The sequence below is a fragment of the Streptomyces sp. NPDC049887 genome (genome assembly GCF_040656535.1).
Classification (GTDB): Bacteria; Actinomycetota; Actinomycetes; order Streptomycetales; family Streptomycetaceae; genus Streptomyces.
On record NZ_JBFAMM010000032.1, the window covers coordinates 1 to 55,805 of the forward strand.

The 55,805-nt window shown below is 71.7% G+C and carries 50 protein-coding genes, 2 tRNA genes, 1 pseudogene and 1 riboswitch (1 of these 54 running past the window's edge); of the genes and pseudogenes, 23 read left to right on the forward strand and 30 right to left on the reverse strand.

Annotation, left to right across the window (positions count from 1 at the left end; all coding sequences use genetic code 11):
• Nucleotides 1-115: 115 nt before the first annotated feature.
• The 3 genes from AB0J10_RS29075 to AB0J10_RS29085 all read right to left on the reverse strand — a co-directional run bounded on the left by AB0J10_RS29075 (nt 116) and on the right by AB0J10_RS29085 (nt 3,385).
• Nucleotides 116-745 (reverse strand): GNAT family N-acetyltransferase, encoded by a 630-nt coding sequence (locus AB0J10_RS29075; RefSeq protein WP_363065611.1) that lies wholly within the window; start codon nt 743-745, stop codon nt 116-118.
• Between the two features lie 81 nt (nt 746-826).
• Nucleotides 827-1,870: a family 2 encapsulin nanocompartment cargo protein polyprenyl transferase gene (locus tag AB0J10_RS29080; RefSeq protein ID WP_363065725.1), complete on the reverse strand. Its 1,044-nt coding sequence runs from the start codon at nt 1,868-1,870 to the stop codon at nt 827-829.
• 90 nt (nt 1,871-1,960) lie between these two features.
• Nucleotides 1,961-3,385, reverse strand: coding sequence for a family 2B encapsulin nanocompartment shell protein (locus tag AB0J10_RS29085; RefSeq protein ID WP_363065613.1), 1,425 nt, complete (start codon nt 3,383-3,385; stop codon nt 1,961-1,963).
• Between the two features lie 238 nt (nt 3,386-3,623).
• On the opposite strand from AB0J10_RS29085, the gene AB0J10_RS29090 reads away from it, so the two are divergent.
• Nucleotides 3,624-4,214: an N-acetylmuramoyl-L-alanine amidase gene (locus AB0J10_RS29090; protein WP_363065615.1), complete on the forward strand. Its 591-nt coding sequence runs from the start codon at nt 3,624-3,626 to the stop codon at nt 4,212-4,214.
• Between the two features lie 78 nt (nt 4,215-4,292).
• The gene (locus AB0J10_RS29095) at nt 4,293-5,207 is read left to right on the forward strand and encodes a pyridoxal-phosphate dependent enzyme (protein ID WP_363065617.1); all 915 of its coding nucleotides are present in this window, start codon (nt 4,293-4,295) and stop codon (nt 5,205-5,207) included.
• Here AB0J10_RS29095 and AB0J10_RS29100 read toward each other — a convergent pair.
• Nucleotides 5,186-6,784 (reverse strand): Na+/H+ antiporter, encoded by a 1,599-nt coding sequence (locus AB0J10_RS29100; protein ID WP_363065619.1) that lies wholly within the window; start codon nt 6,782-6,784, stop codon nt 5,186-5,188. The two genes, AB0J10_RS29095 and AB0J10_RS29100, sit on opposite strands and share 22 nt — an antisense overlap.
• 43 nt (nt 6,785-6,827) lie before the next feature.
• Here AB0J10_RS29100 and AB0J10_RS29105 point away from each other — a divergent pair, with 43 nt between their 5' ends.
• The 3 genes from AB0J10_RS29105 (at nt 6,828) to AB0J10_RS29115 (ending at nt 8,760) form a co-directional block, all read left to right on the forward strand.
• Nucleotides 6,828-7,088, forward strand: a complete 261-nt coding sequence (locus AB0J10_RS29105; protein WP_363065621.1) for a UBP-type zinc finger domain-containing protein — start codon at nt 6,828-6,830, stop codon at nt 7,086-7,088.
• Nucleotides 7,089-7,330: 242 nt separating this feature from the next.
• Complete coding sequence (locus AB0J10_RS29110; RefSeq protein WP_138053254.1) at nt 7,331-7,744, forward strand: anti-sigma regulatory factor; 414 nt, start codon at nt 7,331-7,333, stop codon at nt 7,742-7,744.
• Between the two features lie 35 nt (nt 7,745-7,779).
• Entirely contained in the window at nt 7,780-8,760 is a 981-nt protein-coding gene (locus AB0J10_RS29115; protein ID WP_234043078.1) for an RNA polymerase sigma factor SigF, read from the forward strand.
• 48 nt (nt 8,761-8,808) lie between these two features.
• Here AB0J10_RS29115 and AB0J10_RS29120 read toward each other — a convergent pair whose 3' ends face one another.
• A complete protein-coding gene (locus AB0J10_RS29120; RefSeq protein ID WP_363065623.1) occupies nt 8,809-9,243 on the reverse strand; it encodes a hypothetical protein in 435 nt (144 codons plus the stop codon).
• A 106-nt stretch (nt 9,244-9,349) separates the two neighbouring features.
• Between AB0J10_RS29120 and AB0J10_RS29125 the strand changes: the two genes are divergently transcribed.
• On the forward strand, nt 9,350-10,318 hold the full coding sequence (locus AB0J10_RS29125) for a diacylglycerol kinase family protein (protein WP_363065625.1): 969 nt from the start codon (nt 9,350-9,352) through the stop codon (nt 10,316-10,318).
• 316 nt (nt 10,319-10,634) lie between these two features.
• Nucleotides 10,635-10,892 (forward strand): WhiB family transcriptional regulator, encoded by a 258-nt coding sequence (locus tag AB0J10_RS29130; protein ID WP_003953983.1) that lies wholly within the window; start codon nt 10,635-10,637, stop codon nt 10,890-10,892.
• A gap of 226 nt (nt 10,893-11,118) precedes the next feature.
• Here AB0J10_RS29130 and AB0J10_RS29135 read toward each other — a convergent pair whose 3' ends face one another.
• Both AB0J10_RS29135 and AB0J10_RS29140 read right to left on the reverse strand, forming a co-directional pair.
• Nucleotides 11,119-12,585 (reverse strand): PAS domain-containing sensor histidine kinase, encoded by a 1,467-nt coding sequence (locus AB0J10_RS29135; protein WP_363065728.1) that lies wholly within the window; start codon nt 12,583-12,585, stop codon nt 11,119-11,121.
• A 415-nt stretch (nt 12,586-13,000) separates the two neighbouring features.
• Nucleotides 13,001-13,429 (reverse strand): annotated as a pseudogene (locus AB0J10_RS29140) (glucosamine-6-phosphate deaminase); the annotation flags it as partial.
• A gap of 110 nt (nt 13,430-13,539) precedes the next feature.
• Between AB0J10_RS29140 and nagB the strand changes: the two are divergent.
• On the forward strand, nt 13,540-14,325 hold the full coding sequence (gene nagB, locus AB0J10_RS29145; protein WP_363065627.1) for a glucosamine-6-phosphate deaminase: 786 nt from the start codon (nt 13,540-13,542) through the stop codon (nt 14,323-14,325).
• A 259-nt stretch (nt 14,326-14,584) separates the two neighbouring features.
• Here nagB and AB0J10_RS29150 read toward each other — a convergent pair whose 3' ends face one another.
• The 4 genes from AB0J10_RS29150 to AB0J10_RS29165 form a co-directional block, all read right to left on the reverse strand.
• Complete coding sequence (locus tag AB0J10_RS29150) at nt 14,585-16,096, reverse strand: glycoside hydrolase family 3 protein (RefSeq protein ID WP_363065629.1); 1,512 nt, start codon at nt 16,094-16,096, stop codon at nt 14,585-14,587.
• An 8-nt stretch (nt 16,097-16,104) separates the two neighbouring features.
• Entirely contained in the window at nt 16,105-16,968 is an 864-nt protein-coding gene (locus tag AB0J10_RS29155) for a carbohydrate ABC transporter permease (RefSeq protein ID WP_363065631.1), read from the reverse strand.
• Nucleotides 16,965-17,969 (reverse strand): sugar ABC transporter permease, encoded by a 1,005-nt coding sequence (locus AB0J10_RS29160; protein ID WP_363065730.1) that lies wholly within the window; start codon nt 17,967-17,969, stop codon nt 16,965-16,967. Before AB0J10_RS29160 ends, AB0J10_RS29155 begins: the two co-directional genes overlap by 4 nt.
• Nucleotides 17,970-18,043: 74 nt before the next feature.
• A complete protein-coding gene (locus AB0J10_RS29165; RefSeq protein ID WP_363065633.1) occupies nt 18,044-19,324 on the reverse strand; it encodes an extracellular solute-binding protein in 1,281 nt (426 codons plus the stop codon).
• 293 nt (nt 19,325-19,617) lie between these two features.
• On the opposite strand from AB0J10_RS29165, the gene AB0J10_RS29170 reads away from it, so the two are divergent.
• The 6 genes from AB0J10_RS29170 to AB0J10_RS29195 all read left to right on the forward strand — a co-directional run bounded on the left by AB0J10_RS29170 (nt 19,618) and on the right by AB0J10_RS29195 (nt 28,342).
• A complete protein-coding gene (locus tag AB0J10_RS29170) occupies nt 19,618-20,385 on the forward strand; it encodes a GntR family transcriptional regulator (RefSeq protein ID WP_093652564.1) in 768 nt (255 codons plus the stop codon).
• 217 nt (nt 20,386-20,602) lie between these two features.
• Entirely contained in the window at nt 20,603-22,813 is a 2,211-nt protein-coding gene (locus AB0J10_RS29175) for a carbon starvation CstA family protein (protein ID WP_363065635.1), read from the forward strand.
• Nucleotides 22,814-22,827: 14 nt separating this feature from the next.
• Nucleotides 22,828-23,034 (forward strand): YbdD/YjiX family protein, encoded by a 207-nt coding sequence (locus AB0J10_RS29180; RefSeq protein ID WP_363065637.1) that lies wholly within the window; start codon nt 22,828-22,830, stop codon nt 23,032-23,034.
• A 370-nt stretch (nt 23,035-23,404) separates the two neighbouring features.
• A riboswitch (cobalamin riboswitch) is annotated at nt 23,405-23,498 on the forward strand.
• A 146-nt stretch (nt 23,499-23,644) separates the two neighbouring features.
• Entirely contained in the window at nt 23,645-26,026 is a 2,382-nt protein-coding gene (locus AB0J10_RS29185; protein ID WP_363065639.1) for a ribonucleoside-diphosphate reductase subunit alpha, read from the forward strand.
• Nucleotides 26,027-26,081: 55 nt separating this feature from the next.
• On the forward strand, nt 26,082-27,089 hold the full coding sequence (locus tag AB0J10_RS29190; RefSeq protein WP_363065641.1) for a ribonucleotide-diphosphate reductase subunit beta: 1,008 nt from the start codon (nt 26,082-26,084) through the stop codon (nt 27,087-27,089).
• Between the two features lie 287 nt (nt 27,090-27,376).
• Nucleotides 27,377-28,342: a helix-turn-helix domain-containing protein gene (locus AB0J10_RS29195; protein ID WP_363065643.1), complete on the forward strand. Its 966-nt coding sequence runs from the start codon at nt 27,377-27,379 to the stop codon at nt 28,340-28,342.
• Nucleotides 28,343-28,351: 9 nt separating this feature from the next.
• Here AB0J10_RS29195 and AB0J10_RS29200 read toward each other — a convergent pair whose 3' ends face one another.
• The 9 genes from AB0J10_RS29200 to AB0J10_RS29240 form a co-directional block, all read right to left on the reverse strand.
• Nucleotides 28,352-29,089, reverse strand: coding sequence for a D-Ala-D-Ala carboxypeptidase family metallohydrolase (locus tag AB0J10_RS29200; protein WP_363065645.1), 738 nt, complete (start codon nt 29,087-29,089; stop codon nt 28,352-28,354).
• 193 nt (nt 29,090-29,282) lie between these two features.
• Nucleotides 29,283-29,912 carry a peptide deformylase gene (def, locus tag AB0J10_RS29205; protein ID WP_363065647.1) on the reverse strand — a complete coding sequence of 210 codons (630 nt, stop codon included), beginning with the start codon at nt 29,910-29,912 and terminating at the stop codon, nt 29,283-29,285.
• Between the two features lie 66 nt (nt 29,913-29,978).
• Nucleotides 29,979-30,980 (reverse strand): hypothetical protein, encoded by a 1,002-nt coding sequence (locus tag AB0J10_RS29210; protein WP_363065732.1) that lies wholly within the window; start codon nt 30,978-30,980, stop codon nt 29,979-29,981.
• A 131-nt stretch (nt 30,981-31,111) separates the two neighbouring features.
• On the reverse strand, nt 31,112-32,362 hold the full coding sequence (locus AB0J10_RS29215; protein ID WP_363065649.1) for an HD domain-containing protein: 1,251 nt from the start codon (nt 32,360-32,362) through the stop codon (nt 31,112-31,114).
• Nucleotides 32,359-33,741, reverse strand: a complete 1,383-nt coding sequence (locus AB0J10_RS29220) for an HD-GYP domain-containing protein (RefSeq protein WP_363065651.1) — start codon at nt 33,739-33,741, stop codon at nt 32,359-32,361. Before AB0J10_RS29220 ends, AB0J10_RS29215 begins: the two co-directional genes overlap by 4 nt.
• Before the next feature lie 208 nt (nt 33,742-33,949).
• Nucleotides 33,950-34,267 carry a mycothiol system anti-sigma-R factor gene (gene rsrA, locus AB0J10_RS29225; protein WP_138053267.1) on the reverse strand — a complete coding sequence of 106 codons (318 nt, stop codon included), beginning with the start codon at nt 34,265-34,267 and terminating at the stop codon, nt 33,950-33,952.
• The gene (locus tag AB0J10_RS29230; protein ID WP_363065653.1) at nt 34,264-35,076 is read right to left on the reverse strand and encodes a sigma-70 family RNA polymerase sigma factor; all 813 of its coding nucleotides are present in this window, start codon (nt 35,074-35,076) and stop codon (nt 34,264-34,266) included. Before AB0J10_RS29230 ends, rsrA begins: the two co-directional genes overlap by 4 nt.
• A gap of 110 nt (nt 35,077-35,186) precedes the next feature.
• The gene (locus AB0J10_RS29235; RefSeq protein ID WP_363065655.1) at nt 35,187-35,822 is read right to left on the reverse strand and encodes an alpha/beta family hydrolase; all 636 of its coding nucleotides are present in this window, start codon (nt 35,820-35,822) and stop codon (nt 35,187-35,189) included.
• Nucleotides 35,823-35,864: 42 nt separating this feature from the next.
• Nucleotides 35,865-36,680 (reverse strand): SOS response-associated peptidase, encoded by an 816-nt coding sequence (locus tag AB0J10_RS29240; protein ID WP_363065657.1) that lies wholly within the window; start codon nt 36,678-36,680, stop codon nt 35,865-35,867.
• A gap of 49 nt (nt 36,681-36,729) precedes the next feature.
• Here AB0J10_RS29240 and AB0J10_RS29245 point away from each other — a divergent pair, with 49 nt between their 5' ends.
• The 4 genes from AB0J10_RS29245 (at nt 36,730) to AB0J10_RS29260 (ending at nt 40,285) form a co-directional block, all read left to right on the forward strand.
• Entirely contained in the window at nt 36,730-37,422 is a 693-nt protein-coding gene (locus AB0J10_RS29245) for a M50 family metallopeptidase (RefSeq protein WP_363065659.1), read from the forward strand.
• Nucleotides 37,423-37,490: 68 nt separating this feature from the next.
• Nucleotides 37,491-38,831 (forward strand): 3-phosphoshikimate 1-carboxyvinyltransferase, encoded by a 1,341-nt coding sequence (aroA, locus tag AB0J10_RS29250; protein WP_363065661.1) that lies wholly within the window; start codon nt 37,491-37,493, stop codon nt 38,829-38,831.
• A gap of 15 nt (nt 38,832-38,846) precedes the next feature.
• Nucleotides 38,847-39,857 carry a ribosome small subunit-dependent GTPase A gene (gene rsgA / locus AB0J10_RS29255; protein WP_363065663.1) on the forward strand — a complete coding sequence of 337 codons (1,011 nt, stop codon included), beginning with the start codon at nt 38,847-38,849 and terminating at the stop codon, nt 39,855-39,857.
• Between the two features lie 104 nt (nt 39,858-39,961).
• Nucleotides 39,962-40,285, forward strand: coding sequence for a multidrug efflux SMR transporter (locus AB0J10_RS29260; RefSeq protein ID WP_363065665.1), 324 nt, complete (start codon nt 39,962-39,964; stop codon nt 40,283-40,285).
• Here the strand turns inward: AB0J10_RS29260 and AB0J10_RS29265 are convergent.
• On the reverse strand, nt 40,251-40,874 hold the full coding sequence (locus AB0J10_RS29265) for a TetR/AcrR family transcriptional regulator (protein WP_363065667.1): 624 nt from the start codon (nt 40,872-40,874) through the stop codon (nt 40,251-40,253). The two genes, AB0J10_RS29260 and AB0J10_RS29265, sit on opposite strands and share 35 nt — an antisense overlap.
• A gap of 141 nt (nt 40,875-41,015) precedes the next feature.
• Here AB0J10_RS29265 and hisN point away from each other — a divergent pair, with 141 nt between their 5' ends.
• Complete coding sequence (gene hisN, locus AB0J10_RS29270) at nt 41,016-41,813, forward strand: histidinol-phosphatase (protein WP_363065669.1); 798 nt, start codon at nt 41,016-41,018, stop codon at nt 41,811-41,813.
• A 172-nt stretch (nt 41,814-41,985) separates the two neighbouring features.
• Complete coding sequence (locus AB0J10_RS29275) at nt 41,986-42,393, forward strand: CBS domain-containing protein (RefSeq protein ID WP_363065671.1); 408 nt, start codon at nt 41,986-41,988, stop codon at nt 42,391-42,393.
• An 84-nt stretch (nt 42,394-42,477) separates the two neighbouring features.
• Here AB0J10_RS29275 and AB0J10_RS29280 read toward each other — a convergent pair whose 3' ends face one another.
• Complete coding sequence (locus AB0J10_RS29280; RefSeq protein WP_363065673.1) at nt 42,478-43,956, reverse strand: catalase; 1,479 nt, start codon at nt 43,954-43,956, stop codon at nt 42,478-42,480.
• Nucleotides 43,957-44,081: 125 nt separating this feature from the next.
• Between AB0J10_RS29280 and AB0J10_RS29285 the strand changes: the two genes are divergently transcribed.
• On the forward strand, nt 44,082-44,507 hold the full coding sequence (locus AB0J10_RS29285) for a Fur family transcriptional regulator (RefSeq protein WP_363065675.1): 426 nt from the start codon (nt 44,082-44,084) through the stop codon (nt 44,505-44,507).
• Nucleotides 44,508-44,748: 241 nt separating this feature from the next.
• On the opposite strand, the gene AB0J10_RS29290 is transcribed toward AB0J10_RS29285, so the two are convergent.
• From AB0J10_RS29290 to AB0J10_RS29305, 4 genes are all read right to left on the reverse strand, one after another.
• Nucleotides 44,749-44,822 (reverse strand) — tRNA-Met (locus AB0J10_RS29290).
• Nucleotides 44,823-44,915: 93 nt separating this feature from the next.
• On the reverse strand, nt 44,916-47,066 hold the full coding sequence (locus AB0J10_RS29295; RefSeq protein ID WP_363065677.1) for a tetratricopeptide repeat protein: 2,151 nt from the start codon (nt 47,064-47,066) through the stop codon (nt 44,916-44,918).
• Between the two features lie 215 nt (nt 47,067-47,281).
• Nucleotides 47,282-47,355 (reverse strand) — tRNA-Met (locus tag AB0J10_RS29300).
• Between the two features lie 62 nt (nt 47,356-47,417).
• Nucleotides 47,418-50,327, reverse strand: a complete 2,910-nt coding sequence (locus tag AB0J10_RS29305) for a UPF0182 family protein (RefSeq protein WP_363065734.1) — start codon at nt 50,325-50,327, stop codon at nt 47,418-47,420.
• A 178-nt stretch (nt 50,328-50,505) separates the two neighbouring features.
• Here AB0J10_RS29305 and AB0J10_RS29310 point away from each other — a divergent pair, with 178 nt between their 5' ends.
• Nucleotides 50,506-51,063 carry a PPA1309 family protein gene (locus AB0J10_RS29310; protein WP_363065679.1) on the forward strand — a complete coding sequence of 186 codons (558 nt, stop codon included), beginning with the start codon at nt 50,506-50,508 and terminating at the stop codon, nt 51,061-51,063.
• 113 nt (nt 51,064-51,176) lie between these two features.
• Here AB0J10_RS29310 and AB0J10_RS29315 read toward each other — a convergent pair whose 3' ends face one another.
• From AB0J10_RS29315 to AB0J10_RS29330, 4 genes are all read right to left on the reverse strand, one after another.
• Nucleotides 51,177-52,265: a PDZ domain-containing protein gene (locus AB0J10_RS29315; RefSeq protein WP_363065681.1), complete on the reverse strand. Its 1,089-nt coding sequence runs from the start codon at nt 52,263-52,265 to the stop codon at nt 51,177-51,179.
• A 111-nt stretch (nt 52,266-52,376) separates the two neighbouring features.
• Nucleotides 52,377-52,547 carry a hypothetical protein gene (locus AB0J10_RS29320; RefSeq protein WP_363065683.1) on the reverse strand — a complete coding sequence of 57 codons (171 nt, stop codon included), beginning with the start codon at nt 52,545-52,547 and terminating at the stop codon, nt 52,377-52,379.
• 136 nt (nt 52,548-52,683) lie between these two features.
• Nucleotides 52,684-53,142, reverse strand: coding sequence for a molybdenum cofactor biosynthesis protein MoaE (locus tag AB0J10_RS29325; protein ID WP_363065685.1), 459 nt, complete (start codon nt 53,140-53,142; stop codon nt 52,684-52,686).
• Between the two features lie 189 nt (nt 53,143-53,331).
• Nucleotides 53,332-54,444: an SDR family oxidoreductase gene (locus AB0J10_RS29330; RefSeq protein WP_363065687.1), complete on the reverse strand. Its 1,113-nt coding sequence runs from the start codon at nt 54,442-54,444 to the stop codon at nt 53,332-53,334.
• 221 nt (nt 54,445-54,665) lie between these two features.
• On the opposite strand from AB0J10_RS29330, the gene AB0J10_RS29335 reads away from it, so the two are divergent.
• Nucleotides 54,666-55,805: the 5' portion of a zinc-dependent metalloprotease gene (locus tag AB0J10_RS29335; protein ID WP_363065689.1), read on the forward strand. The gene runs 270 nt beyond the window's last position; only the first 1,140 of its 1,410 coding nucleotides appear in the window; its start codon is at nt 54,666-54,668; its stop codon lies beyond the right edge, outside the window.

Below are 55,805 nucleotides of genomic sequence, written 5' to 3' on the forward strand. Positions count from 1 at the left end.
GCCCGCGCGCCGCCGGGGGCGGCCCCCCCCGCGGCCGGCCCCCCCCCCCGGGGGGGGCGGCGGGCGGCGGGGGGGGCGGGGGCGGCCCCCCCCCCCGCGCCCGCGGCCCCGACGTCTACAGAGCGGAGACCCGACTCGCGCCCCCGGGCCCCGGCGCGGCGGGCTCCCGCCACATGGGCCACATCAGCGGGCCGTCGGGCAGCCGGACGGTGCGGTCCGTGAGAGCGAAGCCGAGCCGCTCGTAGAGACGGGTGCTGCGGGCACTGCTCGCCTCCAGATAGGCGGGCAGCCCCTCCCTGTCGCACCGCTCCAGGGCGGGCGCGAGCAGGGCCGTGCCGAGCCCTTCGCCCTGCCGGTCCGGGGAGACGGCGACCAGCAGCAGATACTCGTGCGCCCTGCCCTGCGGATGGACGGCACCGGTCAGCCGGCCGACGAGTTCGGCCCGCTCGTTGCCGGGATCGGCGATCTCCCGCATCCGGGCGGGGGTGTCGTCCTCCTCCTCGGGCGCCTCCGCGGGAACCTGGAGCCAGAGCGCGGCGGCGGTTCCGTCCTCGGTCATGTCGACCCGCCCCTCGGCGAGGGCGATGTCGAGGAAGACCCCGAGGAAGACCCCGTGCACCCGGCGGCGGTGGGCCTCGTCGGGGAAGACCCAGCTGCTGACCGGGTCGTGCATGAACGCCTCGTCGAGCAGCCGCACCACCGTGCCGCGGTCCCGCTCCCCCGCCTGCCGTATCCGTACGCCCATGCCCGGGCCACCTCTCCGCGATCGTCAACCGGCCGCTGCGATACTAGAGTTGCCGACGGTGTCGCGCACGGCCGCCCGCGCTCAGCGGCTGCGGCGCGTGACGAACTCCGCCAGGGAGAGCAGGTCCCCCGCCGCCTTGAGGTCCGGCACCGCACGGGACAGCTGCTGCACGGCCCGGGCCATCCGGTCCGCCGCCTGCAGTTGCGCCCAGTCCCGGCCGCCGGCCCGCTCCACCGCGTCGGCCGCCCGGGCGACCGCCCCGGCGTCCATCGGCCCGGCGTACAGTTCGGCGAGCTCCGCCCCCGCCTCGGTGCCCGAGCCGAGCGCGGCCACCACCGGCAAGGACTTCTTGTGCGCGGCCAGATCGGCGCCGGCGGGCTTGCCCGTGCGGTCCGGGTCGCCCCAGATGCCGATGAGGTCGTCGATCAGCTGGAAGGCCAGCCCCGCCTCCCGCCCGAAGGCGTCCATCGCGGCGATCTCCTCCTCCCCCGCCCCCGCGTACAGCGCGCCGAGAGCACAGGCACAGCCCAGCAGCGCCCCGGTCTTGGCCGTCGCCATGGCGAGGCATTCGTCCAGCGAGACCTCCCTCGGCCCGCGGTGCTCGAAGGCGCAGTCGGCCTGCTGGCCGGCGCAGAGCTCGATCACACAGGCAGCGAGCCGGGCCGAGGCCCCCGCCGCGGCCGGGTGCCGGTCCTCCGCGAGCAGCCGCAGCGCCAGGGCCAGCATGGCGTCACCCGCGACGATGGCGTCCGGGGTGCCGAACACCGTCCAGGCGGTGGGCCGGTGCCTGCGGGTCGCGTCCTCGTCGATCACGTCGTCGTGGAGCAGGGTGAAGTTGTGCGCCAGTTCGACGGCCGCGGCCGCGCGCACCGCCTGCTGCGGCTCCCCGCCGAGTGCCCGGGCGGCGGCGAGCACCAGGGCGGGCCGGATCGCCTTGCCCGCCGCCCCGGCCGCCGGCGTGCCGTCGGCGTGTTCCCAGCCGAAGTGGTACATCGCGACCCGGCGCATGGCCCCGGGAAGGGACTCGACGGTGTCCCGGAGCCGGGGGTCGACGGCACTGCGGGTGCGCTCCAGGAGCCGCGCCGCCTCATGGGCGTCGGTGGCGGCGGCGTCCGGACTGGTCATGGTCACGGTCACGTCCTCTGCTGAAGGGGGTGGGGCGGGGCGGCGCCGGGCCGCCCCGCCGGATCGGCGCCGGACGAGCGGCTGAGGGCGTCAGCGCCAGCGGCTCACCTCGACGTTCTCCAGCACGCCGAGGGCGTCCGGCACCAGGACCGCCGCCGAGTAGTAGGCCGTGACCAGGTAGGAGATGATCGCCTGCTCGTCGATGCCCATGAAGCGGACGGAGAGGCTGGGTTCGATCTCGTCGGGGATGCCGGTCTGGTGCAGACCGACCACCCCTTGGTCCTCCTCGCCCGTACGCATGCAGATGATCGAGGTGGTCCGGGCGTCCGAGATCGGGATCTTGTTGCACGGGAAGATCGGTACACCGCGCCAGGCGGGGATGCGGCTCCCCCCGATGTCGACGGTGTCCGGGTAGACGCCCCGCCTGCTGCACTCCCGGCCGAAGGCGGCGATGGCCCTGGGGTGGGCGAGGAAGAGCTTGGAGCCGCGCCGCCGGGACAGCAGCTCGTCCATGTCGTCCGGCCCCGGCACTCCGTCGTGGGGCTGCAACCTCTGACCATAGTCGCAGTTGGCCAGGAGCCCGAACTGCTTGTTGTTGACGAGCTCGTCCTCCTGGCGCTCGCGCAGCGCCTCGACCGTCAGCCGCAACTGCTGCTCGGTCTGGTTCATCGGCTGGTTGTAGAGGTCCGCGACCCGGCTGTGGACCTTCAGCACGGTCTGGGCGACGCTCAGTTCGTACTCGCGGGGGGCGGCCTCGTAGTCGACGTACGTGTGCGGGACGACGGCCTCGCCGACGTGACCGGCGGAGAGGTCGATGGCGGCCTCCCCGTACTTGTTGGTCCGCTGGTGGGGGATCGACGCCACGGACTGGAGATGGCCTGCGAGGGATTCGGCGCGGTCCGCGAGGATCAGCACGTCCTGCCGGGTGAGCTCCAGCGCGACGCACGCGGTGCCGGCCCGGGCGGTGAACTCCCAGACGGCGTCGCCGTCGACCAGCGACCTGTCACCGAAGTACGAGCCGTCGGCGAGGACTCCGAGCACGGCCTCGTCGCCGTAGGGACCGGTGGCGATCTGCTCCACCCGGCCGTGCGCGAGGAGGAACACCCGGTCCGCCGCCTCGCCCTTCGTCGCCAGTACGTCGCCCGGTGCGAACCGCACCTGCCGGCAGCGCTGGGCCAGTTCGCGCAGCACGGCCCCGTCGTCGTACCCCCGCAGGGGCGGCAGCTCGCCGAGCTCGGCCGGGATGACCTCGACCTGACTGCCCGTCTGGACGAAGGTGACGCGCCCGTCGCCCACCGAGTAGCTGAGCCGACGGTTCACCCGGTACGTACCGCCCTGCACCTGGACCCAGGGCAGCATCCGCAGCAGCCACCGGGAGGTGATCTCCTGCATCTGGGGCGCCGACTTGGTGGTGGTCGCCAGGTTCCGCGCGGCGGCCGTACCGAGACTCTGCTGTGGCAGTGCCGCGTCCTGGCCGCCCTCACGCACCTCGTCACCAACCGAACCAACCGACATGGGACTCCTTCGCAATCATGGGTTGACCTGCGACGAAGAGCCTTCCAGCACGCTGCGTGGATGCGCCATTACACAAATGAGTGGGACTAGAGCGGGATGCGCGCGGGCATGGCGTGCGTTTTCCGCCCGATCGGCGCACTGGCCGGATCGGCTCGCACAGCGTTCGAACGGATCGCCTGGTCACCGGGGTTGGGGTAGAAGCGGCACACGAGCACTTCCAGCCGTGAAGGAGTCGGCCATGGCCCCACCCATGTCCGCGGACAGCTTCCTCGACGCACTGCGCGACGAGGGACTGACGGTCGTCCAGGTCGGTGCCTGGCGCACCCACAACCGCAACCACAAAGGCCCCTGGGGGCCCGTGCACGGCGTGATGATCCATCACACCGCCACCAGGGGCACCGCGGACACCGTCCGCATCTGCCGTGACGGCTACGCGGGCCTGCCCGGTCCGCTGTGCCACGGCGTCATCGCCAAGGACGGCAAGGTCCACCTGGTCGGCTACGGCAGGGCCAACCACGCGGGACTCGGCGACGACGACGTGCTGCGCGCCGTCATCGCCGAGAAGGCACTCCCTCCCGACGACGAGGCGAACACGGACGGGAACCGGCACTTCTACGGATTCGAGTGCGAGAACCTCGGCGACGGCGCTGACCCCTGGCCGGCGGTCCAGCTGGCGGCCATCGAGAAGGCGGCCGCCGCCGTCTGCCGGCGCCACGGGTGGAACGCCCGGTCGGTGATCGGGCACCTGGAGTGGCAGCCGGGGAAGATCGACCCGCGGGGCTTCACGATGAACGCCATGCGCGCCCGGATCACCGAACGGCTCAAGTGACGCGGTCCGCGTGAACCGGACCGCCCCGCCGGCCACGGCGGGGTGAACCTGCCGTGCAGGGGCGGCGAGAATGGCGGGGTGAACGTGTTCGACCTCGCCGCCCTCCGGCCCCGGCTGCCCTCCCCGCTGGAACCGGTGGAGGACGAGCGCTTCGCGCGGCACGGGGTGCGCCTGCTGCTCAAACGGGACGATCTCATCCATCCGGACCTGCCCGGCAACAAGTGGCGCAAGCTGGCGCCGAACGTACGCGAGGCAGCGGGCCGCACCGTGCTCACCTTCGGCGGCGCGTACTCCAACCACCTGCGCGCCACGGCCGCCGCCGGGCGGCTGCTCGGCTTCCCCACGGTCGGCGTCGTCCGGGGCGACGAGCTCGCCGGGAAGCCCCTCAACGCGTCACTGACCGCCTGCGCCGCCGACGGTATGCGGCTGCACTTCGTGGACCGTGCCACGTACCGCCGCGCGTCCGATCCCGAGGTGCTCGGGGGGCTCCTGGAACGCTTCGGGGGGCCGGAGCGGTGCTGGGTCGTCCCCGAGGGCGGCAGCAACGCCCTCGCGGCGCGGGGCTGCACGGTGCTCGGCCGCGAACTCCGCGGCGCGGCCGATGTGGCCGCCGTGGCGTGCGGGACGGGCGGGACCCTCGCGGGGCTCGCCGCAGGACTCGGGGACGGAGCGCGGGCACTCGGATTCCCCGTGCTCAAGGGGGGCTTCCTCGGCGAGCGGACGGGCACCCTCCAGGAGGAGGCGTTCGGCGGACCGGTCGGCGACTGGTCGCTCGACGAGCGGTTCCACTTCGGCGGCTACGCGCGCGTCCCGCCCGCCCTCGACGCCTTCGCGCAGGATTTCGAAGAACGTCATGGACTGCCCGTGGAGCGTCTCTATGTCGCCAAAATGCTCTACGGACTTGTCACCCTCGCCGGCGAGGGCGCCTTCCCGCCCGGCACCACCGTTGCCGCGGTGATCACCGGCCGGCCTCAGTCGACGGCCTCACGGTAGGCGGCCGCCTCCTCGAGGTCCAGCCGCCGCAGCAGCGCCCGCATCATCTCGTCGTCGATCCGCCGTTCGTCACGCAGCCGCACGAACACCTCGCGCTCGGACTGGATCACCTCACGGGTGAGGCGGCGGTAGGTGTCGTCCGCGGACTCGCCCGTGGCGGGGTTGACCGCCCCGAGCCGTTCCCAGGGCGAGTTCCTGCGGCGTTCCAGGACCGTGCGCAGCCGGTCGAGCAGCGGCTCCGGAAGGGCGTTGACCGGATCCGCGACGAGCTCCTCCAGTCGCTGCTCCGCGGCGCGGGACGCCTCGCTCTGCGCCTGCGCCTCGGCCAGGGTGACGCTCCGCGGGTCGCGCTCCGGGAGCCTCAGGAGGCGGATCAGCGGCGGCAGGCTGAGCCCCTGCACGACCAGGGTGCCGATCACCGTGGTGAAGGTGAGGAAGAGGATCAGGTTGCGCGCCGGGAAGGGCTCCCCGTCCGCCGTCAGGAGCGGGATGGAGAAGGCGATCGCCAGGGACACCACGCCCCGCATGCCGGCCCAGCCGACGATCACCGGGGTCCGCCAGTCCACCCCGGGCTCGCGATCCCTGATGCGCCTGGACAGTATGCGCGGGACGAAGGTCCCGGGGAAGACCCAGACGAAGCGGGACACGACCACGACGACGAAGACGACCACGGCGTACCAGGCGGCCTCCTGGAGCGAGAACGAGCCGAGCTTGCGCACCACGTGCGCCAGTTGCAGTCCGATCAGCGCGAAGACGGCCGACTCGAGGATGAAGGCGACCATCCGCCAGACCGCCTCCTCCTGGAGCCTGGTGGCGAAGTCGACCTGCCAGGACCGGTGCCCCAGGAAGAGGGCGACGACCACGACGGCCAGCACGCCGGAGGCGTGGACGTGCTCCGCGGCGGCGTAGGCGACGAAGGGGATCAGCAGGGACAGGGTGTTCTGCAGCAGGGGCTCCCTGAGGTGGGTCCGCAGCCAGTGGATCGGCACCATCAGCACCATGCCGACGCCGACGCCGCCGGCCGCCGCGACGAGGAACATCAGGACGCCCTCCCCCCAGGTGATGCCCTCGCCGACGGCCGCCGCCAGCGCCACCCGGTACGCGGTGATGGCGGTGGCGTCGTTGACCAGGGACTCGCCCTGGAGGACCGTGGTGATCCGGCCGGGCAGCCGGAGCTTGCGGGCGACCGCGGTCGCCGCCACCGCGTCCGGCGGGGCCACCACGGCGCCCAGCACCAGCGCCGCGGTCAACGGAAGGCCGGGGATCACCAGGTGCGCCACCCACCCCACGACGAGGGTGGCGAAGAGGGTGTAGCCGACGGACAGCAGGGCGATCGGCCTGATGTTGGCCCGCAGGTCGAGGTACGAGCTGTCGATGGCCGCGATGTGCAGCAGCGGCGGCAGGATCAGCGGCAGGACGATGTGCGGGTCCAGCGTGTACTCGGGAACGCCCGGCACGTACGAGGCGACCAGGCCGACGGCGACGAGCAGCAGGGGCGCGGGCACCACCGTCCTGCGGGCGATCCCCGCGATCGCGGCGCTCGCCGCGACCAGCGCCACCACCGACAAAGCCTCCATGATCCGCCCCTCACCCGCTCACCCACGTCGTAACCTGGCCATCATGAGCGAGTGCCCGCATGTTCTCGACCTGCCGCGCCCCGAACCCGCGCCCCTCAGCGACACGTGCCTCGGGTGCCGAACGGCGGGGACGCACCCGGTACAGCTGCGGCTCTGCCTGACGTGCGGGCACGTGGGATGCTGCGACTCGTCGCCGGGCCGGCACTCGTCGCACCACTCCGAGCAGGAGGGACATCCGGTGATGCGTACCCTGGAGCACGGAGAGAGCTGGCGATGGTGCTTTCCGGACGGTTCGATCGTCTGACGTCTGGGTACGTCAAAGCTCCGCCGATTTCTCGCAATTGAGGACCGCCGAGCACTAGCCACTGTGCGTACTCATGGGCTTACCATGAGTGACGGAGTCGGGTAGGGGTCCCGGCGACACCGCACCATGGATCGCGATAGCGTCGCCAGTCGAGGTACTGGCTGCGCACCGACGCGCAGTACTCGGCTCCGGGACCGCCCTCCCGGGGCCTCGATCGACCTTGTGCCACCTTGGAGGTGAGGGTGTCCCAGATCGCAGGCGAGCCCGGGACTCAGGACTTCGTGGAAGTCCGGCTGCCCGCTGCGGGTGCCTACCTGTCCGTGCTGCGTACGGCCACGGCCGGCCTCGCGGCGCGCTTGGACTTCACGCTCGACGAGATCGAGGACCTGCGCATCGCGGTCGACGAGGCCTGCGCGATCCTGCTGCAGCAGGCCGTCCCCGGATCCGTCCTCAGCTGCGTCTTCCGGCTCGTCGACGATTCCCTGGAGGTCACGGTCTCGGCCCCGACGACCGACGGTCGCGCCCCGGAGCGCGACACCTTCGCCTGGACGGTGCTCTCGGCACTGGCCGGCAAGGTCGACTCCTCCGTGGCGGAGGACCGGACGGTCTCCATCAGCCTGTACAAACAGCGCGGCGCGGGACCCGGGCCGGCGTGAGGGACGGGGACGGTCCGGTGCGCGACGAGGAGCGGATTCCCGGAACGCCGAACGGCGGTCGCACGGCTCCCGCGGAGCCGGGCGGCGCGCCGGCGGGCATCCCGGAGCAGCAGGCCAGGCCGCACCCGGTGGACGAGCGTGACGGCCTCCCGGCCGCGGCGGAGCAGAAGCAGGCTGGGGGTACCTCCCAGGCGAAGCACTGGCAGAGGGCGGCCATGAGCGAGCACGAGCACGACCTCAAGGAACACGGGCACCACGCTCCGAACGACCGGAGCGAGGCGCGCTCGATGTTCATCGCGCTGCGCGGACTTCCCGAGGGTTCCCCCGAGCGCGCCGAGCTCCGGAACCAGCTGGTGCGGATGCACCTGCCCCTGGTGGAGCACCTGGCCCGCCGCTTCCGCAACCGCGGGGAGCCGCTCGACGACCTGACCCAGGTCGCGACGATCGGGCTGATCAAGTCCGTGGACCGGTTCGACCCCGACCGGGGCGTCGAGTTCTCGACGTACGCGACGCCGACCGTCGTCGGCGAGATCAAGCGGCACTTCCGCGACAAGGGCTGGGCGGTGCGGGTGCCGCGGCGGCTGCAGGAGCTGCGGCTCGCACTGACCACGGCGACGGCGGAGCTGTCCCAGCAGCACGGCCGCTCCCCCACGGTCCACGAGCTCGCCGAGCGCCTCGGCATCTCCGAGGAGGAGGTCCTGGAGGGCCTGGAGTCCGCCAACGCGTACTCGACGCTCTCCCTGGACGTCCCGGACACCGACGACGAGTCCCCGGCGGTCGCTGACACCCTGGGCGCCGAGGACGAGGCCCTGGAGGGCGTCGAGTACCGCGAGTCGCTGAAGCCGCTGCTGGAGGACCTGCCGCCCCGAGAGAAGCGGATTCTGCTCCTTCGCTTCTTCGGCAACATGACCCAGTCGCAGATCGCGCAGGAGGTCGGCATCTCCCAGATGCACGTCTCCCGCCTCCTGGCCCGCACGCTCGCACAGCTCCGCGAGAAGCTCCTGGTCGAGGAGTGACCCTCCGGCGGTTCCGGACGTACGTACGTCTGCCCCGGCCGCGGGAGGCTATGCGCGGCCGCGGATGCCCAGCGCCTCCGTCGTGCGCGGGTCGAGCAGCAGCACCAGCGAGGTGACCGCCACGAAGGCCAGCACGATGCCCGCGGGGATCAGCCCGCCCGAGGAACGGAGCAGGGTCCAGGCCACCGGCAGCGCCATGATCTGGGTGATGATCGCGGGCCCACGGCTCCAGCCGCGCCCGAGCAGCAGTCCGCGCGCCGCGAGCAGGGGGATGACGCCCAGTGCGACCAGCGTCACTCCGCCCGTCTCGGCCTGGGACGTGCTCTCCGGGGCTCCGGTCAGGCCCGAGACCAGCATGTAGAGGCCTCCGGCGAACAGGGCCAGGGCCTCCAGCCCGCACAGGGCGGCCGCCGCGGTCAGCCGGCCGGGCCGCTTCGCGGGTGCGCCGGGGACGGTCTCAGGGGTCTGCTCAGCACTGCTCACCCCTGCAGGGTAGCCCCGGGTCCGGTGCGCCCCGCGGTTCGGGCGGCACCGGGGGCCGTTCGCCCCGGGCTGGGCCGGGTACCCCTTGGTAGGTACGCTGGCGGCCATGCGCGCACTCCTCGTGGTCAACCCGGCGGCAACCACCACCAGTGCCCGCACCCGTGACGTGCTCATCCACGCCCTCGCGAGCGAGATGAAGCTGGAGGCCGTCACCACCGAGTACCGCGGTCACGCCCGCGACCTCGGCCGCCGCGCCGCAGACTCCGACGACATCGACCTGGTCGTGGCCCTGGGCGGCGACGGCACGGTCAACGAGGTCGTGAACGGACTGCTGCACGCGGGCCCGGCCCCGGACGCCCTGCCGCGCCTCGCCGTCGTCCCGGGCGGCTCCACGAACGTATTCGCCCGCGCCCTCGGGCTGCCGAACGACGCCGTGGAGGCCACCGGGGCGATCCTGGACGCCCTGGAGACGGGCAGCGGGCGCACGGTGGGCCTCGGCATAGCGGCCGGTACGCCGGACACTCCGGACGAAGGCGTTCCGCCGCGCTGGTTCACGTTCTGTGCCGGTTTCGGATTCGACGCCGGGGTCGTCGGCCGGGTCGAGCAGCAGCGGGAGCGCGGCCGAATCTCCACGCACTCGCTCTACATACGTCAGGCGGCACGGCAGTTTCTCGCCGACCCGCACCGCCGCAGCGGCGCGATCACCCTGGAACGCCCCGGGGCGGACCCCGTGCGCAATCTGGTGCTGTCCATCGTCTGCAACACCTCTCCCTGGACCTACCTGGGGAACCGTCCGGTGTACGCCGCTCCGGCCGCGTCCTTCGACAGTGCCCTGGACGTGCTCGGCCTGAGCCGGCTGTCGACCGCCGCCCTGGCCCGCTACGCGACCCAGTTGCTCACCTCGACCCCGGATCGCGGCCCGCGCGGCAAGCACGTGGCCTCTTTTCACGACCTCACGGACTTCACCTTGCATTCGAAGGTGGCACTGCCCTTCCAGATGGACGGCGACCACCTCGGGCTGCGCAGCAGCGTGACGTTCACAGGCGTACGCCGTGCACTGCGTGTGATTGTGTGAGCGGAAGGGGCAAAAGTCCTTCCACTCGAACGTTTAGGCGCGGGTCCACCCCATGGAAGTACGGCTGTGACCTAGTCGACACCGAGGAATCAAAAAAAACTTTCCGGAAGGGGTTGTATCCGCCGCCGAGGTTTGCGAATCTCTACATGGCGATCGGGACGGCCCGCAGGACCGGCCTCCACGGAAAGCCAGAACCCCTCCTCAACCTGGACCACAACCAGTTCATCTGGGCGTCGGCTCTTCACTTGCGGGGGGATTCGTGAAAGCGTTCACATTCACAAGCAACCTGCACGTAATACCAAGAGAGGTAGCAGCCATGGACTGGCGTCACAACGCCGTTTGCCGCGAGGAAGACCCCGAGCTGTTCTTCCCCATCGGCAACACCGGTCCTGCGCTGCTGCAGATCGAGGAAGCCAAGGCCGTCTGCCGTCGCTGCCCCGTCATGGAGCAGTGCCTGCAGTGGGCGCTCGAGTCCGGCCAGGACTCCGGCGTCTGGGGTGGCCTCAGCGAGGACGAGCGCCGCGCGATGAAGCGCCGCGCCGCCCGCAACCGGGCGCGCAACGCGAGCGCCTGACGGCCCCCTGCTAACAGCCTGAGCCCGGCGGCGCGTACGGCGAGTACGCATTCACCGCCCCCGAGCCGCAGCGCGCAGCAGTATCCCGAAGCTTTCGAGCCCCGGACCATCACGAACGGTCCGGGGCTCGCTGCTGTGCCCGGGGGGAACGGGGCCGGCGGCCCGCGCCCCGTCCCGGCCGCGGAATCGGCACGGCGGCGTGGCGGAGCCGTCGGGCGGCACGCCCCTACTTCTGACTCCGCACGGGAATGTCGAGGACGACCCGGGTCCCCCGCCCGGTGGCGGGCTTCATGTCGAAGGTGCCGCCCAGCTCCCCCTCCACGAGGGTCCTGACGATCTGGAGTCCCAGGTTGCCCGCCGTCTGCGGGTCGAAGTCCGCAGGCAGCCCCCGGCCGTCGTCCTCCACCGTGATCAGCAGCCGCTCGGCCGAGCGGGGACCACCGCGCGCCGCCGACACCTCGACCGTGCCGTGCTCCCCCGGGGCGAAGGCGTGCTCCAGAGCGTTCTGCAGCACTTCGGTGAGGACCATGGAGAGCGGCGTGGCGACCTCGGCGTCGAGGATTCCGCAGCGGCCGCTGCGCCTGCACTCGACCTTGCCGGGCGAGATCTCCGCCACCATGGCGAGCACCCGGTCGGCGATCTCGTCGAACTCGACCCTCTCGTCCAGGTTCTGGGACAGCGTCTCGTGGACGATGGCGATGGAGCCGACGCGCCGGACCGCCTCGTTGAGGGCCTCCCGGCCGCGCACGGAGTCCATCCGCCGGGCCTGGAGGCGCAGCAGCGCCGCGACCGTCTGGAGGTTGTTCTTCACCCGGTGGTGGATCTCCCGGATGGTGGCGTCCTTGGTGATCAACTCGCGTTCGCGGCGACGGAGTTCGGTGACGTCGCGAAGCAGTACGAGGGAGCCGATGCGGCTGCCCTTGGGCTTCAGCGGGATGGCACGGAGCTGGATGACTCCCCCGTTGCCCTCCACCTCGGCCTCCCGGGGCGCGTAGCCGCTGGCGAGCTTGACCAGGGCCTCGTCCACGGGGCCCCGGGACGGCGCGAGTTCGGCCGTGATCTGGCCCAGGTGCTGCCCGACCAGATCGGCCGCGAGGCCGAGCCGGTGGTACGCGGAAAGAGCGTTCGGGGACGCGTACTGGACGACACCGTCGGCGTCGAGGCGGATCAGCCCGTCGCCCGCGCGCGGCGAGGCGTCCATGTCGACCTGCTGTTCGGGGAAGGGGAACGCACCGGCGGCGATCATCTGGGCGAGGTCGGAGGCGGACTGCAGATAGGTCAGCTCGAGCCGGCTCGGGGTGCGGACCGTCAGGAGGTTGGTGTTGCGCGCGATCACTCCGAGGACCCGGCCGTCGCGCCGGACCGGGATCGACTCGACCCGTACCGGGACCTCCTCGCGCCACTCCGGATCGCCCTCGCGCACGATGCGCCCCTCGTCGAGCGCGGCGTCGAGCAGCGGACGGCGGCCCCGGGGAACCAGGTGGCCGACCATGTCGTCCTGGTAGGAGGTGGGTCCCGTGTTCGGCCGCATCTGGGCGACGGAGACGTACCGTGTGCCGTCCAGGGTGGGGACCCAGAGGACGAGGTCCGCGAAGGAGAGGTCGGAGAGCAGTTGCCACTCCGAGACCAGCAGGTGCAACCACTCGAGGTCGGACTCGCTCAGAGCGGTGTGCTGGCGTACGAGGTCGTTCATGGAGGGCACGTTGTGAGCGTACCTTTGGTGAGAACCTGACGGGACGGGCCTCCGTAGGGGAGGATGGGCCCGGAAGAGTGTGTGCGCAGACGGATGGACAGGGCAGAATGGTCTAGTCCACAATGGCACCATCGTGCGGAATGCGATCCGGACGGTGGACAACAGAAGACCTCCGCCCTCCCCGCACAGGAGGGTGGACCGAGGACCCGGCGCTTTCTGCCCTGACTGCGCCGCGGGCCTCCACACGGCCGACCGGGACCGCACACCCGCCGGCCGGGCTACTCCGGGCTGCGGTGCCGGACGGGTTGAGGGTCCCGTCCCGGCGCCGCGGCCCGCGGGTCTTTCAGGGGCCTGAGCGCGGCCGGGAACCCCCGGTGCGCGGACCGGCGGCGGCCCGGACCCCCGGAAGCACACGTCAGCGGGTCTCGGTGACCTCGGCCAGGGCCTGCGGGGGGCGACGACCACCTCGTGGCCGGCGACCGGAGCGGAAGGGTCTCCAGGATCGGCCGGACCTCCTCCGCCACGCCCGCGGCGCGCGGCGCGAAGCCCGCCGCGGCCGCCTCGCCCTGCGGCTTCGGCCCGACGGCGAAGAGGTCGGCGCCGAGGCCGCGCAACCGGTCGAGCACCGGTCGCAGCGCCTCCCCGCCACGGCCGTCCGTCACCGCGGCCACCACCGGGGGGATGTCGTCGACCATGGGAGCGGGCCGTGCGGCGGACCGGCGCCCGAACGGGAGAGGGCGGGGGTGCGGCTCGCCTCCACCGGCCTCGGGGCCGCCTCCTCGGCGGTGGGGTGTCCGTGGCCGCAGGAGGTGACAGCCGGGCGCTCGTGTGCCGTCCGGGGCCGGTCGACCACGGGGAAGCGCACTCCCGCCGGCCGGGATTCACCGGGGCGTCACCCCGTTCTGCTAGATTGGTCTATACCACATGACCTTTCAAACGATCGGCGGGCCCAGCGTGGAAGTTGTCATCGTCAAGGACGCCAAGGCAGGCGGGGAACTCGTCGCACGGAGCATCGCGGAACTGCTCCGCCGCAAGCCCGACGCCCTGCTCGGGGTGGCCACGGGGTCGACACCGCTGCCCGTGTACGAGGCGCTGGCCGCTGAGGTCCGGGCCGGGGCAGTGGACGTCTCCCGGGCCCGGATAGCGCAGCTCGACGAGTACGTGGGGCTGCCCGCCGGGCACCCCGAGTCGTACCGCTCCGTGGTGCTGCGCGAGGTCGTGGAGCCGCTCGGACTGAGCCCGGACGCGTTCATGGGCCCGGACGGCGGCGCGGACGACGTACAGGCCGCCTGTGCGGCGTACGACGCGGCGCTGAGGGAGGCGGGCGGTGTCGACCTGCAGTTGCTGGGGATCGGCACGGACGGGCACATCGGCTTCAACGAGCCCTGCTCCTCACTCGCCTCGCGAACGAGGATCAAGACGCTGACCGAGCAGACGCGCGTGGACAACGCGCGCTTCTTCGACGGCGACATCGAGCAGGTGCCGCACCACGTCATCACCCAGGGCATCGGGACGATCCTCGACGCACGGCACCTGGTGCTGCTGGCCACCGGTGAGGGCAAGGCCGAGGCGGTCGCGACGTGCGTGGAGGGCCCCGTCGCGGCCGTGTGCCCCGCCTCGGCACTGCAGCTGCACCCGCACGCGACGGTGGTGGTCGACGAGGCCGCGGCGTCTAAGCTGAAACTGGCGGACTACTTCCGCCACACGTATGCGAACAAGCCTGCCTGGCAGGGGCTGTAGCGCGGGGCCGGGGCGGGCCCGGCCGCACACCGGCCTTCGGCCACCGCGCGCACGCACGGCGATGCCGGGCGGCCCGATCGACGGGCGGCCCGGCATCGCCGTCCTCGCGACCGGGCTCGACGGCCGGTGTGCGGCCGCCCTCCTCCGGTGTCCGGTCGCCGGGGCGTCCGGGCCCTCGGGTCCGGCGGGCGGACGGGGCACGGTGCACCGCTCCGCGCGACCGCCGGACACACCCCGCGGGGCGGCCGGACGCAGGTCCTCAGCCGGCGGTGACGGCCTCCGCAGCCGCGATCCCGCAGACCCGGGCCGCGCCGTGGGTGGCCACATGGAGGGCCCCCCGGGGAGGGGCGGCGTTGAGCCCCATCTCCACGACGATCGTGTCGGGGCGGGCGGCGACGAGGGCGTCGAGGGACTGCGACATCCACGGGTGGCGGTGGGCGTCGCGGACGACCGCCACGATGCGCCGGCCGCCGGCCGCCGTGAGGACGTCGTCGACGGCGGCGTCCGCGTACGTGCCGGTCTCCGTACCGGGAAGCAGGCGGGCGAGTTCCGCCGCGACGCCCCACGGGGTCTCGTCACCGACGGCGATGTTGGCCACGGGCGTGAACGCGGCGACGTACGGCGCGGTGGTCAGCGGTTCGCGGGGACGGTCCCCCACCGTGACGCGCACGGCCCGGCGCGCGGCCGTCAGACCGATCTCGGCGCCGGGCGCGGTCCCCTCCTGTGAAGCCGCGCCCGGCTCCGATGCCGCCCCCCTGGCCCCCCTGGTCCAGTCCGCGAGCGCGCGCACCCGCGCGGCCGCGTCGGCCAGTCGTTCCTCGGGCAGCTCGCCCTTGCGCACCGCGGTGACCAGCGCGTCGCGCAGCCGCAGCACGGTGTCCTCGTCGGCCAGGCCGCCGCCGACACAGATCGCGTCGGCACCGGCGGCGATCGCGAGGACACTGCCGCGCTCGATTCCGTGGACCGCGGAGATGGCCTGCATCTCCATGCCGTCGGTGACGATCAGTCCGTCGTAGCCCAGCTCCCGGCGCAGCAGTCCGGTGAGGATCTGCGGGCTCAGGGTCGCCGGGCGATCCGGGTCGAGCGCGGGTAGCAGGATATGCGCGCTCATGACGGACTTGGAACCCGCCGAGACGGCCGCCCGGAAAGGCTGCAGCTCACGGGAGTGCAAAGTGGCCAACTCCACATCGATCCGCGGCAGGGCGTGGTGCGAGTCGACGGCCGTGTCACCATGTCCCGGGAAGTGCTTGGTACATGCAGCGACTCCCGCGGACTGGAGACCGCGGACATACGCGGCGGTGTGCCGGGCCACCAGGGCGGGGTCGGACCCGAAGGAACGCACCCCGATGACCGGATTGTCTGAATTTGAGTTGACATCGGCCGACGGAGCCCAGTTGAGGTCCACCCCGCACATGGCGAGCCGGCGGCCGAGCTCCGCGGCCACCGCCCCGGTCAGCTCGACGTCGTCCACCGACCCGAGCGCGTAGTTGCCGGGGAAGGAGGAGCCGGTGCCGACCTCCAGCCGCGTGACGTCGCCACCCTCCTCGTCGATCGCGACGAGGACGTCCTCGCGCTCCGCCCGCAACCGGGCCGTGAGGGCCCTGAGCTGGGCGGGCGAGGCGATGTTGCGGCCGAACAGCCCGACGGAGGAGAGCCCTTCGCCGATCCTGCGCAGCAGCCAATCGGGGGCCGTGGTGCCGACGAAGCCGGGCTGCAGCACGGCGAGGGCGTCACGGGTGAGCGTGTCGGTGCGGTCCACCGAAGTTGTCATGGAAGGCGTCATCCCTTCACCGCGCCGGCCGTCAGACCCGCGGCCATCTTGCGCTGTACGAGGAGGAAGAGGATCACGATGGGGACGGCCATCATCGTGGCCCCGGCCATCATCGGCGCGTACTCGGTGCCGTGCTTGGTGGTGAAGTTGCCGAGCCAGACGGTGGCCGTCTGGTTCTGCTGACTCATCAGCATCAGGGCGTACAGGTACTCGTTCCACGCCTGGATGAAGCCGTACACGGACGTCGCCACCATGCCCGGGGCGAGCAGCGGGAAGACCACCCGCACGAAGGCGCCGGTACGGGTGCAGCCGTCGACCATCGCCGCCTCCTCCAGTTCCCTGGGGATGTTGACGATGAACCCGCGCAGCGTCCACACCGTGAAGGGGAGGATGAACGTGAGGTACGTGATGATCAGGCCGGTGAGCCGGTCGTACTGACCAAGGTCGTTCAGGAGCAGGAAGACCGGGATGATCATCGCGACCAGCGGGACCATCTGGACGGCCAGGATGCCCACGATCACGATCTTGCGGCCGCGGAAGGCGAAGCGCGAGATCGCCAGCGCCGCCAGCATGCCGACCACGATGCCGATGAGCACCACGGCCAGCGAGACGACGAGGCTGCGGCCGACCGGCCCCCAGAAGTCCGCGATGTCGAAGGCCCGGGAGAAGTTCTCGATGGTGAACGTCCCGGGGAAGAAGTGCGGGTCCGGGTCGATGGCGTCCTTCGCTGGCTTGAAGGCCGTGTTCAGCATCCAGTAGACGGGGAAGCCGGCGGTGACGAAGACCAGCAGACCGAGCAGGTTCCAGCGGAGCCTGCCGCGGCCGTGCCTCCCGGGACGGCTCGGGGCGGCGATCCTGGCAACGGCGCTCACTCGACTTCTCCGATCTTGAGCATCTGGCGCATGTAGACGGCGACCACGCCGAGCAGCAGGACGACCGTCACCAGGGCGATCGCCGAGCCGCCGCCGTAGTCGTTGACCACGAAGGCCTTGTCGTACGAGTACGTCGTCAGCACCTGGAACTCGGCCTCCGGGCGGCCGCCCCGCATCACGAAGACCTGTGGGAACACACCCATGTCCCAGATGACCGAGAGCGTCGTGAGCATCACGATGACGGGCTTGAGGACCGGCAGGGTGACGTAGCGGAAGACGCCCCACGAGCCGGCGCCGTCGAGCCGGGCCGCCTCCTCGAGCTCCTTGGGCACCTGGGTGAGAGCCGCGCCGAGTGTGATCACCACGAAGGGCACGGCGCCCCAGACGACGAGCAGCATGATGACGGCGAGGCCCTGCGGGCCGCCGGCGAACCAGTTGTGCCCGATCATGTCGACACCGGGCAGCCTGCTCAGCAGCCAGTTGAGCACGCCGTAGTCGGTGTCGAACAGCCACTTGAAGATGGCGGTGGCGACGATGACGGGCATGCCCCAGCTCGCCACGAGCGCGATGTTGACCAGGGTCTTCACCCAGCCGGACACCCGCTGCAGCAGCAGGGCTGTGAGCATGCCGAGGACCATGGTGAGGATCACCGCGCCACCGGCGAAGACGATCGTGCGGACGACGACGGCCCAGAACTCCCCGTCCCCGAGGATCTTGGTGAAGTTGGCGAAGCCGACCGACTCGGGCTCCTGGAGGCCCCAGAGCTGCGACTGCCCGAACTTCTGGAACGAGAGGGTGACCAGCCGGGCCAGCGGATAGCCGAGGACCAGCAGCAGGACGAGCAGGCAGGGGGCGAGCAGGGTCCACGGGAGCGCGGCCCCGCCGGCCGTGCGGCGGCGCACGGCCGGCCTCCCCGCTCCCCCGGTCCCCCCACCGGAGCCCGGGACTGTTGACGGCCGCGTCGGCGGCACCTTGGCAGTGGTTGTGTCTGCGGCACTCATCGGGCGCTCCCAGCGGTCCCTCTCCTCGTACGGGAGCAGGGCCCCGTCATCGACGACGGGGCCCTGCCGGAAGGTCACTTGGTGTTGATGACCTTGTCGATCGCCTCGTCGGCCGCCTTCGCGGCCTCCTCGACCGACTTCTTGCCGGTGCCGATCTCCTGGAGCATCGTCTTCAGGGTCTGGGCCTTCTCCACCTGGCCCCAGCCCGGCGCCATCGGGACGAACCAGTTGGACTCGGCGGCCGTGGCCGGGACGACCGTCTTCGGGTCGTTCTTCAGGGTCGCCAGATCGGTCTTGTTGTTGGGCAGGTTGCCCTTGGCGAGCAGGCCCTTCTGGCCCTGGGCCCCGGTGAAGGCGTTGATCCACTCCGCGGCGACGCCCTGTGCCCTGGACTTGACCGGGATGGCGAGGTCGGAGCCGCCGAGGAAGACGGGCAGCGGCCGGCCGGACGGGCCGGGCATCACGAAGGTCTCGAGCTTGTCGGCGAGCTTGCCGACCTTGTCCGTCTCCGGGGCCGCCGCGGCGCCTCCCTCCCATGCCGCACCGAAGATGGCGGCCGAGTTGCCCTGGCCGAAGACGATGTGGCGGTCGGACTCGTCCTTGGTCTTGTCCCCGTGCATGTACTTGTCGAGGATCGACTTGTACTCGTTGAGTCCCCTGATGGACTCGGGCGAGGAGAGGTTGGCCTTCCACTGGCCGCCCTCGTTCTCGGCGATGGAGCCGCCGGCGCCGTAGACGAAGGACATCGCGGCGTACCAGTCGGGCGAAGGCTGGTACCAGGCACTGAACTTGGCGCCCTTCTTCTTCTGGATCCTGTCCAGGGCGGCGGTCAGCTCGGCGTAGGTCTTCGGGGTGGCCGTCACTCCGACCTCGGCGGCGATGTCCTTGCGCCAGGTACCGACACGGCCACCGGCGTAGTACGGGACGCCGTAGGTCCTGCCGTCGTAGGTGACGGACTCCTTGAGGCCGTCCAGCCAGGCGTCGGACTGGTCGAACCGCTTCGGGTCGACCTCGGCGAAGGCGCCCTTGACCATGTAGCCGAGCATCTCGGTGTTGCCCATCTCGACGACGTCGGGGGCCTTGTCGGTGGCGAGGACGGCGTCGAGCTTGGCGTTCTTGTCCGGCCAGCCGTAGTACTCGTGCTTGATCTTGATGCCGGGGTGCTTCGCGGCGACCGCGTCGTCGGCCGCCTTCACCAGCTCGGGCCAGTTGTTCTGGGCGTCGACCGTCAGCCAGACGGTGAGCTCCTTGGCGTCCGCCCCCGCCTTGCCCCCGCCCTCGTCGCCGTCACCACACGCGGCAAGGCCGGCCATCATGCCCGCGACGCCGATCGCCGCGATGAGCTTGCGCTTCACGCCACCCTCCTCAGGGATGCTGCAACCCCCCGCCCACCGCGAGGACATACGGAGCCATACGCCGAGCACTGCTCGTGGGGCTGGGACTTGGTCTTTAATGGTTTAGACCAGTACCGGGAGCTTGGCCTAGACCTTTAGGGGTGTCAAGGGTGTATAAGAAGGGCTGTCGCGTCCGTTATCGGACCGACACCTGAGGGAGGGCGACGACCCGTGACCGGACCGTGCCACCATGTGAGCCGCAAGCAACGGAGGAGCCGGTGACGGCAGCACCACACGAGTCGGGAAGGCAGGCCATGGCCACGGACGGGGCCGGCACCGAGCCGGAGAACGGGACAGCGACCCGGACCGCGCGCGTGCCCAAGTACTACCGGCTCAAGAGGCACTTGCTCGACATGACGGAGACGCTGCCGCCCGGCACCCCCGTCCCGCCGGAGCGGACGCTCGCCGCCGAGTTCGACACCTCGCGCACGACGGTGCGTCAGGCACTCCAGGAACTCGTCGTCGAGGGGCGGCTGGAACGCATCCAGGGCAAGGGCACGTTCGTCGCCAAGCCCAAGGTCTCCCAGGCCCTCCAGCTGACCTCGTACACCGAGGACATGAAGGCGCAGGGCCTGGAGCCCACGTCGCAACTGCTGGACATCGGCTACGTGACGGCCGACGACACGCTCGCCGGACTGCTGGACATCGCGCCCGGAGGCCGCGTCCTGCGCATCGAGCGCCTCCGGCTGGCGAGCGGCGAACCGATGGCGATCGAGACCACGCACCTGTCGGCGAAGCGCTTCCCCGCGCTGCGGCGGTCGCTGGTGAAGTACACCTCGCTCTACACCGCGCTGGCCGAGGTGTACGACGTCCACCTCGCCGAGGCCGAGGAGACGATCGAGACCTCGCTGGCCACCCCTCGCGAGGCGGGCCTGCTCGGCACGGACGTCGGCCTGCCGATGCTGATGCTCTCCCGGCACTCGCTGGACGCCGGCGGCGAGCCGGTGGAGTGGGTCCGCTCGGTGTACCGCGGCGACCGCTACAAGTTCGTGGCCAGGCTGCAGCGGCCCGAGGCGGGCTGAACTCCCCGCCCGCACAGGCGGAAGCGCGGAACGACCGCCCCGCAGGCCGGGGCCGACCCGAGGGCGGCCCCCGGTCTGCGCGCCTCCCCGGGTCCTGCTCCGGGCCTTCGTGCCAGTCGTTGCCGTACCGATATGTGAGCCGGGGGTGACGCTGGCGGAACGGTCGCCTAGATTGCCTGCGCGTTACAGGCGATCACGACGGGACGGGAGCCACACCATGGCCGAGCCGGCACCATCGAATACATCCCAGCGGAGAACCACTCCGCGGTCCATCGCAGTCTGGGTACTCGTCGCGCTCGTCGGCGCGGCCGGGTGGAGCGTGCTCGCCCTCTCGCGGGGCGAGGAGGTCTCCGCCGTCTGGATGCTGGCGGCCGCACTCGGCTCGTACGCCATCGGCTACCGGTTCTACGCCCGCTTCATCCAGTACCGCGTCCTCAAGGCCGACAGGACCCGCGCCACCCCCGCGGAACGGCTGGACAACGGTGTCGACTTCCACCCGACCGACCGGCGGGTGCTCTTCGGGCACCACTTCGCGGCGATCGCAGGAGCAGGACCGCTGGTCGGCCCGATCCTCGCCGCGCAGATGGGTTACCTCCCGGGCACCATCTGGATCATCGTCGGCGTGATCTTCGCCGGCGCCGTGCAGGACATGGTCACCCTGTTCTTCTCGACCCGCCGGGACGGCCGTTCGCTCGGCCAGATGGCGCGGGACGAGATCGGTCCCTTCGGCGGCGTCGCGGCCCTGATCGCCGTCTTCGCCATCATGATCATCCTGCTGGCGGTGCTGGCGCTGGTGATCGTCAACGCCCTGGCGCACTCGCCGTGGGGCGTCTTCTCCATCGGCATGACGATCCCGATCGCCCTGTTCATGGGCGTCTACCTGCGCACCCTGCGGCCGGGCAGGGTCACCGAGGTCTCGGTCGTCGGAGTCGCGCTGCTGCTGCTCGCGATCATCGCGGGCGGCTGGGTCGCCGACTCCTCCCTGGCGGGCTTCTTCACCCTGGAGCCGGGCACCCTGGTCGTCTGGATGGTGATCTACGGATTCCTGGCCTCGGTGCTCCCCGTCTGGCTGCTGCTGGCGCCGCGCGACTACCTCTCCACCTTCATGAAGGTGGGCACCATCGTCCTGCTGGCCCTGGGCGTGGTCATCGCGCTGCCGACGCTGAAGATGCCGGCCGTCACCGAGTTCGCGAGCAACGGCCAGGGACCGGTGTTCGCCGGCTCGCTGTTCCCGTTCGTCTTCATCACCATCGCGTGCGGCGCCCTCTCCGGCTTCCACTCCCTGGTCTCCTCGGGCACCACCCCGAAGATGATCCAGAAGGAGACGCAGATCCGGATGATCGGCTACGGCGCGATGCTGACCGAGTCGTTCGTGGCGGTGATGGCGATGATCTGCGCCTGCATCCTCGACCCGGGACTGTTCTTCGCGGTCAACTCCCCCTCCGGGGTCATCGGGACCACGGTGGACTCCGCCTCCCAGGCGGTCGCCAACCTCGGATTCACCGTCGCCCCCGAGCAGCTGACGCAGGCCGCGAAGGACGTGGAGGAGGCGACCCTGCTCTCCCGCACCGGTGGGGCGCCGACCTTCGCGCTCGGCATGTCGGAGATCTTCTCCGCGGTCATCGGCGGCGCCGGGCTGAAGGCGTTCTGGTACCACTTCGCGATCATGTTCGAGGCGCTCTTCATCCTCACCACGGTCGACGCGGGAACCCGGGTGGGCCGCTTCATGCTCCAGGACACGCTGGGCAACTTCTACAAGCCGATGAAGCAGGTCAGTTGGAAGCCGGGCGTCTGGTTCGCGAGCGCGGTCGTCGTCGGCGGCTGGGGCTACTTCCTCTGGGTCGGCGTGCATGACCCGCTCGGCGGAATCAACCAGCTCTTCCCGCTCTTCGGCATCGCCAACCAGCTCCTCGCGGCCGTCGCCCTGGCCGTCTGCACCACGCTGCTGGTGAAGTCCGGACGTCTCAAGTGGGCGTGGGTCACGGCCGTCCCGCTCGCCTGGGACGCCACCGTCACCCTCACCGCCAGCTGGCAGAAGATCTTCTCCGGCGACCCGAAGGTGGGCTTCTTCGCCCAGCGCGACAAGTACCAGGCGGGCATCGACTCCGGCGAGGTGCTGGCTCCGGCCAAGTCGATCGACGACATGCACACCATCGTCACCAACTCCACCGTCGACGGCGTGCTCTGCGCCCTGTTCGCCCTGCTCATCGTGGTGGTCCTGGCCGACGCCGGCCGGGTCTGCTACAAGGCGGTCAGCAAGCCCGAGACCGTCCGGCTCGCCGAGGCCCCGTACGTCGAGTCGAAACTCGTCGCGCCCGCCGGAATGTTCGCCACCAAGGAGGAGAAGGCGGAGCTCGCGACGGTGGGCGCCGGCGCCCCGGCCCGCGAGTCCGCTGACTCCGGGGCCGCGGGCAGCGGCAAGGCGTGAGTACCGTGGGAGTCATGACTGCGGTGGGCGGAGTACGCCGGGCGGTGGACTGGGTCCGCTGGTACGTGCGCGAGGTCTCGGGCGAGTCGGTGTACGACCGTTACGTGGCGCATACACGGTCGCACGACCCCGACGCGGAGGTCATGTCCCGCCGCGAGTTCGAACGCTGCCGCATGGACGAGCGGGAGGCGGACCCCCGCAAGGGGTTCCGCTGCTGCTGAACGCCTGCTCCGGTAGCCGCCCACGGGCCTTCGCGTCTCCCTGCCGGGGAGACGCGAAGGCCCGTCGCCGTACCGGGGGCCCACACCGCCCCGCGGTCCTCGGGGACTTCCCGCCGGGTACCGCGCGCGTCGCGCCCCGCTCGGCCGCGCCCGGCCGGCGCCCCCCATCCGGTCCGCGGGGCACGGCCGCACGCCGTCCGCGTGAACGGTCCGTCCTCGTACCGGCCCCCCGGAAGGGGCGGTACCCGAGCCCGGCCCGCCACCCCGGGGATGTATGCCCTTGCACTCCAAGCGGGGCCACGACACAACATGTGGGGGGTTCCGCAACTCGCGGCCCCCACATGTATGCTCATGCTCGCTGTCGCCGCAGGGGAATCCGGTGGGAATCCGGAACTGTCCCGCAACGGTGTACCGGCGTGCGCGGGCCCGGATCCAGGGCTTTGCGCGCCCGTGAGTCCGAGACCTGCCGACGGTGCGCCCGGACCGTCCGGCCCGGGTGCCCAGACGTCCGGGCCTCGCGGAAAAGGCCGGTGGACGCGGTCCGCCCTGCCCGGGTGTGCGTCCGTGCCCCCGCCCCGCCGGCCCCCAGCCGAGCGAGGGAGAGCACCCCGTGACCATCGCGCCGCCCGATCCTGCTTCAGCGAAGCTCGCCGACGGACCAGGCACCGCGCTCCTGCGGACCCTGACCGAGCTCACCGCCGACCTGCCCGACGCCGACCCCGGCCGGGTCGCCGCCGCGGCCCTCCGGGGCCGGCACGCAGGCTCGGACGAGGCCGAACTGCGCGAACTGGCCACGGAGGCGGCCGCCGGCCTGATCTCCGAGGACCCGGCGTACTCACGGCTCGCGGCCCGGCTGCTCACCCTCACCGTCGCGGAGGAGGCGGCCGGGCAGGGGGCGACCGCGTTCTCCGCCTCCATCGCCGTCGGGAGCCGCGAGGGGCTGATCGCGGACCGCACGGCCGCGTTCGTCCTGGCCCACGCCCAGCGCCTCGACTCGATGGTCGACCCGGCCGCCGACGACCGCTTCGGCTACTTCGGCCTGCGCACGCTCTACAGCCGCTACCTGCTCCGGCACCCGATCACCCGCAAGGTCGTCGAGACCCCGCAGTACTTCATGCTGCGTGTCGCGTGCGGACTCGCCGAGGACGAGTCGCTGCGCGCGCTGGACGAAGTGGCCTCCCTGTACGGGCTGATGAGCCGTCTCGACTACCTGCCGTCCTCCCCCACACTCTTCAACTCCGGCACCCGGCACCCCCAGATGTCGTCCTGCTACCTGCTGGACTCCCCGCTGGACGAGCTGGACTCCATCTACGAGCGCTACCACCAGGTGGCGCGGCTCTCCAAGCACGCCGGCGGTATCGGGCTGTCGTACTCCCGCATCCGCTCCCGCGGTTCGCTCATCCGCGGCACCAACGGCCACTCCAACGGCATCGTGCCGTTCCTGCGCACGCTGGACTCCTCAGTGGCGGCCGTCAACCAGGGCGGCCGGCGCAAGGGCGCGGCCTGCGTCTACCTGGAGACCTGGCACGCGGACATCGAGGAGTTCCTGGAGCTGCGCGACAACACGGGCGAGGAGGCGCGCCGTACACACAATCTCAACCTGGCGCACTGGATCCCCGACGAGTTCATGCGCCGGGTGAACGCCGACGCCGACTGGTCGCTGTTCTCCCCCGCCGACGTGCCGGAGCTCGTGGACCTCTGGGGCGACGACTTCGACGCCGCGTACCGCAGGGCTGAGGCGGCCGGGCTCGCCCGCCGCACCATCCCCGCCCGCGAGCTCTACGGGCGCATGATGCGCACGCTCGCCCAGACCGGCAACGGATGGATGACCTTCAAGGACGCGTCCAACCGCACCGCCAACCAGACCGCGGAGCCCGGTACCGTCGTCCACTCCTCCAATCTGTGCACCGAGATCATCGAGGTCACCGACGACGGCGAGACCGCCGTCTGCAACCTCGGCTCGGTCAACCTCGGCGCGTTCGTGGTGCGCGACGCCGCCGACGGCGAGGAGGTGATCGACTGGGAGCGGCTGGACGACACCGTACGCACCGCCGTCACCTTCCTCGACCGGGTCGTCGACATCAACTTCTACCCGACCGAGCAGGCCCGCCGCTCCAACGCCAAGTGGCGCCCGGTGGGCCTCGGCGCCATGGGCCTCCAGGACGTCTTCTTCAGCCTGCGCCTGCCCTTCGACTCAGCCGAGGCGCAGTCCCTGTCGACACGGATCGCCGAGCGGATCATGCTGGCCGCCTACGAGGCGTCCTGCGACCTCGCGGAGCGCAACGGGCCCCTCCCGGCCTGGGAACGGACCCGCACCGCTCGCGGGGTGCTGCATCCCGACCACTACGACGCGGAGCTCGCCTGGCCCGAGCGCTGGGCCGCGCTGCGCGAGCGCGTCGCCGCCACCGGCATGCGCAACTCGCTCCTCCTCGCCATCGCGCCGACGGCGACGATCGCGTCGATCGCCGGTGTGTACGAGTGCATCGAGCCGCAGGTCTCCAACCTCTTCAAGCGCGAGACGCTGTCGGGCGAGTTCCTCCAGGTCAACTCCTACCTGGTGGACGACCTGAAGAGGCTCGGCGTGTGGGATGCCAAGACGCGCGAGGCGCTGCGCGACTCGGGCGGCTCGGTGCAGGGCCTGAACTGGATCCCGGCGGAGGTCCGCGCGCTGTACCGCACCGCCTGGGAGATCCCCCAGCGCGGACTGATCGACATGGCCGCGGCGCGCACCCCGTTCCTCGACCAGTCCCAGTCGCTGAACCTGTTCATGGAGACGCCGACGATCGGCAAGCTCTCCTCGATGTACGCGTACGCGTGGAAGCAGGGCCTGAAGACCACGTACTACCTGCGCTCCCGCCCCGCGACCCGGATCGCCCGCGCCGCCTCGGGCGCCACGCCGGCGGCCGCCACCATCCCCGTCCAGCAGGCGGCCGACCCCGACGCCGTCGCCTGCTCCCTGGAGAACCCGGAGTCCTGCGAGGCCTGCCAGTAGCTCCGCCCCGCATCCGCACACCACCACTGGAGGACGGCGCCCCGCGCCGGCTGCTATGAACGACAAGAACCTGCTCGACCCGGGCTTCGAGCTGACGCTGCGCCCGATGCGCTACCCGGACTTCTACGACCGCTACCGGGACGCCATCAAGAACACCTGGACGGTGGAGGAGGTCGACCTCCACTCGGACGTCGCCGACCTCGCCAAGCTCACCCCGGGCGAGCAGCACCTGATCGGCCGTCTGGTCGCCTTCTTCGCAACCGGCGACTCGATCGTCGCGAACAACCTGGTGCTGACGCTGTACAAGCACATCAACTCCCCCGAGGCGCGCCTGTACCTGTCGCGGCAGCTCTTCGAGGAGGCCGTGCACGTCCAGTTCTATCTGACGCTGCTGGACACCTATCTGCCCGACCCGGAGGACCGCGCGGCGGCCTTCGACGCGGTGGAGAACATCCCGTCGATCCGGGAGAAGGCCCAGTTCTGCTTCCGGTGGATGGACTCGGTCGAGAAGATCGACCGGCTGGAGACGCAGGCCGACCGCCGCCGCTTCCTGCTGAACCTGATCTGCTTCGCGGCCTGTATCGAGGGACTGTTCTTCTACGGGGCCTTCGCCTATGTGTACTGGTTCCGCTCGCGGGGTCTGCTGCACGGGCTGGCGACGGGGACGAACTGGGTCTTCCGGGACGAGACCATGCACATGAACTTCGCGTTCGAGGTCGTGGACACGGTCCGCAAGGAGGAGCCGGAGCTCTTCGACGACGCGCTCGGACAGCAGGTCACGGACATGCTGAAGGAGGCGGTCGAGGCAGAGCTGCAGTTCGCCCGCGACCTGTGCGGCGACGGTCTGCCGGGCATGAACACCGAGTCGATGCGCGAGTACCTGGAGTGCGTCGCCGACCAGCGGCTGACCCGGCTCGGCTTCGCCCCGGTGTTCGGCTCCCGGAACCCCTTCTCCTTCATGGAGCTGCAGGGAGTGCAGGAACTGACGAACTTCTTCGAGCGCCGGCCGTCGGCGTACCAGGTCGCCGTGGAGGGCACGGTCGATCTGGACGAGGAGTTCTGAGGTCGGCGCCCGGCGGAGCCGGGTGTGCGCGGGCGGGTGCACGGACCGCGGATCGGTCCGGGCGCCCGCCCGCGCCGTCGTCCGAGCGCTCCGCCCGGCGCAGTTCGCGGTCGGTCCTGCGGTCCCCGGCGTGGCCGAGGAGCGGGGCGAGGGCGACGAGGAGGAAGAGGCCGCCGGCGGTCAGGTAGTCGAGGACGATGTTCATGTCCTCCACTGTCGCGGTGCGGGCTCGGAAAGGTCAGTGGCAGGACTGTCATGAGCCATCGAATTACTGCCACACTCTGCTCATGCTGAAGAATGTTGCGGCCGTCGTGCTCGACGGCGTGCACCCCTTCGAACTCGGCGTCCTCTGCGAGGTCTTCGGCCTCGACCGCAGCGACGACGGGCTGCCCGTCCACGACTTCGCCGTCGTCTCGGCCGAGGGCCGCCGACTGCGGACCCACGCGGGCTTCACCGTGGAGGTGGAGCACGGCCCGGAGCGGCTGGCGGAGGCCGATCTCATCGCCGTGCCCACCGGCAGCGACTACACGGCGCGCGACTATCCCGAGCCGCTGCTCGCGGCGCTCCGCGACGCCGTCGACCGCGGCGCCCGGGTCCTCTCCGTCTGCACCGGCGCGTTCGTGCTGGGGGCCGCGGGGCTGCTCGACGGACGCCGTTGCACCACCCACTGGCTGCATGCGGACACGCTGGCCCTGCGCCATCCGCGGGCGCGGGTGGACGCCGACGTGCTGTACGTCGACGAGGGACCGGTGGTCACCTCGGCCGGCACGGCCGCCGCCATCGACGCCTGTCTGCATCTGGTGCGCCAGGAGCACGGCCCGGAGGTCGCCAACAAGATCGCCCGGCGGATGGTCGTCCCGCCGCACCGGGACGGGGGCCAGGCCCAGTACATCGACCGGCCCCTGCCACGGACCCGCTGCGACACCGTCGGCGAGGTGCTCGCCTGGATGGGGCGGCACCTGGACCGGGAGATGACCGTGGAGCAGCTGGCCGGGCGTGCGCACATGTCGCCGCGAACCTTCGCCCGGCGATTCCTGCAGGAGACGGGTACGACGCCGTACCGCTGGCTCCTGCGCCAGCGCGTGCTGCTGGCGCAGGAGTTGCTGGAGGCGACGGACGAGACGGTGGACGCCATCGCGGGCCGGGCCGGTTTCGGCAACTCCGCGGCCCTGCGCCACCACTTCCTGCGGACGCTGGGGACGACGCCGAACGCGTACCGGAGGACCTTCCGCGGCCCCGTCCGTGCCGCCTGAGCCCGCCGTTCAGATCCCGCAGCCGGACGCCGACCAGAAGCGGCTCGCGCGGTGGTCGACGTGGGTGTGGTCGCCGTGGCCCGGGTATCCGGGGCCGAGAATGCCGTTGAAGCCGTGGTTGCGGGCCTGCCGGGCCAGGGTGCACAGCGAGTGCGGGCCGGCGCCCAGGTCTGCCGCGTCGCCGTGGAGATGGCGGCTGCCCGACGCGCCCCCGACCGCGTCGTTGCAGGCGTGGGAGCGGAAGCCGCTGGTGACCCGGAGGGGCTGGTCGCCGAGCGCGTGGCGCATGGCTTCGAGCTTCCACATGGTGCGCAGGGCGTTGGACTTGGCGGTGGCGGCACTCACCGCGCCGCCCGCCCAGGTGGAGTTGCAGTCGTTCAGTTCGGCGTAGCTGAAGTGGACGGGGGTGCAGTCGTCGTCCTGGAGCGCGTAGAGCCTGCTGAAGGTGGCGGGGCCGGCGACGCCGTCGGCTGCGAGGCCGTAGGCCGACTGGAAGCGTTTGACGGCGGCGGTCGTGGCCGGTCCGTAGTCGCCGTCGACGGCCAGAACGGCTCCGTATCCGGGGTATCCGGCGACGCGGATCTGGAGCTGGGTGACATCGGCTCCGGTGGCGCCCTGGGAGAGGGTGCGGGACCAGGTGTAGCAGCCGTCGGCGTGCGCGGCGCCGGCGGTGGCCACGACCCCGCCCAGCGATGCAGCCATGACCATGACAATTGCCAGCAGGAGTCGAGCGGTACGTCGGGGCATCGGCCCTCCATGACGGGTCCACCGGATGAGGGAGTGCACGCCAGAGACTGACGTGGCGGCCGATGAGCGTCAACAGGGCCCGGGGAACCGTCATTCGTCGGCCCAATGGCGGTAACGCCCGCGCCCCGCCACCGTGTTCGGGACGGGACGGGGCAGAAGCTCCCGACGCACCGTAACGGCCGCCGGGCGCGGGTCAGTCGTTGGGCACCGTCTGGTAGCGCGGTGTGCCCTCCGCCATCTGCCGCAGCGCGTCCTTGCGGTCCCGCTTCGACAGTCGGTCGATGTAGAGCCGTCCGTACAGGTGGTCCGTCTCGTGCTGCAGGCAGCGTGCGAAGTAACCGGTACCGCGCACCTTGATCGGCTTGCCCTCGGCGTCCTGACCGTGCACCTCGGCGTAGTCCGGGCGGGCGAGCGACGCGTACGCCGTCGGGACCGACAGGCAGCCCTCGTTGGAGTCGTCGAGGACCCGGCGCTCCGGCGGAAGCTCCTGCAGCACCGGATTGCACACGACGCCCACGTGGCGCGCGCCCTCGTCGTCCGGGCAGTCGTAGACGAAGACCTTGAGGTCCACGCCGATCTGGTTGGCGGCCAGGCCCACGCCCTCGGCCGCCCGCTGGCTGGCGAACATGTCGTCGATCAGCGCCGCGAGCTTGTCGTCGAACTCGGTGACCTCCTGGCACTCCTTGTGGAGCACCGGATTGCCGACGACGGTGATGGGACGGGCACTGCCCCGCTCACGGTACGCCCGCTCGCGCTCCTCGCAGTCCTCCGTGTCGACGACGAAGCCGTCGTTGATCTGCTCGTCCGTCTCCTGCTGCGCCATTTCCGCCGTAAGCCTTCCTCAAAACCGTCTCGATGACCCGTACAGCCTACGGCCCGGCGGCAGTGGTCAGCAGACCTCCTCGAGATCGCGCCACTCGCGGCTGTCGGGGCTGTCGGCCACCCAGCCGTCGAGGAGACCCCGTACAAGCGCGGCGGGGGCGGCGATTCCGCACTCCCGCTCCGGCACCCACAGCTCACCGGCCGTGCGGTGGCCCAGCGGACCAGGATGGCCCGGCTCGCTGTGGTCGTGCGGGTCCAGGTGCTCCCCGTCCCCCTCGGCACTCGGCATCACGCCCTCGGAACAGGCCCGGCAGAGCAGCCGCACCGACGAGGACCAGTCCTCTGCCGCGAATCCGGCGTCTGCGGCCAGCTGCTCCAGCGCGTCCCGGTCCTCCTCGGTCGCCGCCTCCAGCAGCACCACCCACGTCGGCACGGGCGAGGGCGCCCAGAGCTCGATCTCGTCGAAGACGGGGAAGCTGTGCCCCGCGGCGGTGGTGCGCTCGCCGTGCGGGACTCCGTCGTGGAGGACGACCTCGCCCCAGCGCCGGCCGGACGACGGCAGCGGGATCGACAGCACCTCTATCCGCGCGGGGTCGAGCCTGCGGCCCCACACGACCTCGGCCTCGCCCTCGGGCGACAGCCGCACGGCGGCACTGCCCAGCTCCATGCCGACCGGCTCAGCGACCGCCGCCGCCCCGCCGCCTGCGGCCCGGGGGCCGCCGGGCACCTTCAGCCCGTAGGCCTGCCAGGCGCGCCGGGCCAGCGGCCAGTCCTGCAGGGCCGTGGCGGCGATCCCCACGTTCCACCAGTCGGGGGCACCCGTCTCCTTGTCCAGCAGCGCGACGGCCCGCAGGCCCGCCGCGCGGGCCTGCTCCCAGTCGTGGCGGAACTTGTGGAGGAGCGCCAGGTTGAACCAGGACTCGGAGAGCCAGGGCTCCAGGTCCGCCGCGCGCGTCAGCAGCGCGCCGGCGTCCTCGTACCGGCCGTCGCCGATCAGCGTGAACGCGCGGTCGGTGGCCTGCCGCCAAGAGGCGGAGGGCCGATGCCGTACCTTCCCGAAGATCCTCACGATTCCCGCCTGCCGGTCGCTCGGGTCATTGCCCCCGGACATTTCCTCAGCGTCTGTGTGCCGCTGTCTCCCAGTGGTCCTTCTTTCGCATCCAACCATGCCCGGTCGGACGCCCGCTCATTACCCATGGGTTACCCAGGCTGAGCGGGACCGAGACCCCCGCGCGACAGCACACGGGCCAGGGCCGCCACGACCTCCGGCTGGTGGTCGTGCGCGGTCCCCAGCCGGAGCTGCTCCAGTGCGGCGAGCCCGCTCCCCGCACCGTCACCGGTGAGATCGTCGTACGCGTTGACGGTACGGACGATACGGGCGGGCAGCGGCTGCTCGCGGTACGGGTCGGCCTGCCGCTCCACCACCACCGCGACGGCCCGCGGAACCCCGGTCTGGCGGACGACGGCGCCGCCCAGCAGGGCGATCCTGCGCTGCTCCTGCGCGGGCAGCACGGCGGTCGCCCCGTCCGGTACGGGGTCCACCAGGGAGAGCTGGCCGATGTCGTGCATCAGCGCCGCGTACTCCAGAACGGTCAGGTCCGGGCCGGAGAGCCCCAGCTCACGGCCGACCGCCTCGCTCAGGGCCGCGACCCGGCGCGCGTGCCCGTGGGGGGTGTAACCCGCGATCTCGGTCGCCCGTGCGAGTGAGGCGATGGTCTGCCGGTACGTCGTACGGACCGTCGCGAACCGCCGGAACGACAGCTGCGCGAGCAGCAGCGGCAGACAGAACACCGGCAGCGCCCAGAGTCCGGCGACGGCCGTGCCGAGGGCCATGACGGCGCCGGTCGCACAGACGGCGGAGCCGATGCCGAGGAGCGAGCGCAGTTCCTCCCGCAGCAGCGGCCCGAAGGGGTAGCCGGTCCCCGCACGCACCATCAGGGCCGCGAGCACGGCGTCGCACAGGGCCGTGAGCACCAGTACGAGCAGTACCACCAGGACGTGACCGGGGCCCGCGGCGAGCCCCTCCCCCGGCCCGCCCGGCTCGTGGAGGGGCTGGAAGCAGACCGCGGCGAACGTGACCGTGATCACCCTGCGGGCCACATGGCCGAGCGCCGGTCCCCCGCCCCGGGCGACGTGGGGCACGGCGCCGGCGAGCGCACCGGCCGTGACGACGACGACGACCTGTGGGACGCCGTGCGTGGTGGCCTCCCCGGCGTTCTCCGCGAGCAGGGCGTAGGCGAGCGCGGCGGCCGCACCGAGGGGAGCCGGTTCCCGCTCGCCCGGCAGGGCTCCCCGGCGGGCGAGTTCGCCCAGCGCGACGAGCGTCCCGAACGCCAGGGCCACGACGGGCTCCGCGACGCCGTGCCGGCCCGTCCACCCGAGCCCGGCGACGGCGAGCAAGGCCGCCGACGTGTGCACGGCGATGACGACTCCAGGCGCCCGGGCCCTCATCCGTCCCTCCGGTGCCGGGCGGCGGGTGCCGTCTTCCGCAGGTCCGGAATACCGCCCCGTCCGCGGGGCGGCTGGGCGGGCACGGCCGGCTCGTCCGCCGTGACGGAGGTCTCCCAGCCGTGACGGTCCAGCGCGCGGACGAGGGCCCGGACCATCCTGGGGTCGAAGTGGGTGCCCGCGCACCGCTGGAGCTCCTCGACCGCCGTGGGCACGGGCCGCGCCCTGCTGTACGAGCGGGTCGAGGTCATGGCGTCGAAGGCGTCCGCGACGGCGACGACCCTGGCGACCTCGGGGATCTGGCGGCCGGCGAGTCCGTACGGGTAGCCGCTGCCGTCGAGCCGCTCGTGGTGGTGGAGGATCGCCGCGCGGGCCTCGCCGAGGAAGCCGATGCCGCGGACGATCTCGTGACCGTACTCGGGGTGCAGCTCGATCACCCGGCGTTCCTCGGGGGTCAGGGGGCCGTCCTTGCGGAGCACGCGGGTGGGGACGCCGAGCTTGCCCACGTCGTGGAGGATGCCCGCGAAGCGGAGCACTTCCAGCCGTTCCTCGTCCATGCCCAGCTCGCGCGCGATCAGCACGCTGGCCCGGCCCACCCGCTCGCTGTGCCCGCGGGTGTACCGGTCCTTGATGTCGACGGCCTGGACGAGGGCGCGGATGGTGGACCGGTGGGCGCCCTGCTCGCGGTGGTACTGCGCGAAGACCCAGCACGAGATGTACATGGGCAGCAGCACGAACAGGGCGGCCGGCGGCCCGTAGGGGCTCCGCCAGAGCACCGCCGTCATCAGCCCCGCGAGCCCGTGCACGAGGTGCGGGCCGAGCGAGGCCGCCGGCAGCCCCCGCCAGGCGGCCCGTGCCGGTACCCGCTCGGCGGTGGCGAGGATGCCGCCGTCGAGCGCGGCCAGGACGAGGCAGAACGTCAGCGCGGCGGCCGCGGCGGGAAGCAGCGCGTACGGGAGGGCGGGGCCCGCGAGGGCGGACGGACCGCCGCACAGGGCGGCCGCACCGGACGCGGCCGCCGCCGCCAGGGTGAGCCGTGCCGCCCGCCACAGGCGCCGGACGCCTCCCGGGTGCTGCTCCACGCGGGCGAGCAGGGCCCCCGGCACCGCGGCGAGCGCGGCCCCGGCGGGTGGCAGCAGCAGCGCGGCGGCGAGCAGGACGGGGAAGAACGATCCGGCACCGACCGGTACGGCCCCGCCGAGCGTCCGCCCCAGGAAGGGGCAGCGCCCCGGTGCCTCGCACAGGGCGTAGAGCCCCGCCAGCAGTGCCACGGTGGTCCAGGGCGTGTCCGCCCCCGGGAGCAGGGCCGGCAGGGCGCACGCTCCGGCGCCCGTCACCGCGCACAGGATGTACGCGCGCGCCGCTCCCGGAATGCGTCTCACCCGCTGTCAGCCTCCTCGGCAGCCCCCGAACAGAGCGTCAGGCTAGCGAGTCGTCCACGTCAGGACGTTCGGTTGCGGCCGATTGGCACCATCGGGTGACAGGCGCGGGCCCGTGCCGGTGCCGCGCGCGGGGGAGCACCGCTCCCGGGCACGGCGAAGGGGCGGGACCCCACGGTCCCGCCCCTGACCCACGCTCCCGGCGGGCCGGCTACTCGGCCGGACTCGGCACGTCCGCCGGACCGGCCGTCACATCGTGGTCGGGCACGGCCTCGCCTGCCCTGATGAGCTCGATCCGCCCCATGACCTTGGCGCGCAGGTCCACGGGCACGTCGTCATGGCCGCAGCAGCGCTTGACGAGCTTCTTCACCGCCTGCTCGAGGCCGTACTTCTCCAGGCACGGCGAGCACTCCTCGAAGTGCAGCTCGAACTTGGTGCAGTCGGCGTCGGGCATCTCACGGTCGAGGAACTCGTACAGGTGGTCGAGTACCTCCGCGCAGTCAGTCTCGTGCGGCTCTCCGCAGCTCATGAGCCCGCGCCTTTCCGATCGTTCGTCGACTCCCCCGCGCCCGCGGGAACGAGCCCGCGCTCACGGGCGTAGTCCTCGAGCATGCCGCGCAGCTGGCGGCGGCCACGGTGCAGTCGGGACATCACCGTGCCGATGGGTGTCCCCATGATGTCCGCGATCTCCTTGTACGCAAAGCCCTCGACGTCGGCGAGATAGACGGCGATGCGGAACTCCTCGGGGATCGCCTGCAGGGCCTCCTTGACGTCGGAGTCCGGCAGGTGGTCGAGTGCCTGGGACTCGGCCGAGCGCAGCCCGGTCGACATGTGCGACTCGGCGCGGGCGAGCTGCCAGTCCTCGATCTCCTCCGCGGCACTGCGCTGCGGTTCGCGCTGCTTCTTGCGGTACGAGTTGATGAAGGTGTTCGTGAGGATGCGGTACATCCACGCCTTGAGGTTGGTGCCCTCACGGAACTGGTGGAACGAACCGTAGGCCTTCGCGTACGTCTCCTGTACGAGATCCTCGGCGTCTGCCGGATTGCGCGTCATACGCAGGGCGGCCGAGTACATCTGGTCGAGGTAGCCGAGAGCGTCCCGCTCGAACCGCGCGTTGCGCTCGGCGGCCGTCTCTTCCGTGTGGCCGTCGTCGGTCCCAGTGACCGGACCCACCTCCTCCAACGCTGTGACGGGACCGAGACCGGACCCGCTCGAATCGGAGGATAGACGACCAACCGCTCCGCCCGCCGCCCGAATCGTCGCCGCCTTCGGCGCAGGCAGCACGGTCCAGTCCAGGTCGGCGGCCTGCGACCGGTTCGGGCAGATGGTCGAACCCATGCGACGGACTCCCTCTCCACGCTCCTGTGCTGACGTGCTGCACAACAGGGAGCGCACCCTCCGCTATTCCCGGCCGCCGCACCGGCCCCGCCCACGGTCCGCACCTGGTCTCACATCCGGGCGGCGATCCACTCCCGGACGGCGTCCACGACGGTTCCCAGCGCCTCCTCCTGGGTCAGCGCGGCCCGCCTGGGTACCGAGAGCCCGTGGTCGGCGTCCGCCACCTCGACCAGCTCGTACGCTCCGTCCGGGAACTCCTCCGGCCTGCCGAACGGATCGTTGCCGCCCTGTACGACCAGAACCGGCACCCCGGCGCCGAGGAGCTCGTCCGCGCGGGACCTCTCCGGCCTTCCCGGCGGATGCAGCGGGAAGCTCAGCGCGAGGACGGCACGGGCGCCCAACTCACGGGCGGTCCGGCAGGCCACGCGCGCACCCGCGCTGCGTCCGCCCGCGACGATCGGCAGGCCCCTCTTCTCCAGGGCCGGCCACAGTCCGCGCCAGCCGGTGTCCAGGGTCTTCGGAGCCGGCGCGACCTTCTTGCCCGCCACCCGCCACGGCTGCTCCACCAGGGCCACCGTGACCCCGGCGGGGGGCAGCCCGACCGCCAGGGCCCGCAGGTCCTGTGCGCCGATGCCGCCGCCCGCGCCGTGGCTCACCGCCAGCACGACGCGGGCCCGGCCGGGGGCCGGATGCCAGGTGACGCGGGCGTCCCCGGCGGGTGTTTCGACGATCTCGCTCTGTGTCACGGGAGCAGTGTCACACCGCGGGACCGGGAAGCGCCGTAAGGATCAGAAGAGCGTGCCGACCTCGGGGGCCTCCAGCTCCTCCAGCAGCTCCGGCCCGTTGTTGCGGACGTTGGAGACGGCCACGCCCACGGGGTAGGCGCGCATCAGCCCCGTGGGCGGCGGCGCCAGCAGTTCGCGCAGCTCGTCCGGATCGGTGCGGGCCGGGTCCAGCCAGGCGTCCCAGCGGTCCTCGGTGAGCATCAGCGGCATCCGCGGGTGGATGTCGGACAGCGAGCGCGGGCCCTCGGCCGGCGCGACCCCGAGCGGCCCGCTCTCCGCCTCCGTGGTGATCACCGAGCAGGTCACCCACCAGGACTGGGGGTGGTCGTCCGGCAGCGTCCGGTCGCGCCAGAACTCGTACAGCCCCGCCATCGCGAAGACGGAGCCGTCGGCCGGAGTGACGAAGTAGGGCTGCTTGCGCGGCCGCTTCTTCCCCCCCTTCACCTCCAGCTCCCGCTCCTCGGTGCCGGTGACCCACTCGTAGTAGCCGTCCGCGGGCAGGATGCAGCGCCGGGCGGCGAAGGGCCGGCGGAACGAGGGCTTCTCGTGGACGGTCTCGGCCCGGGCGTTGATCATCCGGGCCGCGCCCTCGGGGTTCTTGGCGAAGGACGGGACGAGTCCCCACCTGAGTTTGCGCAGCTGACGAACCGGACGGCGGTCGTCGGCGTCCTTCAGAGGACGTTCGAGAACCGCGTAGACCTCTTTCGTGGGGGCCACGTTCCAGTCGGGTGCCAGGGCCTCCGACGGCTCCCACTTCTCGATCCGGAAGAGTCCGGTGAGGTCCTCGGGCCTGCGACTCGCTGCATAACGTCCGCACATGAGTGCCACACTGCCACGACCCCGAGTCTCCCGAGGAGCCACCCCGGAAATGGTCACACCCGAAATCTTCGGCACCCAGCCGTCCCCCGACCGCTGGCTGGTCATAGGCACGGCCGCGCTCGCCCTGCTGGCGGTCGTCCCGCACACCGCCTGGCGACTGTCCCGCAACGCGATCACCATCGCCCACGAGGGCGGCCACGGCCTGATCGCCCTGGTCACCGGGCGGCGGCTGGAAGGCATCCGGCTCCACTCGGACACCAGCGGGCTGACGGTCAGCCGCGGCAGGCCGACCGGCCTTGGCATGATCCTCACGGCGGCCGCGGGCTACACCGCGCCGCCGCTGCTCGGCCTCGGCGGCGCCTGGCTGCTCGCCGCTCACCGCGTCACGCTCCTGCTGTGGGTGGCCACGGCGCTGCTGATCGCGATGCTGGTGATGATCCGCAACGCGTACGGCGCGCTCACCGTGATCCTCACGGGCGCGGCGTTCCTGCTGGTGTCCTGGCTGACCGAACCGGAGGTGCAGGCGGCGTTCGCCTACGCGGCCGTGTGGTTCCTGCTGCTCGGCGGGGTCCGCCCGGCCTTCGAGCTCCAGGCGAAGCGCCGGCACGGGGGCGCGCCGGACTCGGACGCCGACCAGCTCGCCAGGCTGACGCACGTCCCGCCCGCCATGTGGCTGTTCCTCTTCCATGCCGTATCGCTATGCTCCCTGATCGGCGGCGGTCGCTGGCTGCTCGGTCTGTGACCGATCGGGATGCCCGGTGACCGGTCGGCGAACGCCCGGCGCTCCGTGGGCCCACTAAAGTGAGGGCCATGACCGAGAGCCCCGTGCAGACCGTCCTCTGGACCGCCCCCCACGCCAGTGGGCCCGTCGATGCGACAGTCACCGTTCCCGGATCGAAGTCGGTCACGAACCGTGCGCTGGTTCTCGCCGCCCTGGCCGCCGAGCCGGGCTGGCTGCGCCGCCCCCTGCGGTCGCGCGACACCCTGCTGATGGCGGAGGCGCTGCGCGCCATGGGTGTCGGCATCGAGGAGCAGGTCTCCTCCAGCTCCACCGCGACCGGCGGCCCCGACAGCGGCGAGGCCTGGCGGATCATCCCGGCCGGGCTGCACGGCCCCGCGACGGTCGACGTCGGCAACGCCGGGACGGTGATGCGCTTCCTGCCGCCGGTCGCGGCGCTCGCCGACGGCCCCATCCGCTTCGACGGCGACCCCCGCTCGTACGAGCGTCCGCTCGGCGGAGTGATCGACGCCCTGCGCCTCCTGGGCGCCCGGATCGACGACGACGGCCGCGGCGCGCTCCCGATGACCGTGCACGGCGGCGGGGCGCTGGACGGCGGCACGGTGGAGATCGACGCCTCCTCGTCCTCCCAGTTCGTCTCCGCCCTGCTGCTCTCGGCGCCCCGCTTCAACCAGGGCGTGGAGGTCCGGCACGTCGGCTCGCGGCTGCCGTCCATGCCGCACATCCGGATGACCGTCGACATGCTCCGCACGGTGGGCGCGCAGGTGGACGAGCCGGAGACCGGGGGCGAGCCGAACGTCTGGCGGGTCCGCAGCGGCGCGCTGCTGGGCCGGGACCTGACCGTGGAGCCTGATCTGTCCAACGCCCAGCCGTTCCTGGCGGCGGCACTGGTCACTGGCGGCCGGGTGACCGTCCCCGACTGGCCCGAGCGCACCACCCAGCCCGGGGACGCCCTGCGGCAGATCTTCACCGAAATGGGCGGCTCCTGCGAGCTGACCGGAGCCGGGCTGACCTTCACCGGCTCCGGCCGGATCCACGGCATCGACGTCGACCTGGGCGAGGTCGGCGAGCTGACCCCGGGCATCGCCGCGGTGGCCGCGCTGGCCGACTCCCCCTCCACCCTGCGCGGTGTCGCGCATCTGCGACTCCACGAGACGGACCGCCTCGCGGCCCTGACCAAGGAGATCAACGAGCTCGGCGGCGACGTCACGGAGACGGAGGACGGGCTGCACATCCGGCCGCGGCCGCTGCACGGCGGGGTGTTCCACACCTACGACGACCACCGGATGGCCACCGCCGGTTCGGTCATCGGTCTGGCCGTCGAGGGCGTGGAGATCGAGAACGTGGCGACGACCGCCAAGACCCTCCCCGACTTCCCGAGGATGTGGACCGACATGCTCGCCGGGAACTGAACGGGACGGCACGACATGCGCCGCTACGGCAAGCACACCGACGAGGACGACGTCCGGGTCCGCCCCAACCGCAAGGGCAACCGCCCCCGTACGAGCATCCGCCCGAAGCACGAGGACGCGGCAGAGGGCATGGTCCTGACCGTGGACCGGGGCCGGCTCACCTGCCTCGTGGACGACCGCACGGTCATGGCGATGAAGGCCCGGGAACTGGGCCGCAAGGCCGCCGTCGTCGGCGACCGGGTGGGTCTGGTCGGCGATCTGTCCGGCCGCAAGGACACCCTCGCCCGCATCGTGCGCATCGAGGAGCGAGCCTCCGTGCTGCGGCGCACCGCCGACGACGACGATCCGTACGAGCGGGTGGTCGTCGCCAACGCCGACCAGCTGGCGATCGTGACGGCCCTCGCCGATCCCGAGCCCCGCCCCCGGCTGATCGACCGCTGCCTGGTCGCCGCCTACGACGGCGGCCTGGAGCCGCTGCTGGTGCTGACGAAGTCGGACCTGGCCCCGGCGTCCACGCTGCTGGACCTGTACGGCGCGCTGGACATCCCGTACGTCGTGACCTCGCGCGACGAGCTGTACGCCGGCGAGGCGGCGAAGGTGGTGCGCGAACACCTCGACGGCCGGATCACCGCGTTCGTCGGCCACTCAGGCGTCGGCAAGACCACACTGGTCAACGCGCTGGTGCCGGAAGGGAAGCGCCGCACGACCGGGCACGTCAACGCCGTCACCGGCCGCGGCCGGCACACCACCACGTCCGCCCTGGCCCTGCCGCTGGCGGCCGCCGGCGGCTGGGTGATCGACACTCCGGGCGTACGGTCCTTCGGGCTGCACCACGTCGACCCGTCCCGGGTCATCCACGCCTTCCCCGACCTGGAGCCCGGCACGGAGAACTGTCCGCGCGCGTGTTCGCACGACGAGCCGGACTGCGCCCTGGACGCGTGGGTGGGCGAGGGACACGCCGATCCCGCGCGCCTGTACTCCCTCAGGCGGCTGCTGGCGACGCGGGAGCGACGCGAAGGCGACTGAACCGGGCACGTTTGCGGGCAGCCTCGACCGGCAAGTGCATAATCGCACCAAGTGAGACGAAGCAGTCACTGGGTGCGGGACTGGGGACGCTGGAGGCACTGACCATGGCGTGGCTGCTCGTGATCGTCGCCGGATTCCTGGAGACGGGGTTCGCGATCTGCCTGAAGCTGTCCCACGGCTTCACCCGGCTCTGGCCGACCATCGCGTTCGCGGTCTTCGCGATGAGCAGCTTCGGACTGCTGACGCTCTCCCTGCGCAAACTCGACGTGGGCCCGGCCTACGCGGTGTGGACGGGGATCGGGGCCTCGGGCACGGCGATCTACGGAATGATCTTCCTCGGCGAGGTCGCCTCGACACTGAAGATCGTCTCGATCGGGCTGGTGATCGCCGGCGTCATCGGTCTGCAGCTCTCCAGCCCGGCCCACTGAGAGCCGCACGGACCAGCCGCCCCACGCCATCGGCGGGGCCGGCGACCACACAGGAGAGCGCCAGCCGCACCGCCAGCTCGCAGCGCTCCGCGGCCTCCACCTCCCCCTCGCCCGTCCGACGGCCGGTGCCCGGCACCAGCGCGGCGAGCGAGCGGTCGCGTACCGCGGCGACCAGTTCGCCGGGGGCGGGGTGACCGGCGTCCGCGCGCCGCTGGGCGGGGACGCCCGAACCCCCGTGCCGGGCCGCGGGCCTCGGTGCGGGGAGCCGCTCGTGCCAGGAGCCGGTGAGCAGGGCGCGCAGCAGGGGGCGGGAGCCGGCCTCCGCCACCGTCCACTCGGCCAGGCGGACCAGTTGCTCCGCGTCCCCGGCCCGCTCCGCGAGCACCCGGTCCGCACCCTTGAGGTATGTGTCGGCCTCGCGCCGCACCAACGCCCGGGCGAGGCCGTCCTTGCTGCCGAACTCGTTGTAGAGCGTCTGCCGGGAGACGCTCGCCGCCGAGGCGACGTCGACCATGCGGACGGCGGACCAGGGTCGGCGCTCGAGAGCGGTGAGAGCGGCGTTCAGCAGTGCCTCGCGCGCTGTGGGCATCGTGGGCCTCCCGGGCGGGACGCCTCCGGGCCCCGCGGCTCTTCGCTCAGAGTTGACGCCCGGGCACCCGCTGTCAAGGGCACCGCGGCGCCCTCCGGACGGGCCGGACGGGCGGCGACGGCCCGGGGATAGAGTGCGGACATGGCCGACTACCACGATGATCTGCGCCTCGCCCATGTTCTCGCGGACGCCGCCGACGCGGCGACCATGGACCGGTTCAGGGCACTCGACCTCAAGGTCGAGACCAAGCCGGACATGACCCCGGTGAGCGAGGCCGACAAGGCGGCCGAGGAGCTGGTCCGCCACCAGCTCCAGCGCGCCAGGCCGCGCGACGCGATCCTCGGCGAGGAGTTCGGCCTCGAGGGCACCGGCCCCCGGCGCTGGGTCGTCGACCCGATCGACGGCACCAAGAACTACGTCCGCGGAGTTCCCGTGTGGGCGACGCTGATCTCCCTGATGGAGGCCGGGGAAGGCGGCTACCAGCCGGTCGTGGGTGTGGTCTCGGCCCCGGCACTGGGGCGCCGCTGGTGGGCGGCGAAGGGCGCGGGGGCTTACACCGGGCGGAGCCTGTCCTCCGCGACGCGGCTGCACGTCTCGAAGGTCGCACAGCTGTCCGACGCGTCGTTCGCGTACTCCTCGCTCGGCGGCTGGGAGGAGCGAGGGCGGCTCACCGGCTTCCTCGAGCTGACCCGCGCGGTCTGGCGGACCCGCGGGTACGGCGATTTCTGGCCGTACATGATGGTCGCCGAAGGTTCGGTGGACATCTGCGCGGAGCCGGAGCTCTCCCTCTGGGACATGGCGGCGACGGCGATCGTCGTACAGGAGGCCGGCGGCACGTTCACCGGTCTCGACGGGGTGCACGGTCCTCACAGTGGAAACGCGGCCGCCTCCAACGGCCTTCTGCACGAGGAGCTCCTGGAGTACCTCGACCGGGGCTGAGCCCGGGACCACCATCAGCCGTTACCGGCCAGCGCAACCCTCGCGCTCCCCCCGCGGGCGCCGTGCCCCCTCTTGTTGCCCTGCCGAATCACTGCGACTCTGAGAGTCCCCCTATTTGTGAATTTGTGAATCCCTTCTCGTTGAAGGATTCATCAAGGAGGTGGCTCCGTCCATGCTCGTCCGTGACGCCATGAGCACGGTGGTCCTCACCATCGGCCCCGCACACACCCTCAGGCAGGCCGCTCGACTGATGGCCGCACGACGCGTCGGGGCGGCCGTCGTCCTCGACCCCGACACCAGCGGCCTCGGCATCCTCACCGAACGCGACATCCTCAACTCGCTCGGCGCGGGCCAGGACCCCGACCACGAGTCCGCCGCCGCCCACACCACCACCGACGTCGTCTTCGCCGCCCCCTCGTGGACCCTCGACGAGGCTGCGGACGCCATGACCCACGGCGGCTTTCGCCATCTGATAGTGCTCGACGCCGCCGGACCCGTCGGCATCGTCTCCGTGCGGGACATCATCCGCTGCTGGGCACCGGCCCGACAGCGGACCGAGGCGACGACCCTCGCCGGCTGACCGCGGACACACGAGGGGGCCGGACCTCCCCTGGGGCAGGTCCGGCCCCCTCTCCTACGGCAAGCGATCCAGCGCTGGGTTTCGTCAGCCGCGCAGGGCCTGGACCGCGGCCTCCAGCCGCTTGCCGAAGTCTCCGTCGGCCCGACGGAAGTTGCCGATCGCCCGCTCGGCGATGTCGTCCCGGGAGACCTTGGCGATGGACCCCGCCAGGTTCTCGACCAGGCGGCCCCGCTCGTCCTCGGACATCAGCCGGTAGAGGTTGCCGGCCTGGACGAAGTCGTCGTCCTCGGAGTGGGACGGGGCCTCGTGGTTGCCGGTGCCCCCCGAGACCGGGACCGGCTCCCACAGCGGCCGGTCCGTCTGGAAGGGGCCGCCGAAGCTGTTCGGCTCGTAGTTCTTGGCGCCCTTGTGGCGGCCGTCGTAGAGGAAGCCGTCACGGGAGTTGGTGCGCGCCTCGGTGGCGCGCGGACGGTTCACCGGCAGGTGGTCGGCGTTGATGCCGACGCGGTAGCGGTGGGCGTCGCCGTACGCGAAGAGGCGGCCCTGGAGCATCTTGTCCGGGGACGGGCCGATGCCCGGCACGAAGTGAGCCGGCGAGAAGACGGACTGCTCGACCTCGGCGAAGACGTTCTCCGGATTGCGGTTGAGTTCCAGCCGGCCGATCTCGATCGGCGGGTAGTCGTCGTGCGGCCACACCTTGGTGAGGTCGAAGGGGTTGAAACGGTACGCCGCCGCGTCGGCCGCGGGCATGATCTGGACCTGCACCGTCCACGACGGGAAGTCACCGCGCTCGATGGCCTCGCGCAGGTCGCGCTGGTGGCTGTCCGGGTCCTCCCCCGCCAGCCGGTTCGCCTCGGCCTGGGTGAGGTTCCTGATGCCCTGGTCGGTCTTGAAGTGGTACTTGACCCAGAAGACCTCGCCGGCCTCGTTGCTCCACTGGTAGGTGTGCGAGCCGTAGCCGTTCATGTGCCGGTAGGAGGCGGGGATCCCGCGGTCACCGAACAGCCAGGTCACCTGGTGGGTCGACTCGGGCGACAGGCCCCAGAAGTCCCAGACGTTGTCCGCCTCCTGGCTGCCCGTGTACGGATCGCGCTTCTGCGTGTGGATGAAGTCGGGGAACTTGATGGCGTCCCTGATGAAGAACACCGGGGTGTTGTTGCCGACGAGGTCGTAGTTGCCCTCCTCGGTGTAGAACTTCAGCGCGAAGCCGCGGGGGTCGCGCACCGCGTCCGCCGCGCCGAGGTTGCCCGCCACGGTGGAGAAGCGCAGGAACGTCTCGGTCCGCTTGCCGACCTCGGAGAGGAACTTCGCCCGGGTGTAGCGGGTGACGTCCGCGGTCACCGTGAACGTGCCGTAGGCACCGGCCCCCCGGGCGTGGACCACCCGCTCCGGGATGCGCTCGCGGTTGAAGTGCGCGAGCTTCTCGAGCAGCAGCTGGTCCTGCACCAGGACCGGCCCGCCGGCGCCCGCGGTCTCGCTGTTCTGGTTGTCGGCTACCGGCGCGCCGGCCTCCGTGGTGAGCGGTCCCTGCGTCACGTACGCCTCCTGCGAAAACTGCGTCATTCCCGGCCAGTCCTGTCCTTGGCCAACGATGTTCCTCATCCTACAATGGACTCTGTCTAAATCAAGCAGGCATCCAAACTCACATCGATTCGGGATCAGCTCCCCGGACTGTTAGGCTGATACACATGAGCGACCTGTTGGAACGACTGCGCGGACGCGGCTGGCGTATGACCGCGCAGCGGCGCGTCGTGGCCGAGGTCCTCGACGGTGAGCACGTCCACCTGACCGCCGACGAGGTGCACGCACGCGCCGTCGAGCGGCTGCCGGAGATCTCCCGGGCCACGGTGTACAACACACTGGGTGAGCTCGTCTCACTCGGCGAGGTCCTGGAAGTGGCCACGGACCACCGCGCCAAGCGGTACGACCCGAACGCCCACCGTCCGCACCAGCACCTGGTGTGCGCGAGCTGCGGTGCGATCCGCGACGTGCACCCCGGCGGCAATCCGCTCTCGGACCTGCCCGACTCGGAGCGCTTCGGCTTCACGATCTCGGACGTGGAGGTCACGTACCGGGGCATCTGCCCGAACTGCGCGAGCACTCGGACGCACTGACCCCCGGGTCGGTCACGCGGGGCGGTCCCCGCAGCCGTTGCACGGGCGGGTCGGCCACGATCCGCCCGTTTCCTCTGCGCCTTCGGGCTCTCCGGGCCCTCTTCTGCGGCCGCCCGGCGCCGCCGGACGTCCGGGGGCCGCCGCTCCACCGCGGCGGGCCGACGGCCCGCCGCCCTGCTAAGAAGACCACCGGAGAACACCGATGGCCCGGATCCATCGGATCCGGGCCATCGGCCTTCAGTAGCGGGGACAGGATTTGAACCTGCGACCTCTGGGTTATGAGCCCAGCGAGCTACCGAGCTGCTCCACCCCGCGTCGGTGAACCCAACAGTACGTCACCCCGCGGACCAGAGCAAATCCATAGCCGTTCAGCCGTTCGGGCTGGTGAACGCGGTGGCACACCCTCCCTCAGGCCGTGAGCTCCTGGTGCAGCGCCTCACGCAGCGCAGCCGCCCGGTCGGCGACCTCACCGGGGCCCAGCTCCACCGCGCGGGCACACCAGCGTTGCCCCTCGGCGAGCTCACCCCGGCGCGCGGCCAGCAGGGCGAGCCGGAGCGCGGCGCGCCCGTGCCCCGCTCGTGCGGCGCGGGCCCACCACAGGGCGGCCTCGCGCTCGTTGCCCTCACGGGCGAGCAGCAGCCCCAGGTTGAACGCGCCATTGCGGCTGCCGGCCTCCGCCGCCTCCCGGTACCAGCGGACGGCCTCGGTCGCATCGCCACGGGCCGCGGCGAGCATGCCGATGCGCACCTGCGCCCGGCGGTGCCCCTGCTCGGCGGCTCGTTCGTACCACTCCTCGCACTCGGTCTTCTCGCCCAGGGGCTCACCGAGCGCGGGCGCGCCGGGCGGCGGCTGGCGCGCGTCGAGCAGCGTCGCGAGCCGGAACGCCGCCTCGGCGCTTCCACTGCCCGCGGCACAACGCAGATGGCGCTCGGCCGACTGCTCGTCGCCGTCGCGCAGACAGGCCATCCCGACCTGCAGGGCCGCCTCGGTGTGCCCGGCAGCGGCAGCCCGCTCGTACCAGCGCAGCGCCGTACGGTCCTCGTCCCGGCCGGCGTACAGGATGCCGAGGTTGAACGCGGCGTCCACGCTGCCCGCCTCCGCGGCCTTGGAGAACCAGGGCTCGGCACCCACCGGGTCCCCGGCCTGCAGCAGCAGGACGGCGAGCGCGTTGGCGGCCTCGCGGTGCCCGGCGTAGGCGGCGCGGCGGTACCACTGCTCCGCCTGGCCGGTGCGGCCCTGGGCCGCGCACAGCAGACCGAGGTTGTACGCCCCGTTCACGTCACCCGCGTCCATCGCGGCGCGGTACCAGCGCTCGGCCGACTGCTGCTCACCGCGTGCAGCGTGCAGAGCACCCAGCGCGTTGGCAGCGTTGCCATCGCCGTCCTGGGCGGCCCGCAGCCACCACACGGCGGCGCTCTCCTCGTCCCCGGCGTCCTTCAGCAGGAATCCCAGCGCGCAGGCGGCACGCGGCTCCCCGTCCTTGGCGGAGGTGAGGTACCAGCGCGCGGCCTCCTTCAGCTCGCCCCGGCGCTCCAGAATGCCGCCGAGGTGCAGCGCGGCCCGGCGGTGCCCTCTGGCTGCCGCCTGCCGGTACCACTGCTCCGCCTCGTCCGGACGCCCGGGCGCACCGGCTGCGGCACCCTCGGTGGTACCGGACGGCACCGCCGGTGCGGTCGCCGCGGAAGGCCCGGCGGTGCGGGCGGCGGGCACGGGGGCCGCCTCGGCGGCGCGGCTGCCCGCCCCCGAGTGCTTGGACCTGTTCGCGTCCTTGGGCCGGTGCGCGCCCTTCGCCTTCCGCGCGTCCTGGGCCGCGCCCGTGCGGTCGGCCGCGCCGGGGTCCTCGGCCGCCTCGACGGGGCCGCCCTTGCCCTTGACGGCCGCCGCGGTGGCGGGGCGGCGGTCCCCGGCAGCGGCTCCGCCCGGGGACCGGCGCTCCAGCACCCGCGCCAGCCGGTAGGCGGCCTCACGGTGCCCCTGCTCGGCGGCAGCGCGCAGCCAGCGCTCGGCGCCCCGCTCGCCGCGGTGCTCCAGCAGATCGGCCAGGGCGTAGGCGCCGAGGGCGTGCCCCTGTTCGGCGGACTGGCGCAGCCAGTACTCGGCGGCCGGCTCGTCGCCCCGCTCCCGGAAGTGCCGGCCGAGCGCGTGCGCCGCTGCAGCGGAACCGGCGACCGCCGCGATCCGCCACCAGCCCGCCGCCTCGTCGGCGTAGCCGCGCTGGTGCAGCAGCACACCCAGGTTGTTCGCGGCGGCGCGGTCGCCCTCGGCGGTGGCCGCGCGCAGCTGCGGCTCCGCCCCGTCAAGGTCGCCCCTGCGCAGGAGCATCGCCCCGAGGACGCTCATGGACGCCACGTCCCCTGCCTCGGCGGCGCGACGGTGCCGGGCCTCCGCCTCGGCGTCCGTCACGGGCAGGGGTTCAACGGGGGCCAGGGACTCGAGCGGGTCGACGGCGTCGATCGCCATCGCATCGGCCGCGCCCACCGCGGCCACCGCGGTGGCGGCGTGCTCGTGCACAAACCGCCCCGATTCCAACAGCGTTGTCCCGTCCCCCATAAATTCCATCGTCGCACCACCCGCAACCCGCGTACACCTGGTATACCGCAGCCAGTGAGGTCACTTCAGCGTTTTGTCGACATGCCCACAGAGAGACAAGTCAAACACGCATCGCCTCAGGACGCCGGACTCAACTCGCCCCAAACGGGACACACTTCGGGAACAACCGCCCTTGACACACGCCGAGGGCCCGGATCCTGATGGATCCGGGCCCTCGATCTCAGTAGCGGGGACAGGATTTGAACCTGCGACCTCTGGGTTATGAGCCCAGCGAGCTACCGAGCTGCTCCACCCCGCGTCGTTGTGCACCTACCGTACCACGGTGCGGGGTGGAGCCTGTCGGGTGAACCACCCGTTCGGTCAGCCTCCGGGTTTACCCGACGGTGCGCCGGGGGCCCCCGACTGTGCCGCGGCCGCCCGCTCGAGCGCCGCCTGCAGATCCGCCTGGGCCTTGCCGTACGCCGTCCAGTCGTTCTTCTTGAGCGCCTCCTGGCCCGCCTCGTACGCCTTCTGGGCGTCCGCGATGGCCTGCTTCAGCGCCGCACTGCCCGTCGCCGGCGGCTGGGGCGTGGTGTCACCCGGCTCCGTCGGCGGCTGCGTCGTGGGCGGCGGCTCGGCGCCCTCCACCCCGAACACCGCGTTCAGCGCCTCCGCCAGGCTGTCCTTGAAGACCGGCTTGCCGCCGTAGGACACCGCCACCTTCTTCAGCAGCGGGTAGTTGGCGGCGCCGCCTCGGGCGTACACCGGCTCGACGTACAGGAAACCGCCGTCCAGCGGAACCGTGAGCAGGTTGCCGTAGTCGATCTCCGAGTCGGTGCCCCGCAGGTCACGGACGAACGTCGCGACCTCCGGAACACTGTTGAGCTCGCTCTGCACCTGCGAGGGTCCCTGCACGGTCGAGGTCACCCTCAGCAGTCTGATCGAGCCGTACCCCTTGCTGTTCGCGTCGGCGTCGACGGCCATGAACGCGCCCAGGTTGGGCCGTCCGCTGGGTGTGAACGTCGTCGTCAGCGAGAACTTCTGCTCCTGCTCGCCCGGCATCTTCAGGCTCAGGTAGTACGGCGGGACCGCGCTGCCGTCCTTCTGCGTCGGGTCGCTCGGCACCTGCCAGGCGTCACTGCCGGTGTAGAACTGCTCGGGGTCGGTCACGTGGTACCGCGTGAGCAGCTCGCGCTGGACCTTGAACATGTCCTGCGGGTACCGGAGGTGGGCCAGCAGGTCCGGCTCGATCTCGCCCTTCGGCTTGACCGTGTCCGGGAATGCCTTCATCCAGGTCTTCAGGACCGGGTCCTTGGTGTCCCACTGGTACAGGTCGACCGTGCCGTCGTACGCGTCCACGGTGGCCTTCACCGAGTTCCGGATGTAGTTCACCTGGTTCTGCTGCGCGACGACGGCACGCTGGCTGTCGGTCAGCGAGTCGGCCGTGGTGTCCCCGAGCGTCGTGCGCGATGCGTAGGGGTACCCGTTCGTCGTGGTGTAGGCGTCGACGATCCACTTGATACGGCCGTCGACCACCGCCGGATAGGCGTCCCCGTCGATGGTGAGCCACGGGGCCACCGCCTCGACGCGCTCCTTGGGCGTGCGGTTGTAGAGGATCCGCGAACCGTCGCCGATCGCCCCGGAGTAGAGGATCTGCGGCTCGCTGAACGCCACCGCGTACGCGGCCCGGTTGAAGCCTCCGGAGAGGTCGACCCCGCTCTTGCCCTTGAAGCTGGTCGTCACCTCACCGTTCTTCTCGTAGTCCAGCTCCTTCTGCGGGCCCCCGACGATCGAGTACTGCTCGGTCTTCTCGCCGTAGTAGACCCGCTGCTCGTAGGTGCCGAGCTGGCCCTTGGTGGGCAGGCCGGACTCGATGAAGTCCGGGGCGCCGACCGTGCCCTGGTCCTCGTCGGTGATCGTGTTCGTGCCCTTGGCCGCGATCGCGCCGTAGCCGTGGGTGTAGGTGAAGTGGTCGTTGATCCAGTTGCGCTTGGGGATGCCCTTGATGTTGAGCTCGCGCAGACCGATGACCGTGTCCTGCGGCTTGCCGTCGGGGCCGGTGTACCGGTCCACGTCGAGCGTCGCGGGGAACTGGTAGTACTTGCGCTCCTGCTGGAGCTGCTGGAAGGCGGGCGAGACGATGTTCGAGTCGACGAGCCGGTAGCTGGCGGCCGTGGCGGCCTGCTCGCGCTGCTCGGCCTTCCGCTTCGGGTCGCCCCTGCCCCCGTAGTTCTCGGACTTCGCCGCGTCGATGCCGTACGCCTCGCGCGTGGCATCGATGTTCTTCTTGATGTACGGGGATTCCTTGGCCTGCTCGTTCGGCTGCACCTGGAACTTCTGCACGATGGCCGGGTACAGGCCGCCGATGAGGATGGCCGAGAGCACCATCAGCCCGAAGCCGATCACCGGCAGCTGCCAGGTGCGCCGCCACAGCGTGGCGAAGAAGAGCACGGCGCAGATGACCGCGATGCAGAACAGGATCGTCTTCGCGGGCAGATACGCGTTCGCGTCCACGTACCGCAGGCCCGTCCAGTTGCCCGCGGCCTTGAAGTCGCTGGACTTCACGGCCAGGCCGTAACGGTCCAGCCAGTACGCGACGGCCTTGAGCGCGACGAAGATGCCGAGCAGCACCGACAGATGGCCGGTGGCCGCCGCGGTGGCACGCGCCCCGGGGCTGGTGACGCGCAGCCCGCCGTAGAGGTAGTGGGTGAGGACCGCGGCGATCAGGGAGAGCACGGCCGCGGCGAAGCCGAAGCCCAGCAGGAACCGGTACCAGGGGAGGTCGAAGGCGTAGAACGCCACGTCCATCCCGAACTGGGGGTCCTTCGTGCCGAACGGCACGCCGTTGACCCACATCAGCCACGTGCGCCACTGGGAGGACGCGGATGCTCCGGCGATCAGCCCGACGAGCGCGGTGATCCCGAGGAGCACCCACTTCTTGTACGGGGCGATGCCCATCCGGTACCGGTCGAGGCTCTGCTGCTCGAGCGACATCGCGCTCAGCGGCGGCCTCAGCCGGTGTGCCAGCCAGATGTTCAACCCGACCGCGGCGGCCATCAGCAGGCCGAAGACCGCGAACAGACCGATCTTGGTCCAGAGGGTCGTGGTGAACACCGACGAGTACTTCACCGAGCGGTACCAGAGCCAGTCGGTCCAGAACCCGGCGAACATGACAAAGGCCATGGCGAGCACGGCCAGCACGCCGAGCGTCATCAGCAGCGTCCGTACGCGCCGGGACGGCCGGCCCACTCTGATCCGTGGCCCGGTCGGGCCTCCGCCGCGGTCCGGCATCTGGAAAGCCAACGTGCGCCCCTCGAAGTTCGCGGTCGTGTAATACGTTGTCCGGGTGCCGTCCCATGCGTCCGGCACCTCTGTGGCAGGCCCACGCGATCGTAGAGCCCACTCATGCAACTTACTGAGGCTTTACCTAGTTCCCGACTCCGGGGCCGAAGGAGGCAGGATATTGCGCATGTCCAACGTTTCCCCCGGCGGCCCCCCGATGGCCGCGAGCCCGCTGACCCGCGCGGTGCTCGAAATCGACGAGTACGCGTCCGGCCTCGGCTGGGACCAGCCGGCCCGGCTCTTCGCCCTCGTCGACACCGCACAGCTGCGCACCCAGGAGCCGGGTCTCGCCGCCCAGCTCGGCCTCGACGACGGGGACGCGGCTGCTCCGCTGACCCCGGTCGAGCAGGACGAGATCCCCTCCGGAACCCCGCTCGACGAGTTCCTCGGAACGATCGCCTGGCCCGACGCGGTGGCGGGATGCGCACTCACCGTGGAGCGGCTGATGCTGCCGCCGTCTGCGGAGACCTCCGTCCCCGAGGGCCTCGACGAGGCGGGCCTGGCCGAGTGGGTGGCCGCGCATCCGGACCGCCAGGAGGTCCGGATGACCGTTGCGGTGCTGCGGGACGGCGCCCGCGAGTCGGCACTGCGGCTGCGGGAGAAGGACTCCGCGACCGAGGTGCTGACCGGTGCGGACCTGGTACCGGGGCTGGCGGACGCCCTCTCGGCCACGTTCGAGGCGTAGCGGCGCGGAGGGGCGTGCCGCGGTCGCGGCACGCCCCCTGGCAGCCCTGTCCGTTCCGTGCGCGCGTAGCCCGGTCCGCGGGACCCGTGTCCGGCGCAGTCCGGCGGCCCTTGTCAGCTCTTGGAGCAACCGGGCAGATCGGCGGTCCTGCCGCTTCGGATCTTCTCCAGGGACTTCGTCGCGTCGTCGATGGTCTTCACCCTGACCAGGGTCAGCCCCTCGGGGATGTCCGAGGCAGCGGCGGCGCAGTTGTCGCTGGGCGTCAGGAAGTACTCCGCACCCGCGTTCCGCGCACCGACGAGCTTCATCTCGATTCCGCCGATGGGGCCGACCACACCCTGGTCGTCGATCGTGCCGGTGCCGGCGATGAACTTGCCCCCCGTGAGGTCGGCCGGGGTGAGCTTGTCGACGATGCCGAGAGCGAACATCAGCCCGGCGCTCGGACCGCCCACGTCGGCCAGCTTGATGTCGATGGCGAACGGGAAGGTGTGGTCCGTACCGGCCGTGATGCCCACGATCGTGCGCTTGGCCTGCTTCGAACGCACCGTTCCGACCTGCACGTCCTGGGAGCCCGTCGGCTCCTTGCCGGCCTTCTCGGCCGCGGCCGCCTCCTTGGCAGGGACGATCGTGAAGGTCACCTTGTCGCCGGGCTCGTGTTGGACGACGGCCTTCGAGACGTCGTCCGGCTTCTTCACCGGCGTTCCGTCGACGGCCTTGATCACATCGCCCGCGTGCAGCGTGCCCTGCGCCGGGCTGTCCTTGCGGATCGAGGAGACGACGACACGGGACTTCACCGGGATCCCCAGCTCGCGCAGGGCAGCGACCTTGGCGCTCTCCTGGGACTGGCTGAACTCCTCCGCGTTCTCCTGGTTCGACTGCTCCTCGGTCTTGCCGTCCGGGTAGAGCGTCTCGTGCGGCACCACGACGTTGTCATGGGCCAGCCAGCCGTACACGACCTCGGCCAGGTTCATCCGGTAGTCCGCGCCCGTGACCCTGACCGTCGTCATGTTGAGGTGCCCGGAGGTCGGATGGGTCTTGCGGCCGGAGATCTGCAGGACCGGCTCGCCACCGGAGTCACCGAGGGTGTTCACGGTGGGCCCGGGTGTCATCTCCGAGTAGGGCGGGGTCATGAGCACGCCCACGCAGAGCAGCACGATGAGGACGAGAGTGGAGGCGAGCATCGTCGCTGTGCGGCGTGGCATGGAACGACAGTACGGGACTGGTCCGTCAGTGCACCCGTCGGGCCGGTCCGTACGGGGCTCGCCGCGGACTCTCGACGGGGCGGCCCGCAGGGCCTCCCGAGGTCGGCGGCGTCAGACGGCGTCCGTCCCGGAACGGGTCCTCTCCATCGCGTCCCGGAACCGTGCGTAGCCGGCGAGTTCCGCGACATCGCCGGTGGTCCGGTTCCTCGATGCCCAGCTTCCCCATATCGCCGCGCCGATGGCAGCGAAAAGCGGAATCAGCAACCAGGCGAGTGCCGCCATCACGACCTCCCTACCCCATGAGCTGGAACGACTGCTCGTACAGCTGACCGATCAGCAGATTAACCGTTTGCCGCTTCAACGCTCGTGCCAGGGGGGCGGTTACGCAAATCGGGCCCGGGGCCGCGGAACGGCGCGGTCAGGCGCCGACCCACTCCTGCGTGCCGTCCGAGAACTGCTGGTGCTTCCAGATCGGGACCTCGTGCTTGAGGTCGTCGATCAGCTTCCGGCACGCCTCGAACGCCTCCCCCCGGTGCGGGCAGGAGACGGCGACGACCACGGCCAGGTCCCCGATCTCCAGGTCGCCCACGCGGTGGACGGCCGCCAAGGCCCGGACGGGGTACTCGGCGACGACCTTCTCCGCGACACGGCGCATCTCGGCCTCGGCGGTGGGGTGGCACGAATAGCCCAGCGCGTCGACGTCCGCGCCGCCGTCGTGGTTGCGCACGGTGCCCACGAAGAGCGCCGTGCCGCCCGCGGCCGCATCGCCCACGGCGCGGAACACCTCGTCGACGGAGAGCGGGGTGTCCCTGATCGCGAGCAGCCGGATCGGGTCCTGCGCCGCCTGCTCCCCCGGGTGATCGTTCGTGCGTCCCATGCAGCCATCGTGCCGTACACCACCGACAACGCGGAATAGCGCTTTCGACCGGCGGGCGGTGACGGGGGTTGGAGCCTCCTACAGGAGGGGGCCGGCCCGGTAGGCGGGACGCCCGGCGCGGACCTCACCGGCCGGAGGCCAGGTGTATTGATCACAAGCGTTGCTGACGCTTGTGATCAATACACCTGGCTACAGCCCCCGGCGCTTGCGGGCGCGGCGCACGAGGGCCGCCGTGCCCAGCAGGGCGACGGTGGCGCCCGCGGCGCCCGCCGCGGCGGTGGCGTCCTTGCGGCCGAGACGGCGGCCCGCGACGGTGTGCCGGCCCTGGACCTCCTCCAGCAGCGCGGCGAGCACCTCCTCGTTGGTCCACCGGGGACGCCAGCCGGCGTCGTGCAGCCTGCCGACGCTGACGACCCACGGGTGCATCGTGTACGCGAGGTCGCCCGCCGGCGAGGGGGTGAGGCCGATCCGGTGCAGCCGTGCGGCCGCCCCGAGGGCGACCGCCGACGGCAGCTCCATGCGCCGGATGCCACTGAGCTCCTCGATCTCCTCCTGCTCCAGCCACCCGTCGCAGCCCACCGCGAACTCCCCGTCGACCTTCTCCAGGGCTGCGTACTCCAGCGCGCTCACCAGGTCATCGACATGGCAGAACTGCCAGGTGGGGCGGGATCCCGCGACCACGAGGAGCCGCGGCGACTCGAAGTAGCGGGTGAGCGCCGTGTCGGTGCCGCCGACCAGCACGGCGGGTCTGGCGACCGTGACGTTCAGGCCGGGGTGCGCGCGCGGGGCGCGGCGGCCCAGGCGCTCGATCTCCAGGAGGTCGCCCACTCCCGTGGCCTCCGCCGTGGCACGCAGCTCCGCGTCCTCCGAGAGCGGGACGTCGTTGTCCGGCAGCGCCCCGTAGACCATCGCCGAGGTGCACAGCACGACCCTGTGGACACCCGCGGCCGCGGCGGCGGTGAGCACGGTCTGGGTGCCGCGCACGTTGTACGCGGTCCGCGCCGCCGCGTCGGCCTCGAGGTCCAGGTCGAGCGCCAGGTGCACGACGACGTCGGCGCCGCGGAACTTCTCGGCGATCGCCGGGTCGCGCACGTCCAGGACGTGCCAGTGCGCCTCGGGCACGTCGCCCCGGCGCTCGTCGACCGCGATGACCCGGCCGATGTCGTCCGACGCGACGAGGCGCCTGGTCAGCAGGTCACCGACGCCGGAGGCGGCGCCGGTCACCGCGACCACGGGGCCGCGCCCCGTGACCGGGGTCGAGGGGTTTCGCGTAGCGCGAACCTGCGGATCTGGGGAACTCACCGGGCGTCTCCAGCGGTTGTCTTCAGTACGTGCGCGGACAGACGTGTACGTACGAGGTGGCGTCCATCCTGCCGCAGGCCATGAGCCAGTGGAGCATCCAGCCCATGTCCGGCTTCACATGTCGACGCCTCCGCCGCCGGCCGGGCGCCGCTTAGGCTGGTGGTGTAGTCGGGCATTCGCCGTCGGCAGGAAGCCGGTGGCCCTACGAGCCGAGGAAACCCGTGAGTGACACCCCATTCGGATTCGGCCTTCCGCCGGAGGAGCCGGAGAACGGCGACGAGGGCAAGAAGAAGGACCCCGCCGGAGGTGGGCAGGGCTCCGGCGGCCAGGGCGGCCCGACCAACCCCTTCGGGTTCGGGTTCCCGGGCGGCCCGGGCGGCGGCGCGGAGAATCCGTTCGCCGCGATGTTCGGCTCGCTGAACCCCACCGACCTCGGAGCGGCCTTCCAGCAGCTCGGCCAGATGCTGAGCTACGAGGGCGGTCCGGTGAACTGGGACATGGCGAAGCAGATCGCCCGCCAGACGGTCTCCCAGGGCACGCAGGACGGCACGAAGGACTCCAGCGTCGGCCCCGGCGAGCGCGCCGCGGTCGAGGAGGCCGTGCGCCTCGCCGATCTGTGGCTCGACGGTGCGACGTCCCTGCCCTCCGGCGCGGGCAGCGCCGTGGCGTGGAGCCGCGCGGAGTGGGTCGAGGCGACGCTTCCGGCGTGGCAGCAGCTCGTCGACCCCGTCGCCGAGCGCGTCGGCGTCGCCATGGGCGATGTGCTGCCCGAGGAGATGCAGGCCATGGCGGGACCGCTGATCGGCATGATGCGCTCCATGGGCGGCGCCATGTTCGGCCAGCAGATCGGCCAGGCCATCGGCGTGCTGGCGGGCGAGGTCGTGGGCTCGACGGACATCGGCCTGCCGCTGGGACCGGCCGGGAAGGCCGCGCTCCTCCCGCTGAACATCGAGGCCTTCGGCAGGGACCTGGGCGTCCCCAAGGACGAGGTCCGGCTGTACCTGGCACTGCGCGAGGCCGCCCACCAGCGGCTCTTCGCCCATGTTCCATGGCTGCGCTCCCACCTGTTCGGCGCCGTCGAGGGGTACGCCCGCGGGATCAAGGTCGACACGTCCAAGCTCGAGGACGTGGTGGGGCAGTTCGACCCCGCGCACCCCGAGCAGGTGCAGGAGGCGCTCCAGCAGGGCATGTTCCAGCCGGAGGAGACCCCCGAGCAGAAGGCCGCGCTCGCCCGTCTCGAGACCGCGCTCGCCCTGGTGGAGGGCTGGGTGGACGCCGTGGTGCACGACGCGGCCAAGAACAGGCTGACGTCGGCGGACGCCCTGCGAGAGACCCTTCGCCGGCGCCGTGCGTCGGGCGGC

What these genes read in the sequence shown, in the direction of transcription:
- AB0J10_RS29075 (WP_363065611.1), bottom strand. Translation starts at nt 745, where the DNA reads ATGGGCGTACGGATACGGCAGGCGGGGGAGCGGGACCGCGGCACGGTG.
- AB0J10_RS29080 (WP_363065725.1), bottom strand. Translation starts at nt 1,870, where the DNA reads ATGACCAGTCCGGACGCCGCCGCCACCGACGCCCATGAGGCGGCGCGG.
- AB0J10_RS29085 (WP_363065613.1), bottom strand. Translation starts at nt 3,385, where the DNA reads ATGTCGGTTGGTTCGGTTGGTGACGAGGTGCGTGAGGGCGGCCAGGAC.
- AB0J10_RS29090 (WP_363065615.1), top strand. Translation starts at nt 3,624, where the DNA reads ATGGCCCCACCCATGTCCGCGGACAGCTTCCTCGACGCACTGCGCGAC.
- AB0J10_RS29100 (WP_363065619.1), bottom strand. Translation starts at nt 6,784, where the DNA reads ATGGAGGCTTTGTCGGTGGTGGCGCTGGTCGCGGCGAGCGCCGCGATC.
- AB0J10_RS29105 (WP_363065621.1), top strand. Translation starts at nt 6,828, where the DNA reads ATGAGCGAGTGCCCGCATGTTCTCGACCTGCCGCGCCCCGAACCCGCG.
- AB0J10_RS29125 (WP_363065625.1), top strand. Translation starts at nt 9,350, where the DNA reads ATGCGCGCACTCCTCGTGGTCAACCCGGCGGCAACCACCACCAGTGCC.
- AB0J10_RS29130 (WP_003953983.1), top strand. Translation starts at nt 10,635, where the DNA reads ATGGACTGGCGTCACAACGCCGTTTGCCGCGAGGAAGACCCCGAGCTG.
- AB0J10_RS29135 (WP_363065728.1), bottom strand. Translation starts at nt 12,585, where the DNA reads ATGAACGACCTCGTACGCCAGCACACCGCTCTGAGCGAGTCCGACCTC.
- AB0J10_RS29150 (WP_363065629.1), bottom strand. Translation starts at nt 16,096, where the DNA reads ATGACAACTTCGGTGGACCGCACCGACACGCTCACCCGTGACGCCCTC.
- AB0J10_RS29160 (WP_363065730.1), bottom strand. Translation starts at nt 17,969, where the DNA reads ATGAGTGCCGCAGACACAACCACTGCCAAGGTGCCGCCGACGCGGCCG.
- AB0J10_RS29170 (WP_093652564.1), top strand. Translation starts at nt 19,618, where the DNA reads ATGGCCACGGACGGGGCCGGCACCGAGCCGGAGAACGGGACAGCGACC.
- AB0J10_RS29175 (WP_363065635.1), top strand. Translation starts at nt 20,603, where the DNA reads ATGGCCGAGCCGGCACCATCGAATACATCCCAGCGGAGAACCACTCCG.
- AB0J10_RS29180 (WP_363065637.1), top strand. Translation starts at nt 22,828, where the DNA reads ATGACTGCGGTGGGCGGAGTACGCCGGGCGGTGGACTGGGTCCGCTGG.
- AB0J10_RS29190 (WP_363065641.1), top strand. Translation starts at nt 26,082, where the DNA reads ATGAACGACAAGAACCTGCTCGACCCGGGCTTCGAGCTGACGCTGCGC.
- AB0J10_RS29195 (WP_363065643.1), top strand. Translation starts at nt 27,377, where the DNA reads ATGCTGAAGAATGTTGCGGCCGTCGTGCTCGACGGCGTGCACCCCTTC.
- AB0J10_RS29200 (WP_363065645.1), bottom strand. Translation starts at nt 29,089, where the DNA reads ATGCCCCGACGTACCGCTCGACTCCTGCTGGCAATTGTCATGGTCATG.
- def (WP_363065647.1), bottom strand. Translation starts at nt 29,912, where the DNA reads ATGGCGCAGCAGGAGACGGACGAGCAGATCAACGACGGCTTCGTCGTC.
- AB0J10_RS29215 (WP_363065649.1), bottom strand. Translation starts at nt 32,362, where the DNA reads ATGAGGGCCCGGGCGCCTGGAGTCGTCATCGCCGTGCACACGTCGGCG.
- rsrA (WP_138053267.1), bottom strand. Translation starts at nt 34,267, where the DNA reads ATGAGCTGCGGAGAGCCGCACGAGACTGACTGCGCGGAGGTACTCGAC.
- AB0J10_RS29230 (WP_363065653.1), bottom strand. Translation starts at nt 35,076, where the DNA reads ATGGGTTCGACCATCTGCCCGAACCGGTCGCAGGCCGCCGACCTGGAC.
- AB0J10_RS29240 (WP_363065657.1), bottom strand. Translation starts at nt 36,680, where the DNA reads ATGTGCGGACGTTATGCAGCGAGTCGCAGGCCCGAGGACCTCACCGGA.
- AB0J10_RS29245 (WP_363065659.1), top strand. Translation starts at nt 36,730, where the DNA reads ATGGTCACACCCGAAATCTTCGGCACCCAGCCGTCCCCCGACCGCTGG.
- aroA (WP_363065661.1), top strand. Translation starts at nt 37,491, where the DNA reads ATGACCGAGAGCCCCGTGCAGACCGTCCTCTGGACCGCCCCCCACGCC.
- rsgA (WP_363065663.1), top strand. Translation starts at nt 38,847, where the DNA reads ATGCGCCGCTACGGCAAGCACACCGACGAGGACGACGTCCGGGTCCGC.
- AB0J10_RS29260 (WP_363065665.1), top strand. Translation starts at nt 39,962, where the DNA reads ATGGCGTGGCTGCTCGTGATCGTCGCCGGATTCCTGGAGACGGGGTTC.
- AB0J10_RS29265 (WP_363065667.1), bottom strand. Translation starts at nt 40,874, where the DNA reads ATGCCCACAGCGCGCGAGGCACTGCTGAACGCCGCTCTCACCGCTCTC.
- hisN (WP_363065669.1), top strand. Translation starts at nt 41,016, where the DNA reads ATGGCCGACTACCACGATGATCTGCGCCTCGCCCATGTTCTCGCGGAC.
- AB0J10_RS29275 (WP_363065671.1), top strand. Translation starts at nt 41,986, where the DNA reads ATGCTCGTCCGTGACGCCATGAGCACGGTGGTCCTCACCATCGGCCCC.
- AB0J10_RS29280 (WP_363065673.1), bottom strand. Translation starts at nt 43,956, where the DNA reads ATGACGCAGTTTTCGCAGGAGGCGTACGTGACGCAGGGACCGCTCACC.
- AB0J10_RS29285 (WP_363065675.1), top strand. Translation starts at nt 44,082, where the DNA reads ATGAGCGACCTGTTGGAACGACTGCGCGGACGCGGCTGGCGTATGACC.
- AB0J10_RS29295 (WP_363065677.1), bottom strand. Translation starts at nt 47,066, where the DNA reads ATGGAATTTATGGGGGACGGGACAACGCTGTTGGAATCGGGGCGGTTT.
- AB0J10_RS29305 (WP_363065734.1), bottom strand. Translation starts at nt 50,327, where the DNA reads ATGCCGGACCGCGGCGGAGGCCCGACCGGGCCACGGATCAGAGTGGGC.
- AB0J10_RS29310 (WP_363065679.1), top strand. Translation starts at nt 50,506, where the DNA reads ATGTCCAACGTTTCCCCCGGCGGCCCCCCGATGGCCGCGAGCCCGCTG.
- AB0J10_RS29315 (WP_363065681.1), bottom strand. Translation starts at nt 52,265, where the DNA reads ATGCCACGCCGCACAGCGACGATGCTCGCCTCCACTCTCGTCCTCATC.
- AB0J10_RS29320 (WP_363065683.1), bottom strand. Translation starts at nt 52,547, where the DNA reads ATGGCGGCACTCGCCTGGTTGCTGATTCCGCTTTTCGCTGCCATCGGC.
- AB0J10_RS29325 (WP_363065685.1), bottom strand. Translation starts at nt 53,142, where the DNA reads ATGGGACGCACGAACGATCACCCGGGGGAGCAGGCGGCGCAGGACCCG.